60 protein-coding genes (3 of these 60 cut by a window edge) are annotated in these 54,772 nt (G+C 70.5%); 14 read left to right on the plus strand and 46 right to left on the minus strand.

The genetic code is table 11. From position 1 onward, the window contains the following. Window positions 1-19 carry the 3' end of an EamA family transporter RarD gene (gene rarD, locus AB0J76_RS02105; protein WP_364388485.1) on the plus strand. Its footprint begins 911 nt before the window's first position, so 19 of the gene's 930 nt are visible here — the last part of the coding sequence; the start codon falls outside the window, past its left edge; its stop codon occupies window positions 17-19. On the opposite strand, the gene AB0J76_RS02110 is transcribed toward rarD, so the two are convergent. The 18 genes from AB0J76_RS02110 to AB0J76_RS02195 all read right to left on the minus strand — a co-directional run. Then, on the minus strand, window positions 1-970 hold the 5' portion of the coding sequence (locus tag AB0J76_RS02110) for a polyprenyl synthetase family protein (protein ID WP_352322500.1). 20 nt of this gene lie to the left of the window's left edge; 970 of the gene's 990 nt are visible here — the first part of the coding sequence; its start codon is at window positions 968-970; the stop codon falls past the left edge of the window. The genes rarD and AB0J76_RS02110 overlap by 39 nt on opposite strands. 11 nt (window positions 971-981) lie before the next feature. Beyond that, complete coding sequence (gene nuoN, locus AB0J76_RS02115) at window positions 982-2,571, minus strand: NADH-quinone oxidoreductase subunit NuoN (protein WP_352322501.1); 1,590 nt, start codon at window positions 2,569-2,571, stop codon at window positions 982-984. Further along, entirely contained in the window at window positions 2,568-4,127 is a 1,560-nt protein-coding gene (locus AB0J76_RS02120; RefSeq protein WP_352322502.1) for an NADH-quinone oxidoreductase subunit M, read from the minus strand. Before AB0J76_RS02120 ends, nuoN begins: the two co-directional genes overlap by 4 nt. After that, window positions 4,127-6,040 carry an NADH-quinone oxidoreductase subunit L gene (gene nuoL, locus AB0J76_RS02125; RefSeq protein WP_352322503.1) on the minus strand — a complete coding sequence of 638 codons (1,914 nt, stop codon included), beginning with the start codon at window positions 6,038-6,040 and terminating at the stop codon, window positions 4,127-4,129. Before nuoL ends, AB0J76_RS02120 begins: the two co-directional genes overlap by 1 nt. Window positions 6,041-6,052: 12 nt before the next feature. Beyond that, the gene (gene nuoK / locus AB0J76_RS02130) at window positions 6,053-6,349 is read right to left on the minus strand and encodes an NADH-quinone oxidoreductase subunit NuoK (RefSeq protein WP_352322504.1); all 297 of its coding nucleotides are present in this window, start codon (window positions 6,347-6,349) and stop codon (window positions 6,053-6,055) included. Continuing rightward, the gene (locus tag AB0J76_RS02135) at window positions 6,346-7,128 is read right to left on the minus strand and encodes an NADH-quinone oxidoreductase subunit J (protein WP_352322505.1); all 783 of its coding nucleotides are present in this window, start codon (window positions 7,126-7,128) and stop codon (window positions 6,346-6,348) included. The genes nuoK and AB0J76_RS02135 overlap by 4 nt, the downstream gene beginning before the upstream one ends. Further along, window positions 7,121-7,636 carry an NADH-quinone oxidoreductase subunit NuoI gene (gene nuoI, locus AB0J76_RS02140; RefSeq protein ID WP_352322506.1) on the minus strand — a complete coding sequence of 172 codons (516 nt, stop codon included), beginning with the start codon at window positions 7,634-7,636 and terminating at the stop codon, window positions 7,121-7,123. Before nuoI ends, AB0J76_RS02135 begins: the two co-directional genes overlap by 8 nt. Further along, window positions 7,623-8,927: an NADH-quinone oxidoreductase subunit NuoH gene (gene nuoH, locus AB0J76_RS02145; RefSeq protein WP_352322507.1), complete on the minus strand. Its 1,305-nt coding sequence runs from the start codon at window positions 8,925-8,927 to the stop codon at window positions 7,623-7,625. Before nuoH ends, nuoI begins: the two co-directional genes overlap by 14 nt. Beyond that, complete coding sequence (locus tag AB0J76_RS02150) at window positions 8,924-11,311, minus strand: NADH-quinone oxidoreductase subunit G (protein WP_352322508.1); 2,388 nt, start codon at window positions 11,309-11,311, stop codon at window positions 8,924-8,926. The genes nuoH and AB0J76_RS02150 overlap by 4 nt, the downstream gene beginning before the upstream one ends. Continuing rightward, window positions 11,308-12,600 carry an NADH-quinone oxidoreductase subunit NuoF gene (gene nuoF / locus AB0J76_RS02155; protein WP_352322509.1) on the minus strand — a complete coding sequence of 431 codons (1,293 nt, stop codon included), beginning with the start codon at window positions 12,598-12,600 and terminating at the stop codon, window positions 11,308-11,310. Before nuoF ends, AB0J76_RS02150 begins: the two co-directional genes overlap by 4 nt. Beyond that, window positions 12,597-13,253, minus strand: a complete 657-nt coding sequence (gene nuoE, locus AB0J76_RS02160) for an NADH-quinone oxidoreductase subunit NuoE (protein WP_352322510.1) — start codon at window positions 13,251-13,253, stop codon at window positions 12,597-12,599. Before nuoE ends, nuoF begins: the two co-directional genes overlap by 4 nt. Further along, window positions 13,250-14,575 carry an NADH-quinone oxidoreductase subunit D gene (locus tag AB0J76_RS02165; protein ID WP_352322511.1) on the minus strand — a complete coding sequence of 442 codons (1,326 nt, stop codon included), beginning with the start codon at window positions 14,573-14,575 and terminating at the stop codon, window positions 13,250-13,252. Before AB0J76_RS02165 ends, nuoE begins: the two co-directional genes overlap by 4 nt. Further along, window positions 14,572-15,177 (minus strand): NADH-quinone oxidoreductase subunit C, encoded by a 606-nt coding sequence (locus AB0J76_RS02170; RefSeq protein WP_352322542.1) that lies wholly within the window; start codon window positions 15,175-15,177, stop codon window positions 14,572-14,574. Before AB0J76_RS02170 ends, AB0J76_RS02165 begins: the two co-directional genes overlap by 4 nt. A 98-nt stretch (window positions 15,178-15,275) precedes the next feature. Next, entirely contained in the window at window positions 15,276-15,827 is a 552-nt protein-coding gene (locus AB0J76_RS02175) for an NADH-quinone oxidoreductase subunit B family protein (RefSeq protein WP_352322512.1), read from the minus strand. A 2-nt stretch (window positions 15,828-15,829) separates the two neighbouring features. Then, entirely contained in the window at window positions 15,830-16,225 is a 396-nt protein-coding gene (locus AB0J76_RS02180; protein ID WP_352322513.1) for an NADH-quinone oxidoreductase subunit A, read from the minus strand. A 64-nt stretch (window positions 16,226-16,289) separates the two neighbouring features. Further along, complete coding sequence (locus AB0J76_RS02185) at window positions 16,290-17,543, minus strand: geranylgeranyl reductase family protein (protein WP_352322514.1); 1,254 nt, start codon at window positions 17,541-17,543, stop codon at window positions 16,290-16,292. Window positions 17,544-17,726: 183 nt separating this feature from the next. Continuing rightward, window positions 17,727-17,840: a DUF397 domain-containing protein gene (locus tag AB0J76_RS02190; RefSeq protein WP_352322515.1), complete on the minus strand. Its 114-nt coding sequence runs from the start codon at window positions 17,838-17,840 to the stop codon at window positions 17,727-17,729. A gap of 425 nt (window positions 17,841-18,265) precedes the next feature. After that, the gene (locus AB0J76_RS02195; protein ID WP_352322516.1) at window positions 18,266-18,982 is read right to left on the minus strand and encodes a demethylmenaquinone methyltransferase; all 717 of its coding nucleotides are present in this window, start codon (window positions 18,980-18,982) and stop codon (window positions 18,266-18,268) included. A gap of 196 nt (window positions 18,983-19,178) precedes the next feature. On the opposite strand from AB0J76_RS02195, the gene AB0J76_RS02200 reads away from it, so the two are divergent. Further along, window positions 19,179-20,384 carry a hypothetical protein gene (locus tag AB0J76_RS02200; RefSeq protein WP_352322517.1) on the plus strand — a complete coding sequence of 402 codons (1,206 nt, stop codon included), beginning with the start codon at window positions 19,179-19,181 and terminating at the stop codon, window positions 20,382-20,384. On the opposite strand, the gene AB0J76_RS02205 is transcribed toward AB0J76_RS02200, so the two are convergent. Then, window positions 20,381-20,599: a DUF4229 domain-containing protein gene (locus AB0J76_RS02205; RefSeq protein WP_352322518.1), complete on the minus strand. Its 219-nt coding sequence runs from the start codon at window positions 20,597-20,599 to the stop codon at window positions 20,381-20,383. The two genes, AB0J76_RS02200 and AB0J76_RS02205, sit on opposite strands and share 4 nt — an antisense overlap. Before the next feature lie 256 nt (window positions 20,600-20,855). Here AB0J76_RS02205 and AB0J76_RS02210 point away from each other — a divergent pair, with 256 nt between their 5' ends. Continuing rightward, window positions 20,856-21,077, plus strand: coding sequence for a BldC family transcriptional regulator (locus AB0J76_RS02210; RefSeq protein WP_026214226.1), 222 nt, complete (start codon window positions 20,856-20,858; stop codon window positions 21,075-21,077). 165 nt (window positions 21,078-21,242) lie between these two features. Here the strand turns inward: AB0J76_RS02210 and AB0J76_RS02215 are convergent, their stop codons facing one another. Then, window positions 21,243-21,485, minus strand: a complete 243-nt coding sequence (locus AB0J76_RS02215; protein ID WP_352322519.1) for a hypothetical protein — start codon at window positions 21,483-21,485, stop codon at window positions 21,243-21,245. Between the two features lie 10 nt (window positions 21,486-21,495). Then, entirely contained in the window at window positions 21,496-22,473 is a 978-nt protein-coding gene (locus AB0J76_RS02220; RefSeq protein ID WP_352322520.1) for a hypothetical protein, read from the minus strand. A gap of 123 nt (window positions 22,474-22,596) precedes the next feature. Between AB0J76_RS02220 and AB0J76_RS02225 the strand changes: the two genes are divergently transcribed. After that, the gene (locus AB0J76_RS02225; protein WP_352322521.1) at window positions 22,597-22,884 is read left to right on the plus strand and encodes a PLDc N-terminal domain-containing protein; all 288 of its coding nucleotides are present in this window, start codon (window positions 22,597-22,599) and stop codon (window positions 22,882-22,884) included. Here AB0J76_RS02225 and ccsA read toward each other — a convergent pair. From ccsA to AB0J76_RS02250, 5 genes are all read right to left on the minus strand, one after another. Then, window positions 22,881-23,840 (minus strand): cytochrome c biogenesis protein CcsA, encoded by a 960-nt coding sequence (ccsA, locus tag AB0J76_RS02230; RefSeq protein ID WP_352322522.1) that lies wholly within the window; start codon window positions 23,838-23,840, stop codon window positions 22,881-22,883. The two genes, AB0J76_RS02225 and ccsA, sit on opposite strands and share 4 nt — an antisense overlap. Next, a complete protein-coding gene (locus AB0J76_RS02235; RefSeq protein WP_352322523.1) occupies window positions 23,830-25,392 on the minus strand; it encodes a cytochrome c biogenesis protein ResB in 1,563 nt (520 codons plus the stop codon). Before AB0J76_RS02235 ends, ccsA begins: the two co-directional genes overlap by 11 nt. Further along, a complete protein-coding gene (locus AB0J76_RS02240) occupies window positions 25,392-26,114 on the minus strand; it encodes a cytochrome c biogenesis protein CcdA (protein WP_352322524.1) in 723 nt (240 codons plus the stop codon). The genes AB0J76_RS02235 and AB0J76_RS02240 overlap by 1 nt, the downstream gene beginning before the upstream one ends. Beyond that, entirely contained in the window at window positions 26,107-26,670 is a 564-nt protein-coding gene (locus AB0J76_RS02245) for a TlpA disulfide reductase family protein (protein WP_352322525.1), read from the minus strand. The genes AB0J76_RS02240 and AB0J76_RS02245 overlap by 8 nt, the downstream gene beginning before the upstream one ends. Before the next feature lie 71 nt (window positions 26,671-26,741). Then, entirely contained in the window at window positions 26,742-27,380 is a 639-nt protein-coding gene (locus AB0J76_RS02250) for a histidine phosphatase family protein (protein WP_352322526.1), read from the minus strand. A 241-nt stretch (window positions 27,381-27,621) separates the two neighbouring features. Between AB0J76_RS02250 and AB0J76_RS02255 the strand changes: the two genes are divergently transcribed. After that, window positions 27,622-28,482 carry a DMT family transporter gene (locus AB0J76_RS02255; protein WP_352322527.1) on the plus strand — a complete coding sequence of 287 codons (861 nt, stop codon included), beginning with the start codon at window positions 27,622-27,624 and terminating at the stop codon, window positions 28,480-28,482. 55 nt (window positions 28,483-28,537) lie between these two features. On the opposite strand, the gene AB0J76_RS02260 is transcribed toward AB0J76_RS02255, so the two are convergent. Beyond that, window positions 28,538-29,458 (minus strand): LysR family transcriptional regulator, encoded by a 921-nt coding sequence (locus AB0J76_RS02260; RefSeq protein WP_352322528.1) that lies wholly within the window; start codon window positions 29,456-29,458, stop codon window positions 28,538-28,540. Window positions 29,459-29,641: 183 nt separating this feature from the next. Here AB0J76_RS02260 and AB0J76_RS02265 point away from each other — a divergent pair, with 183 nt between their 5' ends. Beyond that, a complete protein-coding gene (locus AB0J76_RS02265; protein ID WP_352322529.1) occupies window positions 29,642-30,541 on the plus strand; it encodes an EamA family transporter in 900 nt (299 codons plus the stop codon). On the opposite strand, the gene hemL is transcribed toward AB0J76_RS02265, so the two are convergent. From hemL to AB0J76_RS02300, 7 genes are all read right to left on the minus strand, one after another. After that, complete coding sequence (gene hemL / locus AB0J76_RS02270; RefSeq protein ID WP_352322530.1) at window positions 30,483-31,772, minus strand: glutamate-1-semialdehyde 2,1-aminomutase; 1,290 nt, start codon at window positions 31,770-31,772, stop codon at window positions 30,483-30,485. The genes AB0J76_RS02265 and hemL overlap by 59 nt on opposite strands. A gap of 48 nt (window positions 31,773-31,820) precedes the next feature. Further along, on the minus strand, window positions 31,821-32,450 hold the full coding sequence (locus AB0J76_RS02275; RefSeq protein WP_352322531.1) for a bifunctional DNA primase/polymerase: 630 nt from the start codon (window positions 32,448-32,450) through the stop codon (window positions 31,821-31,823). A 128-nt stretch (window positions 32,451-32,578) separates the two neighbouring features. Then, entirely contained in the window at window positions 32,579-33,562 is a 984-nt protein-coding gene (gene hemB / locus AB0J76_RS02280; RefSeq protein WP_352322532.1) for a porphobilinogen synthase, read from the minus strand. Beyond that, window positions 33,559-35,064 (minus strand): bifunctional uroporphyrinogen-III C-methyltransferase/uroporphyrinogen-III synthase, encoded by a 1,506-nt coding sequence (locus AB0J76_RS02285; protein ID WP_352322533.1) that lies wholly within the window; start codon window positions 35,062-35,064, stop codon window positions 33,559-33,561. Before AB0J76_RS02285 ends, hemB begins: the two co-directional genes overlap by 4 nt. A 35-nt stretch (window positions 35,065-35,099) precedes the next feature. Next, window positions 35,100-36,005, minus strand: a complete 906-nt coding sequence (hemC, locus tag AB0J76_RS02290) for a hydroxymethylbilane synthase (RefSeq protein WP_352322534.1) — start codon at window positions 36,003-36,005, stop codon at window positions 35,100-35,102. Continuing rightward, window positions 36,002-37,258: a glutamyl-tRNA reductase gene (locus tag AB0J76_RS02295; protein WP_352322535.1), complete on the minus strand. Its 1,257-nt coding sequence runs from the start codon at window positions 37,256-37,258 to the stop codon at window positions 36,002-36,004. The genes hemC and AB0J76_RS02295 overlap by 4 nt, the downstream gene beginning before the upstream one ends. After that, a complete protein-coding gene (locus AB0J76_RS02300; RefSeq protein WP_352322536.1) occupies window positions 37,255-37,932 on the minus strand; it encodes a redox-sensing transcriptional repressor Rex in 678 nt (225 codons plus the stop codon). Before AB0J76_RS02300 ends, AB0J76_RS02295 begins: the two co-directional genes overlap by 4 nt. A 113-nt stretch (window positions 37,933-38,045) precedes the next feature. On the opposite strand from AB0J76_RS02300, the gene AB0J76_RS02305 reads away from it, so the two are divergent. Then, window positions 38,046-38,279, plus strand: coding sequence for a glutaredoxin family protein (locus tag AB0J76_RS02305; RefSeq protein ID WP_352322537.1), 234 nt, complete (start codon window positions 38,046-38,048; stop codon window positions 38,277-38,279). Between the two features lie 10 nt (window positions 38,280-38,289). Here AB0J76_RS02305 and AB0J76_RS02310 read toward each other — a convergent pair whose 3' ends face one another. Beyond that, a complete protein-coding gene (locus tag AB0J76_RS02310) occupies window positions 38,290-39,711 on the minus strand; it encodes an antibiotic biosynthesis monooxygenase (protein WP_352322538.1) in 1,422 nt (473 codons plus the stop codon). A gap of 288 nt (window positions 39,712-39,999) precedes the next feature. Between AB0J76_RS02310 and AB0J76_RS02315 the strand changes: the two genes are divergently transcribed. Genes AB0J76_RS02315 through AB0J76_RS02325 form a run of 3 tightly spaced genes read left to right on the plus strand, consistent with a single transcriptional unit; the run spans window position 40,000 to window position 42,166 of the window. After that, window positions 40,000-40,563: a sigma-70 family RNA polymerase sigma factor gene (locus tag AB0J76_RS02315; RefSeq protein ID WP_352322539.1), complete on the plus strand. Its 564-nt coding sequence runs from the start codon at window positions 40,000-40,002 to the stop codon at window positions 40,561-40,563. A gap of 60 nt (window positions 40,564-40,623) precedes the next feature. Beyond that, the gene (locus AB0J76_RS02320) at window positions 40,624-41,274 is read left to right on the plus strand and encodes a DUF5667 domain-containing protein (RefSeq protein WP_352322540.1); all 651 of its coding nucleotides are present in this window, start codon (window positions 40,624-40,626) and stop codon (window positions 41,272-41,274) included. A gap of 22 nt (window positions 41,275-41,296) precedes the next feature. Then, window positions 41,297-42,166, plus strand: coding sequence for an HAD-IB family hydrolase (locus AB0J76_RS02325; protein ID WP_364388508.1), 870 nt, complete (start codon window positions 41,297-41,299; stop codon window positions 42,164-42,166). A 96-nt stretch (window positions 42,167-42,262) separates the two neighbouring features. Here AB0J76_RS02325 and AB0J76_RS02330 read toward each other — a convergent pair whose 3' ends face one another. The 9 genes from AB0J76_RS02330 to AB0J76_RS02370 form a co-directional block, all read right to left on the minus strand. Continuing rightward, on the minus strand, window positions 42,263-43,276 hold the full coding sequence (locus tag AB0J76_RS02330; RefSeq protein ID WP_352325269.1) for an LCP family protein: 1,014 nt from the start codon (window positions 43,274-43,276) through the stop codon (window positions 42,263-42,265). 2 nt (window positions 43,277-43,278) lie between these two features. After that, on the minus strand, window positions 43,279-43,860 hold the full coding sequence (locus AB0J76_RS02335) for a sigma-70 family RNA polymerase sigma factor (protein WP_352325268.1): 582 nt from the start codon (window positions 43,858-43,860) through the stop codon (window positions 43,279-43,281). A gap of 58 nt (window positions 43,861-43,918) precedes the next feature. Beyond that, window positions 43,919-44,704 carry an SDR family NAD(P)-dependent oxidoreductase gene (locus AB0J76_RS02340; protein WP_352325267.1) on the minus strand — a complete coding sequence of 262 codons (786 nt, stop codon included), beginning with the start codon at window positions 44,702-44,704 and terminating at the stop codon, window positions 43,919-43,921. A 102-nt stretch (window positions 44,705-44,806) separates the two neighbouring features. Further along, window positions 44,807-45,676: a lysophospholipid acyltransferase family protein gene (locus tag AB0J76_RS02345; protein ID WP_352325270.1), complete on the minus strand. Its 870-nt coding sequence runs from the start codon at window positions 45,674-45,676 to the stop codon at window positions 44,807-44,809. Window positions 45,677-45,702: 26 nt separating this feature from the next. Continuing rightward, window positions 45,703-46,698 (minus strand): NAD-dependent epimerase/dehydratase family protein, encoded by a 996-nt coding sequence (locus tag AB0J76_RS02350; RefSeq protein WP_352325265.1) that lies wholly within the window; start codon window positions 46,696-46,698, stop codon window positions 45,703-45,705. A gap of 22 nt (window positions 46,699-46,720) precedes the next feature. Next, window positions 46,721-46,819 (minus strand): AURKAIP1/COX24 domain-containing protein, encoded by a 99-nt coding sequence (locus AB0J76_RS02355; protein ID WP_018654693.1) that lies wholly within the window; start codon window positions 46,817-46,819, stop codon window positions 46,721-46,723. Between the two features lie 175 nt (window positions 46,820-46,994). Continuing rightward, window positions 46,995-47,198 (minus strand): helix-turn-helix domain-containing protein, encoded by a 204-nt coding sequence (locus AB0J76_RS02360; RefSeq protein WP_026214222.1) that lies wholly within the window; start codon window positions 47,196-47,198, stop codon window positions 46,995-46,997. Between the two features lie 312 nt (window positions 47,199-47,510). Then, a complete protein-coding gene (locus AB0J76_RS02365) occupies window positions 47,511-48,293 on the minus strand; it encodes a phosphatase (protein WP_352325264.1) in 783 nt (260 codons plus the stop codon). A gap of 65 nt (window positions 48,294-48,358) precedes the next feature. Continuing rightward, complete coding sequence (locus AB0J76_RS02370; RefSeq protein ID WP_352325263.1) at window positions 48,359-49,522, minus strand: acetoin utilization protein AcuC; 1,164 nt, start codon at window positions 49,520-49,522, stop codon at window positions 48,359-48,361. Window positions 49,523-49,727: 205 nt separating this feature from the next. Here AB0J76_RS02370 and AB0J76_RS02375 point away from each other — a divergent pair, with 205 nt between their 5' ends. The 4 genes from AB0J76_RS02375 to AB0J76_RS02390 all read left to right on the plus strand — a co-directional run bounded on the left by AB0J76_RS02375 (window position 49,728) and on the right by AB0J76_RS02390 (window position 53,145). Further along, a complete protein-coding gene (locus AB0J76_RS02375) occupies window positions 49,728-50,777 on the plus strand; it encodes a histidine kinase (RefSeq protein WP_352325262.1) in 1,050 nt (349 codons plus the stop codon). Beyond that, window positions 50,774-51,433, plus strand: coding sequence for a response regulator transcription factor (locus AB0J76_RS02380; RefSeq protein WP_352325261.1), 660 nt, complete (start codon window positions 50,774-50,776; stop codon window positions 51,431-51,433). Before AB0J76_RS02375 ends, AB0J76_RS02380 begins: the two co-directional genes overlap by 4 nt. 81 nt (window positions 51,434-51,514) lie before the next feature. Further along, on the plus strand, window positions 51,515-52,405 hold the full coding sequence (locus AB0J76_RS02385) for an ABC transporter ATP-binding protein (protein ID WP_352325260.1): 891 nt from the start codon (window positions 51,515-51,517) through the stop codon (window positions 52,403-52,405). After that, window positions 52,402-53,145, plus strand: a complete 744-nt coding sequence (locus tag AB0J76_RS02390) for an ABC transporter permease (protein WP_352325259.1) — start codon at window positions 52,402-52,404, stop codon at window positions 53,143-53,145. The genes AB0J76_RS02385 and AB0J76_RS02390 overlap by 4 nt, the downstream gene beginning before the upstream one ends. Window positions 53,146-53,241: 96 nt before the next feature. On the opposite strand, the gene proC is transcribed toward AB0J76_RS02390, so the two are convergent. Beyond that, complete coding sequence (gene proC, locus AB0J76_RS02395; protein ID WP_352325258.1) at window positions 53,242-54,036, minus strand: pyrroline-5-carboxylate reductase; 795 nt, start codon at window positions 54,034-54,036, stop codon at window positions 53,242-53,244. A 40-nt stretch (window positions 54,037-54,076) separates the two neighbouring features. Then, window positions 54,077-54,772: the 3' portion of a proline dehydrogenase family protein gene (locus AB0J76_RS02400; protein ID WP_352325256.1), read on the minus strand. 186 nt of this gene lie beyond the right edge of the window; the window shows 696 of its 882 coding nt (coding positions 187-882); the start codon falls outside the window, past its right edge; the stop codon is at window positions 54,077-54,079.

Here is a 54,772-nt window from a genome sequence, read left to right on the forward strand (position 1 = left end):
CGTAGTCGCAGAGAGCTAGGAAGGCCGCCCTGGCCGGGATGTCGGGCAGGGCGGAGAGGTCGACGCGGGCCCGGTCGACCCAGGCGGTCAGCTCGGCGCGGGCCCGCTCCATGGCCGGGTGGGCCCGCAGCAGGGTGAGCGCCTCCTCCACGTGCTCCTCCGGCACCGGGCCGGACAGCAGCTCGGTCAGGCGCGACTGCTCGCCGCTGGTGAGCGCGTAGAGGACCGGCAGGGTACGGACGCCCTCACGCAGGTCTGTGCCGGGGGTCTTGCCCGACTGGGCGCCCGAGGAGGCCACGTCGAGCAGGTCGTCGCCGAGCTGCCAGGCCACGCCGACGGCCTCGCAGGCGCGGCTCAGCCGCTCTTCGACGTCGGCGGGGGCACCGGACAGCAGCGCGCCGAAGCGGCCGGAGGCCGCGATGAGGGAGCCCGTCTTGTCGGCCAGGACGCTCAGGTAGTGACCGACGGGGTCCTCGCCGTCGCGCGGGCCGACCGTCTCGCGGATCTGCCCCTGGACGAGGCGGGAGAACGTCTGGGCCTGGATGCGGATCAGCTCGGGGCCGAGGTCGGCCAGGAGGTCCGAGGCCTGGGCGAACAGGTAGTCGCCGGTGAGGATCGCCACGGTGTTGTCCCACCGGGCGTTGGCCGAGGGCGAACCCCGGCGCACCGGGGCCTCGTCCATGACGTCGTCGTGGTAGAGCGAGCCCAGGTGGGTCAGTTCGATGACCACCGCGCCGGGCACGACACCCGGCGCGGACGGGTCGCCGAACTGGGCCGCGAGCAGCACCATCAGCGTACGGAACCGCTTGCCGCCCGCCTCGATGAGGTGCTTGGACGCCTCCGTGACGAAGGCGTCCTCGCTCTCCACCGACGAGCGCAGGAGCTTCTCGACCGCGGCCAATCCGGTGGCCACGTCCTGCGCCAACCGTTCGTCCTCAATGGGAAGGTCAACCACGGGCGGCGCAGACATACGAGATCCCCTTATCTAATGAACAGAGCCGAAGCGGCGTCGTTGGCGACACCGAGGAGGGTCTCCGGGTAGAGGCCCACTCCTACGGTAACCAGCAGGGAAACGGCGATGACGGCCACGGTCCCCATACTGGGCACCGCGATCGCCGGGCCGTCGGCCGCGGGCTCGCTGAAGAACATCAGCACGATCACCCGGACGTAGAAGAACGCGGCGATGGCCGAGGCCACCACGCCCACCACGACCAGGCCGGCCATCCAGCCGCCCATCGAGTCGCCGGGCTGCGTGCCGCTGTTCAGCGCGGCCGCGAACACGGCGTACTTGCCGAAGAAGCCGCTGGTCAGCGGGATTCCGGCGAAGGCGAGCAGGAAGAAGGCGAACACCCCGGCGAGCATCGGCGAACGCTTGCCGAGCCCGGCCCAGCGCGACAGGTGTCCCGCCTCGCCGCCCGGGTCGCGCACCAGCGTGACCACCGCGAACGCGCCGACCGTGGTGATGCCGTAGACCGCCAGGTAGAACAGGATCGACTTGAGCGACTGGGCGTTCTGCCCGGCCGAGCCGAACGTCGCCATCACGCCGACGAGCAGGAAGCCCGCGTGCGCGATGGAGGAGTAGGCCAGCATGCGCTTGATGTCGGTCTGCGTGATCGCCAGGATCGAGCCGACGATCATCGTCAGGGCCGCGACGGCCCAGATGACCGGCCGCCAGTTCCAGTCCAGGTTGCCCAGACCGACCCAGAACACCCGCAGCAGGGCGCCGACGGCAGCGACGAGCGTGCCGGAGGCCATGAGCGCGGTGATGGGGGTCGGGGCGCCCTGGTAGACGTCGGGCTTCCACGCCTGGAAGGGCGCGGCGCCGATCTTGAACAGCAGGCCGACGCCGAGCAGCGCGAGCCCGGCCATGAGCAGCGGGTCGAGCAGCGCGCCCTTGGCCAGGGCGGCGTTGATCCCGGGCAGCGAGACGGTGCCCGCGTAGCCGTAGATCATGGCGGTGCCGTACAGGAAGAACGCCGAGGAGAACGCGCCGAGCAGGAAGTACTTCATCGACGCCTCCTGCGACAGCAGGCGGCGCCGGCGGGCCAGGCCGCACAGCAGGTACAGCGGCAGCGACATGACCTCAAGGGCCACGAACATCGTCAGCAGGTCGTGCGAGGCCGGGAAGAGCAGCATGCCGCCGACCGCGAACAGCACCAGCGGGTAGACCTCGGTCTGCCCGGCGCCGTTGTCGGCCGCCTCGGCCTCCTCCTCGTCCGCGCTGCCCGGCACGGCCGCCGCCGAGGCCACGAAGTGGCCCTCGTCGTTGATCAGCAGCACTGACACGAACGACAGGACGATGATCACGCCCCAGATGAACAGCGCGGGACCGTCCACCGCGACCGCGCCCATGGCGGCGGCCTGGGTGGGCACGCCGCGCACGACCTGCAGGATGACCAGCGCGAACGCCCCGATCAGGCTGAGCAGCGTGAGCGGGACGTGGATGGACTTGCGCAGGTAGCGGGGCGCGAACGCCTCGACGAGCACGCCGATGCAGGCAGCGCCGAAGATGATCAGCAACGGCGCCAGCGTGCCGTACTCGATCGTCGGCGCTGGGATGACGTCGTTCACTGACCTGTCCCCTTCTCAGCGATGGTGGCAGTGGGTACGTGCACGTTGGTCAGCGTCTGCTGCACGGACGGGTTGATCACGTCGAGCAGCGGCTTGGGGAAGAAGCCGAACCCGATGATCAGCGCGACCAGCGGCGCCAGCACCCAGATCTCCCGGGCGTTGAGGTCCTTGAACGCCTTGACCGGCTCGGCGGTCGGGCCGTTCAGCGTGCGCTGGACCATCCACAGGATGTAGACGGCGGCCAGGATGACGGCCACCGCGGAGATGATCGCGGCCACCGTCAGCGCGCCGGAGCCGTGCGCCTCGCTGGAGTACGTGCCGATCATCACCATGAACTCGCTGACGAAGGACGACAGTCCGGGCAGCGAGAGACCGGCCAGACCGGCGACCAGGAAGAAGCCGGCGAGCACCGGGGCGACCTTCTGGACGCCGCCGTAGTCGGCGATGAACGGCGAGCCGCGCCGCGCGATGAGGAACCCGGCGGCGAGGAACAGCGCGCCCGTGGCGAAGCCGTGGTTGACCATGTAGAGGGCCGCGCCGGACTGGGCGACCGACGACATGGCGAAGACGCCGAGCACGATGAAGCCGAAGTGCGAGATCGACGTGTAGGCGATGAGCCGCTTCATGTCGGTCTGGCCGATGGCCACGATCGCGCCGTAGATGATGCTGATGACCGCCAGGACGACGATCGGCATCGTGAACGCCTTGGCCGCGTCGGGGAACAGCTCCAGGCAGAAGCGGAGCATGCCGAACGTGCCGACCTTGTCGAGCACGCCCACGAGCAGCACGGCGGCGCCGGCCGGGGCCTGGGCGGCCGCGTCGGGCAGCCAGGTGTGCACCGGCCAGAGCGGCGCCTTGATGGCGAAGGCGATGAAGAAGCCGCCGAACAGCCACTTCTGCGTCGTCGGGTCCTTGATGGCCCCGACGAGCGGCTCGAACATGAACGTGCCCTTGTTCGCCAGCACGTACAGGCCGATGACCGCGACCAGCATGAGCAGGCCGCCGAAGAGCGAGTACAGCAGGAACTTGACGGCCGCGTACGACCGCTGGGCGCCGCCGTACGACCCGATCATGAAGTACATCGGGATCAGCATGGCTTCGAAGAACACGTAGAAGAGGAAGACGTCGGTCGCCGCGAAGACGCCGATCATCATCGTCTCAAGGACGAGCAGCAGCGAGAAGTACGTCTTGACCGACCGCTTGGGCGTGATCAGCGTGCCGTCCGCGGTCCGGACGCCGTCGGCGTCGTGCCAGGAGGCCAGGACGACGATCGGCACCAGCACGACCGACAGGGCGATCAGCACCAGGGCGACGCCGTCGACGCCGACCCCGAACTTCACGCCGAAGCTCGGGATCCAGTCGTACTCCGCCTTGAACTGGAAGCGCTCGCCACCGGGCTTGAACCCGGCGGCCATGACGCCCGTCAGCACCATCGTCAGCAGCGAGACCGCCAGCGTGACCTGCTTGGCCAGCTTGTCGCCGCCCTTGGGAAGCAGGGCCACCACGATGGCGCCCACAACGGGCACCGCCATGAGTATCGGGAGCCAGGGTGACATCAGATGTTCCCAACGAGGAGCAGGGCGCCGGTCAGCAGGGCGGCACCGATCAGGATGGACAGCGCGTACGTTCGCGCGAAGCCCGTCTGGAGCCTGCGCAGGCGACCCGAGCTCCCGCCGATGCCTGCCGCCAGACCGTTGACCAGCCCGTCGACGCCGCGGTTGTCGAAGAACACCGCGATGCGGGTCAGCCACTGGCCGGGACGCATGAACAGGGACTCGTTGAGGGCGTCGCCGTACAGGTCACGGCGGGCGAACGTGGTGAGGAAGGAGCCGCGCGGCTGCACCGAGGGCACCTCTGCCCGGCCGTACCTCATCCAGGCGAAGACCACGCCGACGGCGACGAGCGCGAGGGTGGCCAGACCGGGCGTGCTGGCGAACTGGAAGCTCGGGGCCTCCGCCTCGCCGCCCACGGCGGGCCGCAGGAAGTCGTACAGCCTGCCGCCCAGCACCAGGTACGCACCCAGACCGAGCGCGCCCAGCGAAAGGATCATCAGCGGCACCGTCATGACGAGCGGCGACTCGTGCGGGTGGGCGTCGTCGGCCCAGCGCTTCTGGCCGAAGAAGGTCATGAAGACCATCCGCGACATGTAGAAGCCGGTGATGCCCGCGCCGAGCACGGCCAGCCAGCCCAGGATCGGCTGGTGGTGGACCGCGGTCTCGATGATGCCGTCCTTGGTGAAGTAGCCGGACAGCAGCGGGAACCCGATGATCGCCAGGTAGCCGATGAAGAACGTGACGAACGTGATCGGCATGAACTTGCGCAGGCCGCCGTACTTCCTCATGTTCACCTCGTCGTTCATGCCGTGCATGACCGATCCGGCGCCGAGGAACATGTCGGCCTTGAAGAAGCCGTGGGTGATCAGGTGGCCGATCGCGAAGGCGTAGCCCGCGGGGCCGAGGCCCGCGCCGAGCATCATGTAGCCGATCTGCGACATCGTCGAGCCGGCCAGGCCCTTCTTGATGTCGTCCTTCGCACAACCGATGATCGCACCGGCGAGCAGCGTGGCCGCGCCGACGATGGAGACGGCCAGCGCCGCGCCGGAGCCCTCGGGGAAGAAGAACGCGCCCGAGCGGACGACCAGGTAGACGCCGGCGGTGACCATGGTCGCCGCGTGGATCAGGGCCGAGACCGGGGTCGGGCCCTCCATGGCGTCGAGGAGCCAGGACTGCAGCGGGAGCTGCGCCGACTTGCCGCACGCGCCGAGGAGCAGCAGCAGGCCGATGGCGAGCATGGTGCCGTCGGAGGCGGCGCCGGAGCCGATCTTCGCGCCGAGGTCCTTGAAGGCCAGGGTGCCGAACGACGTCCAGATGATGAACATGCCGACCAGCAGGCCGAAGTCACCGACGCGGTTGACGACGAACGCCTTCTTCGCCGCGACCGCCGCCGAGGGCTTGAACTGCCAGAACCCGATCAGCAGGTAGGACGCGAGACCCACGCCCTCCCAGCCGATGAACAGGCCCACGTAGTTGTCGGCCAGCACCAGCAGGAGCATCGCGGCGACGAACAGGTTCAGGTACGCGAAGAACCTGCGCCGGTGCTCGTCGTGCGACATATAGCCGATGGAGTAGATGTGGATCAGCGATCCGACACCCGTGATGAGCAGGGCGAAGCTGATCGACAGCGGGTCGATCAGCAGGCCCATGTCGACCATGCCGGGGATGAACTCGTACAGGTGCACCGCGCGGCGGCGCTCCTCGGGCCCGAGGCCGATCAGTTCGAAGAAGGCCAGCACCGCCACCACGAACGAGGCGAGCGACATGACCACGCCCAGCAGATGGCCCCAGCGATTGGTGAACTTGTTGAACACCAGCAGGATGAACGCCCCCACGAGCGGAAGGGCGATCATCAGCCAGGCGTTCCCGATCACACCGCCGACGTGAGGGGTGATCTGAGCGATTTCAGATTGCATCAGTCACCTCTCTTAGTACTTCAGCAGGTTGGCGTCGTCGACGGACGCGGACCTGCGGGTTCGGAAGATCGTCACGATGATGGCCAGGCCGACGACGACCTCGGCCGCGGCCACCACCATCACGAAGAACGCGATGATCTGGCCCTCCAGGTTGCCGTTCTGCCTGGCGAAGGTGACGAACGCGAGGTTGCAGGCGTTGAGCATGAGCTCGACGCACATGAACACCACGATCGCGTTGCGCCTGATCAGCACGCCGAGCGCGCCGATCGCGAACAGCACACCCGACAGGATCAGGTAGTGGGTCGTCACTTGGTCACCTCGTTGGTCGTCTCCTCGGCGTCATCCTCGGCCGTGTGCCTGATGGCCTCGGCGAGCTTCGGGTCCTCGGGGAGGTGGCCGTGCTCGACGTCGTAGCGGGCGATGTAGCGGTTGACCGACGACTCCGCGACCGAGCCGTCGGGCAGCAGCGCCGGCATGTCGATGGCGTTGTTCCTGGCGTAGGTGCCGGGGCCGGGCAGCGGCGAGGGACGCTCGCCGAGGAACCGGGCGCGCGAGAGGTCCTTCTGCGTGGCCTTCTCGGTGAACTTCTCCCGGTGCGCCAGGACCATCGCGCCCAGGGCGGCGGTGATCAGCAGGGCCGAGGTGACCTCGAACGCGAAGACGTACTTGGTGAACAGCAGCAGCGCGATCGAGCGGACGTAGCCGCCCTGCGCCGTGGCCTGCGCCAGGCCCGCCTCACCGGAGAAGATCGCGTTCCCCACCGCCAGGATGATCAGGACGGCGAAGCCGAGGGCCGCGAGGGCGCCCCAGAAGCGCTGACCCCGCAGCGTCTCCACGAAGGAGTCGGAGGAGTCCACGCCCACCAGCATGAGCACGAACAGGAACAGCATCATGATGGCGCCGGTGTAGACGATGATCTGCACCGCGGCGAGGAAGGGCGCGTCCTGGACGGCGTAGAGCACCGCGAGGCAGAGCATCACGGTGCCGAGCATCAGCGCCGAGTAGACGGCCTTCCTGTTGAAGACCATGCCGAGCGCCGCGCCGACCGATACGACGGCGAGAACCCAGAATGTGATGGTCTCACCCATTGGTTCGTCCCAGCCGGTAGTAGTCCTCTTCGGTCTCGCCGAGCCGCATCGGGTGGGGCGGCTGCTCCATGCCCGGCGTCAGGTCCGCGAGGAGCATCTCCTTGGTGTAGATGAGGCTCTCGCGGCTGCTGTCGGCGAGCTCGTACTCGTTGGTCATGGTGAGCGCGCGGGTCGGGCAGGCCTCGATGCACAGGCCGCACAGGATGCACCGCAGATAGTTGATCTGGTACGTGCGCCCGTAACGCTCACCCGGCGAGTAGCGCTCCTCGTCGGTGTTGTCCGCGCCCTCGACGTAGATCGCGTCCGCCGGACACGCCCACGCGCACAGCTCACAACCGACGCACTTCTCCAGCCCGTCCGGCCAGCGGTTGAGCTGGTGACGACCGTGGAAGCGAGGAGCCGTCGGCTTCTTGACCTCCGGGTAGTTGGTCGTGACGGGCTTCTTGAACATCGTGTGGAAGGTGACCCCGAAGCCCTTGACGGGGTTCAGCCAATCAGTTAGTCCCACTGGGAATCTCCTTGTGCTGCACCCCGTGGTAGTGCGGCAGATCGAGCGGCGGCACAGGGAAGCCGCCGGCCGTCGGCTCGTCGGACAGTTGCTCGAACTCGGCCTCCACCTCGGCCTTGCGCGCCTCCTTGCGCCGCTGGTTGACGGTGTCGAACCGCATCCAGATGGCCAGCGCGCCGACCACGATGACCGCGCCGATCACGATGCCGACCGTCTTGTTGCCCTCGTTGACGACCACGTTGCGAGCCGCGGCGACGAGCAGGATCCAGGCCAGGTTCACCGGGATCAGCACCTTCCAGCCCAGGGACATGAGCTGGTCGTAGCGCACGCGCGGCAGCGAGGCACGCACCCACACGATGAAGCTGAAGGTCAGCACGAACTTGATGAAGAACCACAACACCGGCCACCAGCCCGTGTTGGCGCCGTCCCACAGGGAGATCGGCCACGGGGCCCGCCAGCCGCCCAGGAACAGGGTGACCGCGATGCCCGAGGCGGTGAAGGTGTGCAGGTACTCGCCCATCATGATGAGGGCGAACTTCAGGGACGAGGAGTACTCGGTCTGGAAGCCGCCGACCAGCTCACCCTCGCCCTCGGGGAGGTCGAACGGGATTCGGGCGGCCTCGCCGAACATGCAGATCACGTAGATCACGAACGACGGGATCAGCAGGAAGACGAACCAGCCCTGCTCGCCCTGCGCCTTGACGATCTCGGAGGTGGACAGCGTCCCGGCGAACAGGAAGATCGCCACGAACGACAGGCCCATCGCGATCTCGTACGAGACCACCTGCGCCGCCGACCGCAGACCGCCCAGCAGCGCGTACGGCGAGCGCGACGACCAGCCGGCCAGCACCACGCCGTAGACCGAGATGGCGCCCATGGCCAGCATGAACAGCACCGCCACCGGCAGGTCGACGAGCTGCAGCGGCGTCTGGACGCCGAACAGGTTGACCATCGGCGCGAACGGCACGATCGAGAAGGCCAGGAACGCCGGCACGACCATGATCACGGGGGCCAGCAGGTAGAGCACCTTGTCCACGGTCCGCGGGAAGATGTCCTCCTTCAGACCCATCTTGATGCCGTCGGCCACCGACTGCAGCAGACCGAACTTGCCGGCCCGGTTGGGGCCGTAGCGGTGCTGCATCCGCGAGATCAGCTTGCGCTCGTACCAGACGCCGAACAGGATGCCCAGCATCAGGAAGGCGAACAGCATCACGGCCTTGATGATGGTGATCCACAGCGGGTCCTTGCCGAAGTCGGCAAGGGTGGGATCGGCCGCGAGAACGTGGGTCATGATGCGCTCCCGATCGTGACGATGTCGCCGGCCAGCGCGCGCAGGTCGCGCGTGACCGAGCAGCCGCCGGAGTTCGCCGGCACCCAGACCACCCGGTCGGGCAGGTCGGCGACGCGGACCGGCAGCGTGACCGCGTTGGGGCCGGGGCCGCCGACGACGAGCTTGTCGCCGTCGATGACGCCGATCTCGGCCGCCGTGGCCGCCGACACCAGCGCCTCGGTGGCACGGGCGGTGCCGGCCAGGTACGGCTCGCCGTCCTGGAGCCTGCCCTCGTCGAGCAGCAGGTGCCAGGTCGCCAGCAGCGCCTCGCCGGCCGCCGGGGCGGCCTGGGCGCGGGTGGCGGTGCTCGGCGCGGCGACGCGGACCCCGCGCCAGGCGCCGAGGCTGGCCAGCTCACGCCGGACGGCCTTGGCGTCCGGCAGGCCGAGGTGCACGTCCATGCGGTCGGCGAGGTTGCCGATGACGGCCAGGTCGCTCTGGATGCCGGGCACGCGCAGCGGCGCCTCGAACGAGCGGCCCCTGCCCTCCCAGTTGACGAACGTGCCGCTCTTCTCCTGCACCGCCGCGACCGGCAGCACCACGTCGGCGCGGTCGGTGACGGCGCTGGCGCGGATCTCCAGGCTGACGATGAACGGCGTGTTCTCCAGCGCCTCCAGCGCGGCGGCGGGGTCGGCCAGGTCGTGCGGGTCGACGCCGGCCACGACCAGCGCGTCGATCTCGCCGGCGCGGGCGGCGGCGAGGATGCCGTCGGTGTCGCGGCCGGGCACGGCGGGCAGCGAGCCCACGTTCCAGACCCTGGCGACCTCGGCCCTGGCGGCCTCGTCGGCCACGGGACGGCCGATCGGCAGCAGGTTGGGCAGCGCGCCGGCTTCGAGCGCACCGCGCTCACCGGCCCTGCGCGGCACCCAGCCCAGCCGGACGCCGGAGCCGGCGCCGAGACGGACCAGGGCCGACAGCGCGCCCGGCACGGTGGCCAGCCGCTCGCCGGCCAGCACGATCGTGCCCTCGGCCAGCGTGCCGACCAGGTCGCCGATCGCGTCGGCCTCGGCGCCCGGGGCGGTGGCGATGAGCGTGCCGCCCATCTTGGCCAGCCCGGCGGAGGCGAACGGCGCGATCGCGGTGACCTTCAGGCCCTTCTTCTGCCACGCCTTGCGCAGGCGCAGGAAGACGATCGGCGACTCCTCCTCGGGCTCGAACCCGACGAGCAGCACGGCCGGAGCCTTCTCGAGGTCGGTGTAGCTGATCTCGATGCCCTTGCCGGCGACCGCGTGCGCCAGGAACTGCGCCTCCTCGGCGGAGTGCGGGCGGGCGCGGAAGTCGATGTCGTTGCTGCCCAGCGCGACCCGGGCGAACTTGCTGTAGGCGTAGGCGTCCTCGACCGTGACCCGGCCGCCGACCAGCACGCCGGCTCGGCCGCGGGCGGCGGCCAGACCCTCGGCGGCGACCGCCAGCGCCTCCGGCCACGAGGCGGGCACGAGCACGCCTTCCTCGTTGCGCACCAGAGGCGTCTTGAGCCGGTCGGGCTGGGTGGCGTAGGAGAAGGCCCAGCGGCCCTTGTCGCAGTTCCACTCCTCGTTCACCTGCGGGTCGTTGCCCGCCAGGCGGCGGGTCACCCGGCCGCGCCGGTGGTCGGTGCGCAGGGAGCAGCCCGACGCGCAGTGCTCGCACGCGCTGGGCGTGGAGACCAGGTCGAACGGGCGCGCCCGGAACCGGTAGGCCGCGCCGGTGAGCGCGCCGACCGGGCAGATCTGCACCGTGTTGCCGGAGAAGTAGGAGTTGAACGGCTTGCCGTCGGCGACCCGGACCTGCTCCTTGGCGCCGCGCTCGAAGAACTCGATGAGCGGGTCGCCGGCGATCTGGTCGGAGAAGCGGATGCAGCGGGCGCACTGGACGCAGCGCTCACGGTCGAGCAGCACCTGCGTGGACAGCGGCAGCGGCTTGGGGAACGTGCGCTTCTGCTCCTGGAACCGCGACTCGCCCTGGCCGTTCGACATGGCCTGGTTCTGCAGGGGGCACTCGCCGCCCTTGTCGCAGACCGGGCAGTCGAGCGGGTGGTTCATCAGCAGCAGCTCCATGGCCCCGCGCTGCGCCTTCTCGGCGACCGGCGAGGTGAGCTGGGTCTGCACGACCATGCCCTCGGCGACCTCGATCGCGCAGGACGGCTGCGGCTTGGGGAAGCCGCGGCCGTTGCCCGCGTCGGGGATGTCGACGAGACACTGGCGGCAGTTGGCCGCCGGGTCGAGCAGCGGGTGGTCGCAGAACCGGGGGATCTGGATGCCCAGCAGCTCGGCGGCCCTGATGATCAGGGTGCCCTTGGGGACACTGACCTGGAACCCGTCGATGGTGAGGGTCACCAGGGTGGTTTCTGTTTCTACGACGGTCACTGCTCACCCCAGAGAGTGGACTTCTTCGGGTCGAACGGGCAGCCGCCGATCTCGAAGTGCTTGAGGTACTCCTCGCGGAAGTACTTCACCGAGGAGTGGATCGGGCTGGTCGCGCCGTCGCCGAGGGCGCAGAACGAGCGGCCGAGGATGTTGTCCGCGATGTCGGTGATCGTGGACAGGTCCTCCTCGGTGCCCTGGCCCTTCTCCAGGCGCTTGAGCACCTGCTTGAGCCAGTACGTGCCCTCGCGGCACGGCGTGCACTTGCCGCAGGACTCGTGGGCGTAGAACTCGGTCCAGCGCAGCACCGTGCGGACCACGCAGGTGGTCTCGTCGAAGATCTGCAGCGCGCGGGTGCCGAGCATCGAGCCCTTGGCGCCGACGGCCTCGAAGTCGAGCGGCACGTCGAGGTGCTCGTCGGTGAAGATCGGCGTGGACGAGCCGCCCGGGGTCCAGAACTTGATCTGGTGCCCCTCGCGGATGCCGCCGGCCATGTCGAGCAGCTCGCGCAGCGTGATGCCGAGCGGGGCCTCGTACTGGCCGGGCCTGGTGACGTGGCCGCTGAGGGAGAAGATGCCGAAGCCCTTGGACTTCTCGGTGCCCATCGAGGCGAACCAGTCGGCGCCGTTGCTGATGATCGAGGGAACACTGGCGATCGACTCGACGTTGTTCACGACAGTCGGCGAGGCGTACAGGCCCGCCACGGCCGGGAACGGGGGCTTGAGTCGCGGTTGACCTCTGAAGCCCTCCAGCGAGTCGAGCAGCGCCGTCTCCTCGCCGCAGATGTACGCGCCGGCGCCGCTGTGCACGACGAGTTCCAGGTTGTACCCGGAGCCGAAGATGTCCTCGCCCAGGAAGCCCTTCTCGTACGCCTCGCGCACGGCCGCGTGCAGCCGGCGGATGACGTGCAGCACCTCGCCGCGCACGTAGATGAAGGCGTAGTTGGCCCTGATCGCGAACGCGGTGATGATGACGCCCTCGACCAGCGAGTGCGGGTTGGCCATCATCAGCGGGATGTCCTTGCAGGTGCCCGGCTCCGACTCGTCGGCATTGACGACGAGGTAGTGGGGCTTGCCGTCGCCCTGCGGGATGAATCCCCACTTCATGCCGGTGGGGAAGCCCGCGCCGCCGCGGCCGCGCAGGCCGGAGTCCTTGACCGCCTGGATGACGGCGTCGGGGTCCATGCCCAGCGCCTTCTTGGCCGCCTTGTAGTCACCGCCGTAGCCGTCGAGGGTGAAGGAGTCGGCCTGGTCCCAGTTGGCGGTCAGGACCGGGGTCAGTGTGGTGCTCATGCCTCGGGGGCCTTCCATCCGTTGGCCTTGGCCACCTTCAGGCCCTCCAGCGAGGGGCCGGCGGCCGACGGGCCGTCGCCCGCCAGGTCGTCGGGCAGGCCCGCGAGCACGCGCGAGGCCTCCTTGAAGGTGCAGAGCTTCTTCGGTCCGCGGGTCGGCCGCACGTCCTTGCCGTCACGCAGGTCGTCGACGAGCTGCTTGGCCGAGGCGGGGGTCTGGTTGTCGAAGAACTCCCAGTTGACCATCATGACCGGGGCGAAGTCGCAGGCCGCGTTGCACTCCAGGCGCTCCAGCGAGATCTTGCCGTCGCCGGTGGTCTCCTCGTGGCCGACGCCGACGTGCTCGGACAGCTCGTCCCAGATCTGGTCGCCGCCCATGACGGCGCACAGCGCGTTGATGCAGACGCCGACGTGGTAGTCGCCGGCCGGCTTGCGCTTGTACATCGTGTAGAAGGTGGCCACGCCGGTGACCTCGGCCTTGCTCAGGCCCAGCATCTCGGCGCAGAACTCCTTGCCGTCGTCGGAGACGTAGCCGTCGGCCGACTGCACGAGGTGGAGCAGCGGCAGCAGGGCGGACCGCGTCTTGGGGTAGCGGCCGATGATCTCCTTGGCGTCCTGTTCGAGACGCTCGCGGACTTCCGGTGAATAAGTCACCGGTCCACACCTCCCATGACGGGGTCGATAGAAGCCACCGCGGCGATCACGTCGGCGACCTGGCCGCCCTCCGCCATGGCGGGGAAGCCCTGCAGGTTGCAGAAGGAAGGCTCGCGGAAGTGCACGCGGTACGGGCGGGTGCCGCCGTCGCTGACGACGTGCGCCCCGAGCTCGCCCTTGGGCGACTCGATGCTCGCGTACGCCTGGCCGGCCGGGACCCGGAAGCCCTCGGTCACCAGCTTGAAGTGGTGGATCAGGGCCTCCATCGAGCTGCCCATGATGTGCGCGATGTGGTCGGGCGAGTTGCCGAAGCCGTCGGGGCCGAGCGCGAGCTGCGCGGGCCAGCCGATCTTCTTGTCCTCGATCATCACCGGGTCGCCCTTGAGCGGGCCGGCGATGCGGTCGAGAGCCTGCTCAATGATCTTGAGCGACTCCTCCATCTCCCGCATGCGCACGAGGTAGCGCGAGTACACGTCGCAGCCGCGCTCGGTGGCGACCTCGAACTCGTACGTCTCGTAGCCGGAGTAGGGCTGCGACTTGCGCAGGTCCCAGGGCAGCCCGGCGGCGCGCAGGATCGGGCCGGTGATGCCGAGCGCCATGCAGCCGGTCAGGTCGAGGTAGCCCACGTCCTTGGTGCGGCGCACGTAGACGGGGTTCTCGTCGAGGAGCTTGCGGATGTCCTTGATCCGCTTGGGCATCTCCTTGAGGAACTCGCCCACCTTGTCGACCGCGCCCGCGGGCAGGTCGACGCTGACGCCGCCCGGCCTGACGTAGGCGTGGTTCATGCGCAGACCCGTGATGTACTCGAACAGGTCCATGATCATTTCGCGGTCGCGGTAGCCGAACAGGAACGGCGTGGTCGCGCCCAGCTCCATGCCGAACGTGCCCATCGCGACCAGGTGCGAGGCGATGCGGTTGAGCTCCATCATCATCACGCGGATGGCCTGCGCCCGCTCGGGCACGCGGTCGGTGATGCCGAGCAGCTTCTCCACGCCCAGGCAGTACGCGGTCTCGTTGAAGATCGGCGAGAGGTAGTCCATGCGGGTCACGAACGTGGTCCCCTGGGTCCACGTCCGGTACTCCATGTTCTTCTCGATGCCGGTGTGCAGGTAGCCGATGACGCTGCGCGCCTCGGTGACCGTCTCACCGTCGAGCGTCAGGACCAGGCGGAGCACGCCGTGCGTGGACGGGTGCTGCGGGCCCATGTTGACGACCAGGCGCTCTTCCTCGGTGTCGCGCGCGCCGCCGACGACCTCGTCCCAGTCTCCGCCGGTGACCGAGTAGACCTTGCCCTCTGTCGCCTCGTCATAAGCGGTGCTCATGAGTAAGACCTCCTCTGGTCCGGCGAGGGGATGGTGGCGCCCCGGTACTCGACCGGGATGCCGCCGAGCGGGTAGTCCTTGCGCTGCGGGTGACCGTCCCAGTCATCCGGCATCATGATCCGGGTGAGTGACGGATGGCCGTCGAAGACGATTCCGAAGAAGTCGTACGTCTCCCGCTCATGCCAGTCATGACCAGGGTAAACGCCCACGGTGGATGGAATGTGCGGGTCGGCGTCCGGTGCGCTGACCTCCAGGCGCACGCGCCTGTTGTGGGTGATCGAGCACAGGTGGTAGACGGCGTGCAGCTCCTCGCCCTTCAGGTGCGGGTAGTGCACCCCGGAGACGCCGAGCGACAGCTCGAAACGCAGGGCCGGGTCGTCGCGCAGCTTCTGGCAGACCTCCACCAGGCGCTCGCGGCGGACGTGCAGGGTCAGCTCGCCGCGGTCGACCACGACGCGCTCGATGGCGTCGTCGAGGGCGAGGGCGTCGACCAGCTCGTCGAAGTAGCCGCCGTACGGGCGGGGCGTGGAGATCTGCGGCGCCCGGCGGACGACGAGACCGCCGTAGCCGGAGGTGTCGCCGGAGTCGTGCGCGCCGAACATGCCGTGCCGGGCGACGGGCGCCTCGGGGACGGCCGGGACCGAGGCGGCCTCGGGGGCCTCCCCGCTCTCCGGGCTCCCGGGAAGGTGGTCGGGCGAGGTCACTTTCCGGCCCCCTGGTCGATCAGCGGCAGCGTGCGCAGCGCCCGCAGTTCGAGGTCCTCGATCTGCTTGGCGCGGTGGGCGCCGAACTTCATGTTCTGGATCTTGTCGTGCAGCTTCACGATCGCGTCGATCAGCATCTCCGGCCGCGGCGGGCAGCCGGGCAGGTAGATGTCGACCGGCACGACGTGGTCGACGCCCTGCACGATGGCGTAGTTGTTGAACATGCCGCCGCTGGAGGCGCACACGCCCATGGCGATGACCCACTTGGGCTCGGCCATCTGGTCGTAGATCTGCCGCAGGACGGGCGCCATCTTCTGCGACACGCGCCCGGCGACGATCATGAGGTCGGCCTGGCGAGGAGACGCCGAAGCGCGCTCCATGCCGAAGCGCGCCAGGTCGTAGTGGGGGCCACCGGTGGCCATCAGCTCGATGGCGCAACACGCGAGGCCGAACGTGGCCGGCCACACCGAGCTCTTCCGCGCCCATCCTGCGGCGGCTTCGACCGTGCTGAGGATGAACCCGCTGGGGAGTTTCTCTTCAAGTCCCATTTTCAGTCCCAGTCCAGACCCTTGCGGCGCCACACGTACGCGTAGGCGACGAGCACGGTGACGATGAACAGCAGCATCTCGACCAGCGCGAACAGCCCGAGGCCGGACGCGATGGTGGTGCCCGCGTCGTTCTTCAGCGGCGCGAAGGAGACCGCCCACGGATAGAGGAAGATGATCTCGATGTCGAACACGATGAAGAGCATCGCGGTGATCATGTATTTGAGCGGGAACCGTCCGCCACCGACCGGCTGGGGCGTCGGCTCGATGCCGCATTCATAGGCGTCAAGCTTCGCGCGGTTCCAGCGCTTGGGTCCGGTGAAGGGAGCGATGGCGACCGAGAAGATCGCGAAGCCCCCCGCGAGAACGGCGAGCACCAGGATGGGCACGTAAAGGTCCATCGCTACGCCTCCTCTGGAGTCGCCGCGCGCGCCGGCGCGCAGCTTGATGTGTCTGTCGTGGGAATCATGCTGGTGGGGCGACCTTCGAGAGAGCGTTGATGATCATGTCGGACGCATCGCCTCGCCGGTCGGTGAGATTACCAAGGAGCTTGAGCGCGAAGCGCATCAGCCTCGGGTGTGGCAGGCCGTGCCTGGTCCCGAAGCTCATCACACCCGGCTTCCCAATCGCCTCGACGAACAACCTCCCCAGGGTGAAGTAGCCGCCGTAGGCGTCCTTCATCACCTGGGGGTAGGTCCTCAGGATCCGCTCGCGCTGTGCGGGAGTGGTGTCCTTGAGTGCCTTCGCGATGATCTCGGCGGCGATCTCGCCGGTCTCCATGGCGTAGGCGATGCCCTCGCCGTTGAACGGGTTGATGGACCCGCCGGAGTCACCCACGAGGATAAGACCCCGCGTGTAGTGCGGCTGCCTGTTGAAGGCCATCGGGAGAGCGGCGCCGCGGATGGGGGCCGTCATGTTCTCCTCGGTGAAGCCCCAGTCGGCCGGCATGGCCCTGCACCAGCGCTTCAACAGGTCGCGGTAGTCGATGTTGCCGAACTGGGCGCTGGTGTTGAGCAGCCCGAGCCCGACGTTGGCGGTGCCGTCGCCGACCCCGAACACCCAGCCGTAGCCGGGGAGCAGGGTGTCGCCGTCCCACAGCTCCAGCCAGGTCTCCAGGTAGTCGTCGTCGTGGCGGGGGCTCTCGAAGTAGGTGCGGACGGCCACGCCCATGGGCCGGTCCTCCCGCTTGTGCAGGCCCATGCCGATCGCCAGGCGGGTGCTGTTGCCGTCGGCCGCCACGACCACCCGGCTGCGGTACGTCGCGCCGTCCTTGGTGCGCACGCCGACGATGTGCCCGCTGCGGTCGTCGAGCACCGGCCCGGTCACGGTGACGCCCTCCATGAGGCGCACGCCGTTCTTGACCGCGTTGGCCGCGACGATCTGGTCGAAGTCCTTGCGGGTGCGGACCAGGCCGAAGTCGGGGAAGCGCTCCAACTGCGGCCAGTCGAGCTCGAAGCGGAGGCCGCCGCCGACGACGCGCAGGCCCTTGTTCCTGATCCAGCCGGGCGCGTCGATGTCGACGCCCATGTTGAGCAACTGCTTGACGGCACGTGGCGTCAGGCCGTCGCCGCAGACCTTCTCGCGGGGGAACCTGGTCTTCTCCAGGAGCAGCACGTCGAGACCGGCCTGAGCGAGGTAAAAGGCGGTTGCGGAACCGGCGGGACCGGCGCCGACGACGATGACGTCGGCGTCAGCCTGTATGGCTGGTGGCACGGTCACTGGACTGTCCTGTCCTACACGCTCGAAGGCCTCGGGGTCTTGCGCCTTCGTTCCTTTGTGAACCCCTTCACAAACTTGTCGGCCCGCAGTCTACTGCTTTTCCTGTACATAGTGGCAGTCGGGGTACGGATCCTGGACACGACAAGGCCCTCCGTCGTCAACGAAGGGCCGGGCACGGGAACGTCAGACTTCGAACTCGGCGTTGCGCACTCCACCGACGAACTCGACGCAGTCGCCGGCGGCCGCGCTGAGACTGCTCCTGCGCCATCCGTCCGGCGAGACAGTGGGACCGCTCATCGGACGGACTACCTCCCGAGTCTCATTGGTCTGGACCAATGACGGTAGCCAACAGAAGATCGGCCGAGCCTGCAAGACACGCCACGATAACCATGCCGTTACGATTGTTGTGCCGTTGGCAGAGCGCGCCCGGCCAAGAAGGCCGTCTTCCTCTTCCTCGGCGAGGGTCACCCTCGCCGGCGGCCCGTCCTGGCCCGGATCCGGCGTTCGGCCGGTGAGCGGGACGCTCGGCGGCGGGCTTGCGGTGGCGGCGGGCTTTCTCCGATCCCTGGATCCCTTCCGAGAAATCGCGAGATATGCCCACAAAGGCCGACGGCAACCGGAAAGAGGCCCTGTCGTCATCCGGCGAGAATTTCCCTCCGGCAAAAGACGGAAAACGATTCCAGGAACTTTCGCCATGACCGCCCGCCCGTGGCCGGAGCGGCTCAGGCGGGCTTGAACGCCCGGTGGACGGCGACGATGCCCATCGTCAGGTTGCGCCAGGCGACCCGCTCCCAGCCGGCGTCGCTGATCGTCCGGGCCAGCGTCCGCTGGTCGGGCCAGTCTCTGATGGACTCGGCCAGGTAGTCGTAGGAGTCGTCGTTGGAGCCGAACACCTTGGCCACCTTGGGCAGGGCCCGCATCAGGTATTCGCGGTAGACCAGGTCGAAGGGCCCGAAGGTGACGTGCGAGAACTCCAGGATCACCAGCCGGCCGCCCGGCCGGGTCACGCGGAGCATCTCGCGCAGCGCCTGCGAGGTGTCGTGCACGTTGCGCAGCGCCACCGAGATCGTCACCGCGTCGAAGACGTCGTCGGCGAACGGCAGCCGCATCGCGTCGCCGGCCACGAAGGGGATGCCGGGCCCGCTCAGCGAGTTGCCGCCGTGCCGCTGCACGCCCGTGCGCAACATGCCGAGGGAGAAGTCGGAGGCCACCGCGCGGGCGCCGAGGCTGGTGAAGCTGTCGGTCGAGGTGCCGGTGCCCGCTCCCAGGTCGAGCACGACCTCGCCGGGCCCCGCGTCGACGGCGGCGGCCACGGCCTTGCGCCAGAGCCTGACCTGCCACAGCGAGGCCACGTCGTTGACCAGGTCGTAGCGCCGGGCGGTGCGATCGAACATCGCGGCGACCTCGTCCGGCTGCTTGTCCAACTGAGCGCGCGTCATGCGGACAAGAGTACTCACGCGGCCAGTGGGGTATTCGCCGGGCGTTACGGCCTTTGACCAGCCCCCACTACGGCCTTTGGCCAGCCGCCACTACGGGCTTTGACCAGCCGCCGCCGGGCCGCCGGCGAGCCAGGCCCTTGCGGCAATTCACGCAAAGTAGCGGCACCGCTACCGAACGTCTGCTAGTTGTTGGTGAATGCTTGCCCGTGTCGCCCTTGCGGCGATCATCGCCTCGGCCCCCGTCGCGCACCCCCGCGTGGTCTCGGCCGACCCGGTCGACAACACCCCCCACGTCCTCGACGGCATCGTCAACGCCATCGCGCTGGTCGGTGGCACCGTCGTCGTCGGCGGCTCGTTCAGCGAGGTCAGCGATGCCGGGCGCACGTACACGCTGCGCCGGGCCAACCTGTTCGCCTACGACCTGGCGACCGGCCGCATCCTGCGCGACTTCGCGCCGTCCGTCGCCGGGCCGGTCTACGGGCTGGCCGCCGGCGACCACGGCACGGTCTACGTGGGCGGCGCCTTCCCCGGCGTCAACAACGTCGGCGCCCGCGCGCTCGCCCGGATCAGCGTCGCCGACGGGCAGCTCGTCGACGGCTTCCTGCCCCGGATCGAGGGCGGCATGGTCACGACCCTGGTCAGGAACGGCTCCAGGCTCTACGTCGGCGGCGACTTCGTCCGGCCGCGCATCGCCCTGGCCGGGCTCGACGCCGCGACGGGCGTGGCCGACCCCGGCTTCGCCGTCACGCCGGGCGAGCCGCTGACGCCCAGGGTGAAGGTCCAGGCCCTCGCCCTGTCGGGCGGCCGGCTGGCGGTCGACGGCTCGTTCACCACGCTCGGCGGGCGGTCCCGGCCGCAGCTCGGGCTGATCGACGTCAGCGGGCCCGTGGCCAGGGTCGCCGACTGGCGGACCGAGGTCTACGCGCAGCGCTGCGCGGAGGCGTTCCCCTCCTACGTGCGCGGCCTCGACTTCGCCCCCGACGGCCGCTCCTTCGTGGTCGTCACGACCGGGGGCCCGAAGGGCCGCATGTGCGACACGGCCGCCCGGTTCGAGACGTACGCCGCAGGCCCGGACGTCAGGCCGACCTGGACCAACGCCACCGGCGGCGACTCGCTCTACGCGGTGGCGGTCACCGGCTCAGCGGTGTACGTCGGCGGCCACCAGCGCTGGCTGGACAACCCGCAGGGCCGCGACTCGGCCGGCCCGGGAGCGGTGCCCCGCGAGGGCATCGGCGCCATTCATCCGCGCACGGGAAAGGCGCTCGCCTGGAATCCCGGCCGTGAGCGGGGCATCGGCGTGAAGGCATTTCTGGCGCACAAGACCGGCCTACTAGTCGGTAGTGACACAACGCGACTCGGACGGGAGTACCATGCCCGGATTGGCATGTTCCCCCTGCCCTAGTCGTCCTGCGGCTCCGGCCGGTCGATCCGGCCGCTGAGGCGGGCGCTGACGGCGTCACGCTGCTTCGACAGCAGCACGTAGCTGGCTATGCCGCTGATGACGAAAGCGGCCGCGAGCAGGAACAGCGGGTTTTGCAGGCCGACGAGGTACAGAACACCCAGGGTCACGACAAACAGGGCGATCCGCGACGCGGTGTAAACGAGAACGGGATGCACACGTTCGAGGTTACTCGTCCCTGCGTAGCGGTCGCTCTTCGCATCGGACGCGAGCGCTGCTACTGTTCCAGTAAGGGTGTTTCGTAAAGAAACACCCACGAGAGCCCCAAAGAGGCTCTATCATATAACAATCGGGCAGTCAGCTGATAACAACCCGTGATCTTTGTCGAAAACCACGGATAAATCAGGCTTCGCTCGACACACTGGTTACCTGTCCGCCCGCTGGCAGGAAGCGGGATGCGAGGGGGAGAGATTGGTGGAGAGTAGCAGCGAGCGTCTGCTGACCCCAGGAGAGGTTGCCGCCCTCTTCCGGGTAGACCCAAAGACGGTTACGCGCTGGGCTGCGGCAGGCCGCATCAGCAGTATCCGCACCCCCGGAGGGCACCGGCGCTTCCGCGAGTCGGAAGTGCACGCCCTTCTTCGAGGCGAGGACGTTCTCACGGCCGACAGGCCAGCAGGTGAGTCCCCGCGCGTGTGACGTTCCGTCTAGTCGGTGATCCTGAGATCCGCCAGGATCACCGCTGGCGGGACCTCAATTCGCCTCATCTCGTGAGGCCGTGAACGAGCATGCCTGCGGGCCACACTTCCCGAGGGCAGGCACGGGGCGGCGCCAACCGCCGACCGTGGCTGGCGTCTGTCCTTCTCAGACGTCCTCCTGGCTGGCCTTGAAGGCCAGGAACTCGCGTTCGAGGTCGTCGTTCTCCTCTTCCCAGCGACTGCGGCGCTCGGCCGCCTCCTCCTCGGTCACCGACTCGGGCAGCCACTTGTCGTAGTCGGGATCGCCGGGCTGCACGTCCACGTACGCGTTGCCGATCAGACGCCCGTCTTCGCTGGTCAGGCTCTGCGGCACGCGCAGGGTCCCGTCAGCGAGCCGGATGACGTACATGGGTGATCACCTAGATTCCGTAGCGCCGGTTGAAGAAGAGCATGACGTCGAGCGCCATCCGTGTGTCGCCGCCGAGCATGTCGACCAGGGCCGGGCGCTGGCGGGCGGCGATGGCGGCGAAGGCGTCGGCGAAGAACTCCTTGCGGCCCAGGCCGTTGCCCTGGCGGTGGAAGGTCGAGGCCAGCTTGGGGAAGGCGTTCTCGTAGAGCCGGACGAACTCCGGCGAGTCCGACACCCATTCGCCGTGGAAGGAGTCCAGGTCGTCGATGGCGTGGCCGACCTCGTGCATCATCACGTCCGGCGTGGGTGAGGGGCGGTCGCCCACCACGATCTTGCGGTCGCCGTACGCGCCGGCGCAGATGTCCCAGGTGGCCCGGCCGGACGGGAGCGGCGCGCCGCGTAAGTAGCCCATGTCGTCGAGGTCGGGGACGCCGCCGGGGCCGACGTAGATGCCTTCGAGGCCGGCGGCCAGCAGCTCCTTCAGCCGGTCGGGCAGCCGGGCCAGGCTCTCCACGGCGCGTACGGCGTCCTTGGAGGGCGGGCCGTGCCGGGCGTCCCACTGGCGGTGGAGGATCTTCTCCAGCTTGCCGCAGTGGCGCAGTCCGTCGCCGATGGAGGGGGCCTCCGGCCTGTTGGGCTGGGCCCTCGGCGGCGTGTCGTCGAGCTCGAAGTCGTACCAGGTGTAGCGGGGGCGTTCGGCGACGGCGGCGGGCAGGCGGGCTGCGCGCTCGCGCAGCGAGAGGCCGTCCCAGGTGACCTCGCGCCGCTGGGGGTCGCCCGGACGGGCGAACCGTTCCGGCTGCTGCTCCCTGCGCCGCTCCGCGCCCTTGAGCTGCTCTCTTGGGACCTCGGGGCGGCTCTCCCTCCGCCGGGACCAGAAGGAACGGTCCGCGTCCGGAGGAGCCTCGTCACGCCGCGAGAAGAGGTACGACCCGCGGCGCCACCAACGGCCGCGCCGATGTCGGCCCTTGTCGTGAGAAAAGGCCATCGCACCCCTTCACGCCGCTTCCATGGCGAACCGGGTTCCACGGTACGACGCTGATCTTCCCTAGTCATCCGAAACGGGACATCGTCCGACACGATCACGTCGCGGATGGCTTACAGTTCGGGCATGGCAGGTGTTCTGATCGGCCTGGCGTTGCTGGCCTTCTGGCTCTTCTCGCTCTTCGACGTCATCACCGCACCCGAGGAAGAGGTCCGGAACGTACCAAAGGCGCTGTGGGTCCTCATCGTCGTGCTGGTCCCGCTGCTCGGCGGCGTGATCTGGATGCTGCGCGGGCGGCCCAGGGCCGAGCGCGACCCGTGGCCGGTGCCGCCGGGCCCGGGCGCGCCGAAGGGCCCGGACGACGACCCCGACTTCCTGAGAGATCTCGACCGGCGGATGCGCGGCGAGGACTAACCGCTGACGTCGGCGTAGCTGTGCAGGCCGGAGATGAAGATGTTGACGCCGACCAGGTTGAAGATCAGGCACCCGAACGCCAGCAGCTGCACGATCATGGCGGCCCTGCCCCGCCAGCCGGCGGTCACCCTGGCGTGCAGGTAGGCCGCGTACGCCACCCAGGTGATGAACGACCAGACCTCCTTGGGGTCCCAGCCCCAGTAGCGGCCCCAGGCGCGGTCGGCCCAGAGCGCGCCGGCGATGACGGCGAACGTCCACAGCGGGAAGGCCAGCACGATCGCGCGGTGGGCCACCCGCTCCAGGTCGTCGCGGCTGGGCAGGCGCGACAGCCCCTCGCCGCGCACCAGGAACAGCACGCCCGACACGCCGGCCAGCGTGAACAGCCCGCTGGCCAGGATCGCCGCGGTGACGTGGATCGCGATCCAGTACGAGTTCAGCGCCGGCACCACGGGACCGGCCGCCGTGTAGAGCACCTTGACCGCGAACCCGAGCCCGAGCGTGGCGGCGATCATGACGAACGCGCCCAGGAACCGCACGTTCTGGCGGACCTGGGTGAACAGGAACGCGGTCACGGCGGCGAAGCAGATGGCCACCACGAACTCGTACATGTTGCCCCACGGCCACCGGCCGACCGCCAGGCCGCGGGTGATGATGGCGCCGAGGTTGGCGGCCCACCCGATCCAGGCCAGCACGAGCGCGACCCGCCCGGCCCTGGCCCCGCCCGCCATGACGGGCACGGGCTCGGCGACGGGCGCCTCGGCCTCGGTGGCGGCGTCGCCGTCGGAGGGGGCGCCGACCGTGACGGGCTGCCGGGCGGCCCGCTTCACGGCCGCCTTGCCCAGGACGGCCCTTCCGAAGGCCAGCTCCATCGCGAAGCCCACCATGGCGATGATGTAGAGCAGGACGGCGCCGACGACGAAGTTGTCGCTCAGCCCGGCCAATTGCTCAGCGGACATGCTGTTCTCCTGCTGATAGAGCCTTGACGATCTCGGCGAACTCCTCGGCGAAGCCCGCCGCGGAGCCCTCGGTACGGGTCAGGCCGCCCACGTCGACCCGCCCTTCCCTGACCCGCACCCAGACGCGCCGGCGGCGGATCATCAACGACAGCGCGATGGCGACCACCGCGACGGCAGCGGCGACCAGCGCGGGCACCCGCCCGGGGTCGTAGGCGGTCTGGAGCGTGATCCACTCCTTGACGCCGGTGAACTCCAGCTTCCCCGCGCCGCCGGGCAGCTCGGCGGACTCCCCCACCGACAGCGGCTTGGTCGCGAACGATCCCCGCACCACGGGGACGACCTTGCCGTCGAGCTCGTCCGGCAGGATCTTGTAGACCGACTGCGGCTTGCCCGACCGCATGCCGAGGTCGCCCACGTAACCGCCGAGGAGCTGCACCTGCGGCTGGAGCTCGCCGGGGAAGGCCGAGGCGTAGGTGCCGTCGGTCAGCGGCACGCTGGTGGGCAGGAAACGCAGCAGGAACCCCAGCTGGGACGGCTGCGCGTCGGGCGCCTTGACGACGCACGACGAGGTCAGCGTGGCCTTCTGGTCGATCAGGCAGGCCACGGGCCCTTCGTAGGCGACCTGGCCCTTGCCGTCGGTGACCTTGAAGACGGGCGCGTAGCCGTGGCCGATCAGGTACGTCTGCGTCCCGTCGACCTCCAGCGGGTCGTTGACCTTGAGCTCGTAGTCGCGGGCGGGCGCGCCGGGCCGGTCGTGCACCTTCAGGTAGGCGGAGTAGTCGAGCTCCTGGCCCTTCTTGTCGCCCTCGACCTGGTAGGTGGCCTTGAAGTCGGTCAGCTCGAACGAGAACGGCTGGAGGGACTCGGCCGAGACCTGACTGCCGGGGATGAACCTGTCGTAGGCGGCCACCGTGTTGGCGAAGCCGTCGCCCTCGACGACCAGGACGTTGCCGCGGTAGCCGTACAGGGAGCCGAAGCCGACCGCGAGCAGGATGCCGAGCAGCGCGACGTGGAAGAACAGGTTGCCGGTCTCGCGCAGGTAGCCCTTCTCGGCGGCCACCCAGCCGTCGCCGGTGACGACGCGGAAGCGCATCTTGCGCAGCCGCCCGGCGGCCTCCTCCACGGTGAGGTCGCCCTCGAAGGAGTCGGAGTGCGGCAGCCGGGACAGGTTCTTGGGCGCGGCGGGCGGCTTGCGGCGCAGCTCGCGCAGGTAGGTGGCGGTGCGCGGGATGATGCAGCCGACGAGCGAGGTGAACAGCAGCAGGTAGACGGCGGCGAACCAGACCGAGGTGAACACCTCGAAGAGCTGGAACCGGTCGTACCACTCGGCCAGGGTCGGATTCTGCTGGTAGAGCTGGGCCACCTTGTCGGGTTCGACGCTGCGCTGGGGCACCAGCGAGCCCGGGATCGAGCCGAGCGCCAGCAGGAAGAGCAGGATCAGCGCGGTCTTCATCGAGGTGAGGGTGCGCCAGCCCCACCGGAGCCAGCCGACCGGCCCCATGCCGGCCTGCCGCGGCTCGCGCTCCTCGCGCACCAGCTCGTCGACGCTCATCAGATCACCGGCTCGAACGCGCCGATGAGCCCCTGCATGGCCGCGATCATCGCACCCCACAGTCCGGTGACGAGCAGCAGCCCGACGGCCACCATCATGCCCCCGCCGATCCTGGTGATCAGCCGGGTGTGCCTGCGCACGGCCTGGAACGTGCGCAGCGCCTTGCTGTAGGCCAGGGCGGCGGCCACGAACGGCAGCCCGAGGCCCAGCGCGTAGGCGACGGCCAGCAGGGCGCCGCGCGAGGCGCTGCCCTCGTTGAGCCCGAGCGTGAGCACGACGGCCAGCGTGGGGCCGATGCAGGGCGTCCAGCCCAGGCCGAACACCACGCCGAGCAGCGGCGCGCCGGCCAGGCCCGCGGCCGGCAGCTTGTGGATGCGCACGTCGCGCATCAGGCCGGGCAGCACGCCCAGGAAGGCCAGCCCGAGCAGGATCGTCAGGACGCCGAGCACCCGCGTGATGACCTGGGCGTTGCCCAGCATGATCGAGCCGAGCCCGCCGAACAGCGCGCCGCTGAGCACGAACACCAGCGCGAACCCGGCCACGAACAGCACCGTGCCGAGCACCAGCCGCCCCCGCTTGGGGTCGGCGCTCATGCCCGTGACGTACGACAGATAGCCCGGCACCAGCGGCAGCACGCACGGCGACAGGAACGACACCACCCCGGCCAGCAGCGCGATCGGCACCGCGAGCAGCAACGAGCCCGAGGCGACGACGTCACTCATCGCGCACCTTGGTCACCGTGTTCATCAGGTCGGTGTACTTGACCGCCCCGAGCGCCCTGGCCGCGATGCGCCCCTGCTTGTCGATGACCAGCGTGGACGGGATCGCCGCGGGCGGCACGGTGCCCTGGAAGGACAGCGCGACCTTGCCGGGCTGGTCGAAGATGTGGGAGTAGCCGGTCTGCTCGGTGCGCTCGAAGGCGAGGGCGTCGGCCTGGCGGTCCTTGAAGTCGATGCCGAGGAACTGCACGTCGCCCTTGGTCTTGGCGGCGACCTCCTTGAGCACCGGCGCCTCGGCCCGGCACGGGCCGCACCACGAGGCCCAGAAGTTGATCACCACGACCTTGCCCTTGTGGGCGGCCAGCGAGGCCGTGCCGCCGTCGAGCGTGGGGCCCTCGACCGGCGGGGCCGCCTTGCGGTCGGCGGCGTCGAAGACCTGCATCTTGCCGTCGCCCGCGACGAACCGGGTGTCACCCACCTGGGGTTGCCCGCTCTGGTTGGCCGCGCAGCCCGCGGCCAGCGCGGCCAGGAGAACGAGGGAGATGGACGTCGCGCGCACGGAGGATGATCTCCTTGTACTACAACCGGTAGAGCTTGCAACTCTACCGGCGGGCAGACATGGCCCCGACATCAGGCCCCTGGTACCGACGGCCCCGAACTCAGCGATCCGGCCGGCTCGCTGTAGCCGACGCTGACCAGGCGGTCGCCCTCGAAGGTGAAGGTGGTGAGGCTGGCCAGCGCGCACTGCCTGCGGCGCGGGTCGTGCCAGAGCCGGCGGCCCTCGGCGGCCATCCTGATCGTCCAGATCGGGAGCTGGTGGCTGACCAGCACGGCCTCGTGCCCGCGCGCGGCCGCCCTGGCGTCGTCGACGGCCGCCTTCATGCGCGCCACGATCGCCGGGTACGCCTCACCCCACGACGGGCGCAGCGGGTTCCAGAAATAGCGGTAGTTGCGCGGGTTGCGGAAGATGGCCAGCCCCTGGCCGACCGGACGGCCCTGCAGCATGTTCGCCGCTTCGAGCAGGCGGTCGTCCTCGGTCACGTCGAGGCCGAGCTTGTCGGCGAGCGGGGCCGCGGTCTCCAGCGCGCGTTCGAGCGGCGAGCTGTGGATCGCGACGATGTCGCGGCCGCCGACGGCCTTGGCGACCGTCTCGGCCATGAGCCTGCCGGTGTCGGACAGGTGGTAGCCGGGCAGCCTGCCGTACAGGATGCCGCCGGGATTGTGCACCTCACCGTGGCGCAAAAGGTGGACGACGGTCGTTTCAGCCATGGTGTGCCACAGCCTATCCGTTTCGATGCCGGTCATAGTCAGGGGCTGCCTGGTCCGGCATTTCGCGCGCAGGTATGGTCGGGACGACTGCGCCTAGGGTTCCGCGTCCGGTCCGCCTCCCCCGTCACACAACCAGGGCCGGAAGACAGGTCCGAGCGGCGCCGCGGCCCGCCGGGCCGTACAGCTGACGGGACAAAAGCCTGGAGGCTCCTCTCCGTCACCGCTGGAAGGAGTCGCCCGGATGAGCCCTTGGGCGCTGGTCCTCATTCTCGTCGCCGCCGTCGCGCACGCCACCTGGAACCTGCTGAGCAAGAAGGCGGCCCAGGCCGACGGCATCGTCTTCCTCTGGCTGGTCGGGGTCGTGGCCATGGTGGTGTGGAGCCCGCTGTTCGCGGGGTTCCTGCTGGTCACGGGCGCCCGGCTGTCGTGGGGCGACCTGGCGGTGATCGGCGGCAGCACGGCCCTGCACCTGGGGTACTTCGTGCTGCTCCAGCGCGGCTACGGCGCCGGCGACCTGTCGCTGGTCTACCCCGTCGCCCGCGGGACGGGGCCGATGCTGGCCAGCCTGGTCGCCGTGTTGTTCCTGGACGAGCACCCGGCGCCGGCCGGCGTGGCCGGGATCGTGCTCGTCGGCGTCGGGGTGTTCATGATGAGCGGCGGCGCGGCCGGGCGGGGCGACCTGCGGGGGCTGGCGTCGGGGCTGGTCGTGGGGCTGTTCATCGCCGGGTACACGGTGTGGGACTCGCAGGTGGTCAGCGCGTTCGCGGTGGCGCCGATCATGCTCAACTACCTCGGGGAGGTCGGGCGGGCGCTGGCGCTCACGCCGTTCGTCGCCGGGGCCAGGCGGCGGCTGGTCGGGGCCGTGTGGCGGGAGCACCGGTCGCGGATCGTGGGAGCGGCGTTCCTGATCTTCCTGTCGTACCTGCTGGTGCTGGTCGCGTTCACGATGGCGCCGGTGAGCGTGGTGGCGCCGGCGCGCGAGGTGAGCGTGCTGATCGCGGTGCTGCTCGGCGGGCGGCTGCTGGCCGAGGGCGACCTGCGGCGGCGGCTGCTGGCGGCGGGCGTGATCCTCGGCGGCGTGGTGGCGATCGCGCTCAGCTGAGCGCGGGTCGGGCGGGTGCGCGGCCGGGTGCAGGGCCGGCTGCGCGCCTGGGTGCTCAGTTGACCGCCCAGGCGTTCTCCTGTTCGCGGCTGACGCCGATCAGCGCCTCGACCGTGGCCCTGATCGCGGGACGGCGGGCCGCGTCGGTGCGCCACACCGCGTAGATGCGGCGCGTCTGCCGCGGCATGATCGGCACCAGCCGCACGCCGTCGGGCACGCAGTCGCGGCCCAGGCGCGGCACGATCGCGCAGCCGAGCCCGGCGGCGACCAGCGCGAGCTGGGTGGGGTACTCGTCGGCCATGCACGCGATCTCCGGCTCCAGCGAGGCGTTGCGCAGCGTGAAGACCAGCCAGTCGTGGCAGACCGTGCCGGGCGACGAGCTGATCCACCGCTCGCCGTGCAGCTCGGCCAGCCCCACCTCCCTGCGCCCGGCCAGCGGATGGCCGGCCGGGATGGCGACGTCGGCCACGTCGTCGAGCAGCGTGGCCCTGGACAGGCCCTCGGGCATGGCGATGGGCCGGTTGAGCCAGTCCTGCATCACGCCCAGGTCCAGCTCGCCCCTGGCCACCTCGCGCAGCACCCGCTCCGGCTCGCGCTCGTAGAGCTGCACGTGCAGGTCGGGGTGGTGCCTCTTGAGCTGGACGAGCGCGCCGGGCATCAGGCCGCGGGTCGCGGTGGCGAAGGCGGCGATGCTGAGCCGGCCGACGACCTCGCCGCGCAGCGCCTCGAAGTCCGCCTCCGCGGTCTCGACCAGGGCCAGGATGCGCTCGGCGTGCTCGGCGAGCAGGCCGGCGGCGTCGGTCAGCCGCACGCCGCGGCCGTTGCGCTCCATGAGCCGGGCGCCGGTCTCCCGCTCCAGCTTGGCGATCTGCTGGCTGACGGCCGACGGGGTGACCATGAGGGCGTCGGCCGCCGCGCCGACCGACCCGTACACGTGCACGGCGTGAAGGGCCTTGAGCCGGTTCAGGTCCAACATGTAAGCCAGACTAAAGGGTTTAGCGTAGAAAGTCTCGCTTGTCCTTGTATCTGAAGCAGATGAAAATATATGCATGCGAATCATTAAGAGCAGGAAGCCCGAGACCCGTTCCACCTCGTACCTGAAGGTCCTCGCCGAGCAGGCCCGCGAGCAGCGCAACCGGTACCAGAAGACCCGCTCTGCGTGAGCCCCCGCCACCTCGCCCTAGCCGTCGGCCTCGCGGCCGTGTGGGGCTTCAACTTCGTCGTCATGCAGGTCGGCCTGAAGCACTTCCCTCCCCTGATGTACGCGGGGATCAGGTTCACCCTGGCGGCGTTCCCCGCCCTGCTGATCGTGGGGCGGCCCGGAGTCCCGTGGCGCTGGGTCGCCGGGGTGGCGGCCACTCTCGGAGTGGGTCAGTTCGGCCTGTTGCTGGTGGGCATGCGAGCGGGCATGCCGGCCGGACTGACCTCTCTCGTCCTGCAGATGCAGGCGTTGTTCACCGTGCTGTTCGCGGTGACGCTGCTCGGCGAGCGGCTCACCGCCCGTCGCGTCCTCGGCCTGGCGGTCGCCTTCTGCGGCCTGGCCCTGGTGGCGTTCGACTTCGGGGTGTCCGGCCCGCTGGGCGCGTTCGCCCTGTGCGTGGCCGCCGCCGCGGCCTGGGGGCTCGGCAACGTGGTCCAGCGCAGGGCCGCGCCGCCGGACTCGCTGCGGTTCATGGTCTGGGTGAGCGCCTTCTCGGCGCCGCCCCTCCTGCTGCTGTCGTTGCTGGTCGAGGGGCCGCCCGTGCTGGCCGCCCCCGCCGAGGGCTGGTTGTCGCTGGCCTACGTGGCCTTCGTCTCGACGCTCGGCGGGTTCGGCGTGTGGGGCTGGCTGCTGCGCCGGTACGACGCCTCGACCGTGGCGCCGTACACGCTGCTGGTGCCGGTGTTCGGCATGTCGTCGGCCGCGCTGGCGGCCGGCGAGCCCCTCTCCTGGACCGAGGTCCTGGCCGCGGCCCTCATCGTCGCCGGCGTGCTGTACGCCGGCACCAGACCGCGCCGCGCTACAGAACCGCCGCGGCCGCCTTCGCCGCTGCCGGCAGGGCCTCGCCGATCCGGTTGAGCGCCTCGTCGTCGTGCGAGGCCGACAGGAACCACGCCTCGTACGCCGACGGCGGCAGGTAGACGCCCTGGTCGAGCATCGCGTGGAAGAACGCGGTGAAGGCCGCCGTGTTCTGCGCCTTGGCCTGGTCGAAGTTGCTGACCTCGCCCTCGGCGAAGAAGATCGAGAACAGGCTGCCGGCACGCTGCAACCGGTGGGGCACGCCCGCCTTCGCCAGCGCGTCGGCCGCCGCGTCGCCCACCGCGAGCGCCGCGGCGTCGATGCGCGCGTAGGCGTCGGCGTCGAGGGCGCGCAGGGTCGCCAGGCCGGCGGCGCAGGCCAGCGGATTGCCGGACAGCGTGCCCGCCTGGTAGACCGGGCCCTCCGGAGCCAGGAAGGCCATCACGTCGGCCCGGCCGCCGAACGCCGCCGCGGGCAGGCCGCCGCCCATGACCTTGCCGAACGTCATCAGGTCGGCGTCGACCGGGTCGAGGCCGTACCAGCCGGCCGACGAGACGCGGAAGCCGGTCAGCACCTCGTCGACGATGAGCAGCGCGCCGTTGGCCGTGCACAGCTCGCGCAGCCGGGCGTTGAACCCGTCGCGCGGCGGGACGACGCCCATGTTCGCCGGGCACGCCTCGGTGATCACGCAGGCGATCTCGGCGGCCGCGAACGCCTCCTCCACCGCCTGCACGTCGTTGTACGGCAGCACGATCGTGTCGGCCGCCGACGCCCCGGTCACCCCGGGCGTGTCCGGCAGCCCGAACGTCACCACGCCCGACCCGGCCGAGGCCAGCAGGGCGTCGACGTGCCCGTGGTAGCAGCCGGCGAACTTGATCACCTTGGACCGCCCGGTGAAGCCGCGCGCCAGGCGCACCGCGCTCATCGTCGCCTCGGTGCCGGAGCTGACCAGGCGCACCTTCTCGACCGGCGCCATCCGGGAGACGATCTCCTCGGCCAGCTCGACCTCGCCCGGCGTGGCGGTGCCGTAGGAGAAGCCGTGCGCGACCGCGCCGGAGACGGCCTCGACGACCGCGGGATGCCGGTGGCCCAGGATCATCGGGCCCCAGGAGCAGACCAGGTCGACGTAGCGGTTGCCGTCGACGTCGGTGATGTACGGCCCCTGGCCCGAGGCCATGAAACGCGGCGTGCCGCCCACCGCGCCGAACGCGCGCACGGGCGAGTTGACGCCGCCGGGCACCACTTCCCTGGCGCGGGTGAAAAGACCTTCGGAGTTCTGTGTACGGCTCACCCGACCCAGGTTAGTCCCGCAGGTCCGTGCCCCCGCCGCGGGGCGTGCTCAGTCGGCGAGCCATTCCAGGATGCGCAGCGGGTCGGGCAGCGGACGGCCGTCGGGGGGCCGCAGCCAGGAGACCGGCTGGCCCGAGGGCAGCATCGAGGGCGGCGCGAGCACGTAGCTGTCGCGGCAGTGCCAGCGCAGGCCCGGCGTGTCGTCGATGGTGGCCGGGTCGCAGTCGAGCTGGCAGGACCACCACTCGTCCTCGTCCTCGGGGTTGCCGCGGGTGGCCACATAAAACAAGACCCGGTCGCCTTGAGCGGCGACCGGGCCTGGGTGGGCTCCGGCGGCGTCGATCCTGGTGAGGGCCGACAGGCCGGCGGCGAGCGGTACGTCGAACACGTCGAACACGCGCCCTGTGGGCAGGATCACGCCGGCCTCCGGCTCGCTCTCCCACCAGCGGGTGAGCAGCGTCGTGTCCGTCGTGGCCTGCATGTGCCAGGCGGGCGAGAGCGGATGGGCGCCGGGGTCGGGACAGCCGACGCGGTCGCACGAACACGCGCGCGGGCCGTGCCGCAGCGGATAGGCACCCGGCACGACCGGCCAGCCCAGGGACGCGTACTCCAGCACGGAATCGATGCGTGTCGGGCGCGACCGCTTTCTGGTACGCCGAGCCAGTGGTACCCCCACCATGGTGTCTCCCGTCGAGTCAGCGCCTGAGGAGGTCCCGGCTCCGGGCCGTTCGCACACCGCGGGACACACCAGCACTTGTCATCGCACTCTAACGCACACGCCTCAGGAGTTGACGGGAAACCCCTTGGTTAGAGCTGGCGCGCCACTTCCGTCGCCCAGTACGTGAGGATCATGTCGGCGCCGGCGCGCTTGATGGCGACCAGCGACTCCATGATCGTCCGGTCGCGGTCGATCCAGCCGTTGGCCGCCGCCGCCTCGACCATCGCGTACTCGCCGCTCACCTGGTAGGCCGCCACCGGCACGTCGACCGCGTCGCGCACCCGGGTGATGACGTCGAGGTAGGCCAGCGCCGGCTTGACCATGACGGCGTCGGCGCCCTCGGCCAGGTCGAGCCTGACCTCGCGCAGCGCCTCCTCCAGCGGACCGGCCGGGTCCTGCTGGTGGGTGCTGCGGTCGCCGAACTGCGGCGCGCACTCGGCGGCCTCGCGGAACGGGCCGAAGAAGGCGGAGGCGTACTTGACGGAGTAGGACAGGATCGGGACGTCGGCGTGGCCGGCCCCGTCGAGCGCGGCGCGGATGGCGCCGACCTGGCCGTCCATCATGCCGCTCGGCGCGATCATCTGGGAGCCTGCGGCGGCCTGGGCCAGCGCGATGGAGGCGTAACGCTCAAGCGTGGCGTCGTTGTCCACCTCGCCGGACGGGGTCAGGATCCCGCAGTGGCCGTGGTCGGTGAACTCGTCGAGGCAGGTGTCGGCCATGACCACGAGGGCGTCGCCGACCTCGGCGGTCACCTCGCGCAGCGCGACCTGGAGGATGCCGTCGGGGTCGTCGGCCGCCGACCCGGTCGCGTCCTTGACCGCGGGGATGCCGAACAGGATCAGGCCGCCCACGCCCGCCTCGGCCGCGTCGTGCGCGGCCTTGCGCAGCGAGTCGCGAGTGTGCTGGGACACGCCCGGCATGGACGCCACCGGCTGCGGCGCGTCGATGCCCTCCTTGACGAACAGCGGCAGGATCAGGTCCGCGGCGTGCAGCCGCGTGCCCGACACCATCCGGCGCAGCGCCTGGCTGCGACGCAGGCGCCGGGGACGTGCGACGGGGTACTGGGCGCTCACTTGGCTCTCCTCCTGGCGCCACGGCGGTTCTGGGAGGGCCTGCGCGGGCTGTCACCCGCGGCCACGGCCGCCTGGCGCTGCTTGGCACCGAACTCGGCCAGCGCTGCGGCCAGGGCTGATGCGGATGGCTTGTCGGACATGACGTCGACCCGGAGGCCGAACTCCTCGGCCGTCTTGGCCGTCTGCGGGCCGATCACCGCGATGACGGTGACGTTGTGCGGCTTGCCCGCGATGCCGACCAGGTTGCGCACGGTGGAGGACGAGGTGAACAGCACGGCGTCGAAGCCGCCGCCCTTGATCGCCTCGCGGATGGGCGCGGGCGGCGGCGCGGCGCGCACCGTCCGGTACGCCGTCACGTCGTCGCACTCCCAGCCCAGCTCGGTGAGCCCGGCCACCAGCGTGTCGGTCGAGATGTCGGCCCGGGGCAGCAGCACCCGGTTGATCGGGTCGAGCATCGAGTCGTAGGGCGGCCACTCGGCCACGAGCCCTTCGGAGGACTGCTCGCCCGAGGGCAGCAGGTCGGGCTTGACGCCGAACTCGACCAGGGCCCGCGAGGTGGCCTCGCCCACGGCGGCCACCTTGAGCCCGGCGAAGGCCCGCGCGTCGAGCCCGTACTCCTCGAACTTCTCGCGCACCGCCTTGACGGCGTTGGCGCTGGTGAAGGCCACCCACTCGTACCGGCCGGTGACCAGGCCCTTGATGGCGCGGTCCATCTGCTGCGGCGTGCGCGGCGGCTCGACCGAGATGGTCGGCACCTCCTCGGGCACCGCGCCGTAGGCCACGAGCTGCTCGGACAGGCTGCGGGACTGCTCCTTCGTCCGCGGCACCAGCACCCGCCAGCCGAACAGCGGCTTGGTCTCGAACCACGACAGCCGCTCGCGCTGCCCCACGGCCTCGCCGACCACGATCAGCGCGGGCTCGGTGAACCCGGCGTGCTTCAGGTCGGCCTGCAGCCGGCCGAGCGAGGACACGACGGTGTACTGCTCGGTGGTGGTGCCGCCGCTGCTGACGGCGACCGGCGTGGTGTCGGGCTTGCCGCCGGCGATCAGCGCCTTGCCGATGGCGACGGCCTCGGCGATGCCGTTGTAGATCACCAGCGTGCCGCGGGTGGCGGCGTGGGACGACCAGTCCTGCTCCTGAGCGGCGTCGACGACGCGGAACTCGGGCACGGCCGTGGCCGCCGGGATGCCGGCGTAGGTGAGCACCGCGGTCGCGGGCGGCACGCCGGGCACGATCTCGAAGTCCACCTCCGCCGCCACGCAGGCCGCGACCTCGTCGTCGATCGAGGAGAACAACATGGGGTCGCCCGCGCACAGGCGCACCACGAGCTGCCCGGCCTTGGCCCGCTGGACGTAGTCGCCCTCGGCGACCTCGACGCCCTCGCGGCAGTGCTTGAGCAGCGGGCCGGACTGCTCGTCGTCGAGCACGACGGCGTCCGCCTTGCCGAGAAGTTCGGCGGCGCGGAGCGTCAGCAGGTTGGGGTCACCAGGACCCGCCCCCACGAAGGCGACGAAACCGGAGGTTGGACTATCGGAGCTCAATGGGATTGCTCCCCCATCAATCTGTCGGCCCCTTCGGCGATCATCTCGGCCGCCAGGAGGCGGCCCAGCTGTGCAGCCTCCGAAGGAGAACCGGCGGCGGACTTGCGGACCGCTTCGCGGCCGTCGATGGAGACGACCACTGCGGTCAGGTTCAGAGTGTGCCCGTCATCGGCCGCGAAAGCACCCACGGGGGCGGCGCAGCCTGCTTCCAGGGCGGACAGGACGGCGCGTTCGGCGGTCACCGCGCTGCGCGTGCGCGGGTCGTCGAGCACGGACAGGATCTCGATGAGGTCGGCGCGCGCGGCCAGGCACTCCACGGCGAGCGCGCCCTGGCCGGGGGCCGGCAGCAGCTCCTCGACCTCGAAGATCTGCGCGATCTCGCCGGCGCGGCCGAGCCTGGTGAGCCCGGCGCTGGCCAGCACGACGGCGTCGAGCTCGCCCGCGGCGATCTTGCCGATGCGCGTGTCGGCGTTGCCGCGGATCGGGACGTACTCCAGGTCGGGGCGGAGCGCGCTCAGCATGGCGACGCGGCGCGGCGAGCCCGTGCCGACCCTGGCCCCGGCGGGCAGGTCGGCGAACTTGTGCGAGCCGACCAGCGCGTCGCGGTGGTCATGGCGCTCGGGCAGCGCGGCCAGCGTGAAGCGCGGGTCCTGCTTGGTCGGCAGATCCTTCAGCGAGTGGACGGCGAAGTCGATCTCGCCCTCGACCAGCTTGTCGCGCAACGCGCTGACGAACACGCCGGTGCCGCCGAGCTGCGCCAGGTGCGCCTTGGTCACGTCGCCGAAGGTCGTCACGCCCACCAGCTCGACCGGGCGCCCGGTGCGCGCGGTGAGGGCGTCGGCCACCATCTGGGACTGCGTGGTCGCCAGCATGCTGCGGCGGGTGCCCAACCGCAGGTTCACAGCTCCACCTCCCTCACGGCCGCGGGCATCTTCGGATCGAGATTGAACAACTCACGCAGGGCTTCCGCATAATGATCGCCTCCTGGACCGGCGGCGAGCTGCTTGACACGCACAGTCGGCTCGTGAAGCAGTTTGTCAACGACCCTCTGCACGGTCATGGCGATTTCGTCCCTGGCCTTGTCGTCGAGATCGGGCATGCGCATCATCAGGCGGCCCAGCTCGGACTCCACCACGCCCGCCGCCTTGCTGCGCAGCGCCACCACGGTAGGGGTGACGCGGGCGGCGCGGGCGGCGTCGAGGTAGGCGTTCAGCTCCTCGGCCACGAGCGCGCGCACGGACTCGACGGCGTCGCCGCCGCGCGCGCCGACGCCGGACTCCTGGATCGTCTCCAGGTCGACCAGCGTGACGCCGGGCACCTCGCGCACGGCCGGGTCGATGTCGTGCGGCAGCGCCAGGTCGAGCAGGAACACGCCCCTGGTCAGCATGTCGGGGGTGATGACGTGCCGCCCGGCGCCGGTGCAGGTGATGACGACGTCGGCGCCCGCCAGCTCCTCGCGCACGGCGGCGAACGCGACGGCCCGGCCGCCGACCGATTCGGCCAGCCGCGCGCCCCGCTCGTACGTGCGGTTGGCCACGACGATGTCGGTGACCCCGGCGCGCTGGAGCGTGACGGCGGCCAGCGAGCTCATCGAGCCCGCGCCCACCACCAGCGCCCGCCGCCCGGCCAGGTCGCCGGCGAGCGCCAGGCCCGCCGAGACCAGCGAGGGGCCCGCCTGGTCGATGCCGGTGTCGGTGTGGGCGCGCTTGCCGACGCGCAGGGCCTGCTGCGTCAGCTCGTTGAGGGTCGCGCCGACCGTGCCGTGCTTCTGGGCGAGCTTGAGCGCCTGGCGGACCTGGCCCAGGATCTGGCCCTCGCCGACGGCCATGGAGTCGAGGCCGCACACCATCGAGAACAGGTGCTCGACGGCCCGCTCCTCGTAGTGCACGTAGAGATGCGGGGTCAGCTCGTCGGCCGGCACGCCGGAGTGGACGGCCAGCAGCCCGCTGATCGAGGTGACCGCGGCGTGGAAGCGGTCGACCGTGACGTAGATCTCGACCCTGTTGCAGGTCGAGATCACCATGGCCTCCGCGACGCTGGTGTCCTGCTGCACGTCGTGCAGCAGCTTGACCAGCGCGTCACCGGTCACCGAGACGCGTTCGAGAAGCGCCACCGGAGCGGTCCGGTGGCTGAGTCCGATCGCCAGAACACTCATTGACCGTCCACCGCCATGAGTGGCCCCCCAGCTTTGCGTTGCTCGTGGAACGCGAGAATCTGCAGTTCGATTGACAAGTCGACCTTCCGGACGTCGACGGTGTCCGGAACGGTGAGAACGACTGGGGCGAAGTTCAGGATGCTGGTCACGCCCACGGCGACAACACGATCGCACACTTCCTGCGCCGCTGCCGCCGGTGTCGCCAGTACCACGATCGAGACTCCACGCCGCTTGATGACGGCTTCCAGTTCGTCGATGTGCTCCACATTCAACCCCGCGATGGTGTCGCCCACGACTTCGGGGTCGGCGTCGAAGAGCGCGGCCACGCGGAAGCCCCTGGAGACGAAGCCGCCGTAGTTCGCCAGGGCGCGGCCGAGGTTGCCGACCCCGACGATCGCGACCGCCCAGTCCTGGGTCAGGCCGAGTTCGCGGGAGATCTGGTAGACGAGGTACTCCACCTCGTAGCCTACGCCGCGGGTGCCGTACGAGCCGAGGTGCGAGAGATCCTTGCGGAGCTTGGCCGAGTTCACGCCCGCGGCCACGGCCAGGTCCTCCGAGCTCACGGTCGCGACGCCGCGCTCCGCCATCCCGTGCAGCGCCCGCAGGTACAGCGGAAGCCTGGCGACCGTCGCCTCGGGGATGCCGCGGTCACGGGACTGGGACGTGCTCTTCACGTGCCGGAGCTCCAGGGAACGGGCGGTGGGGACCGCTGAACGGATTAGAACCGTCTTTCAGGTTAATCCCTTTGTGAACCGATGCACAAAGTAGGGGCGCTACCGTTGGTGACATGCATCGCATCACCTTGCTCGGCAAACCCGGCTGCCACCTCTGTGACGACGCCCGCGCGGTCATCGCCAGGGTGGCCGGAGAGCTGGGCGTGCCGTGGGAGGAGGTCAGCATCGACTCCTCCGAGGAGCTCAGGGAGAAGTACTGGGAGATGATCCCGGTGACGCTGATCGACGGCGTGCAGCACGACTTCTGGCGGGTCGACGAGGCCCGCCTGCGCGCCGCCCTCGCCTAGAACATGACGGTCAGAACATGACGGTGGGCAGCGGCACCACCTTCGCGGCGTTGACGTTGAGCTCGATGACGTTGGTGGCCAGCACCATCGCCTGACGCTCGTTGAGGAACCGCTCGACGTGCGGCTGGCGCTGGTGGTCGCGGTAGGCGACCTCGTCGCGGTAGAGCTCGTAGACGATGCGCTGCAGCGGGGCCGACTTGACGGCGTGGCAGGCGTAGACGAGCGTGTCGGGCTCGCCGCGGCGCACGGCCTCGACGGTGGCCTCGGCCAGGCGGTCGAACGCGTCGCCGGCGCCGTCCATGATGGTGAAGACGGTGAGCAGGCCGTAGATGCTGGGTGAGGGCCTGCCGCCCGCCTGCTGGGGCTGCGGCGGGGTGAACAGCTCGGCGCCCGGGTAGACCACGCCGGTGCCGGGCATCGCGTAGTCGGGCCGGGGGGGCTGGGCGTCCATGCGCGGGGAGGTGTCCATGCGCGGGGGCGGGGAGCCGTTCATGATGTAGCCGGTCGCGGGGCCCGAGTCGGGCGCGGCCCCCATCCGGGCGGCGTGGTCGACCTGCTGGTCGCCCGCCCGGTATTCGGCCACCAGGTCGCCCAGGCCGGGCGAGCGGCGCGGGGCCGCCACAGGGGCCGCCACAGGGGGCGCCACGGGAGGCGGCACGGGAGGCGGCACGGCGGCCGGCACGGGCTCGGGCGCGGCCCTGCGGCCCGGCCGGCGCTCCACGTCGTCGAGCTGCGGCGCCTCCAGGTCGTCCTCGTCGTCCTCGTACGGCGCCAGCGGGCGCAGCACGGTGTACCAGATCGCCGCCGCGCCCACCGCGAGCAGCGCGGTGGTGAACAGGGGCGGCACCGAGAACCGCATGGCCCCGACCAGGGCGATGCTCGACGGCGCGATGACCAGGACCGCGTGGAGGTTGTCGGTGTCGTACTCGTCGCCGCCGCGCCACTTGAGCCCGGCCACCACCACGCACGCCAGCAGGACGACCACGTCGATCGTGTGCACGCCGATGAGCAGCTTGTCCGGGATGAGCCCCCACATGGAAGAGCCGGACGGCAGCGCCTTGCCCAGGTCGGTGGACCTGAGCGGGTCGAAGGTCAGGATCGCGACGGAGACGACGGTGAGCGCGATGCCGAACAACCAGGCCAGGAACCTCGGCGGCACCTTGTCGGACAGCAGCTGGATGAGGCCCACGGCCAGCCAGAGCGGCGCCAGCAGCGACCCGGTCACCTGGTAGAGGCGGAAGGTGACCGGCCCGAACCCCAGGACGTAACCGACGCCGATCGCGGCCAGCGACAGGCACAGGGCGCCGGCTGCAACGGTCCAGGCGATCAACCAGCCCTCGGGCTCGTCGCGCAGCCGCCTGATCAGGGCTCCGGTCGCGACGGCGGCGAGGAGCGCACCGGCAAGGGCTATGACAGCAACGAGGATCTCCATGGTGACTCCAATGCTGCCGGACGATGCCTCCCGGCCGGTAGCCGAAGAGGAAACAGGCGCTCCATGAGGGGCTTCGCCGCAGGCTGTGGGGTATGCGCCTATACGGTATAGGGCGATTACTCGTAGCCAGGCCAGCAGGCGCGGATTGTGGAATTTCCAGTTGATTTCTAGAGTATTCGAGCACGCCGCACCCCTTACCCCTAGGGATACCGGATGCCTGATTCGTGGCCGTTCGCCGGGCTGCTTGCTCCAGCGGTCGCTGGACCTGCCCGGACGGGCGAGCTTGGCGTGCGCGAAGAAGTGCCCGACGACATCCGTACGCTGGTGCTGCACGCCAAGAACGGATGCACGGACTCCTTTGGCACGCTCTACGACCGCTACGTGGACCTCGTCTACCGCTACATCTACTTCCGGGTCGGCTCCCACCAGCTCGCCGAGGACCTGACCAGCGAGACCTTCCTGCGCGCGCTGCGCAGGATCGGCGACTTCACCTGGCAGGGCCGCGACTTCGGCGCCTGGCTCGTCACCATCGCCAGGAACCTGGTGGCCGACCACTTCAAGTCCGGCCGTTACCGACTGGAGATCCCGACGGGAGAGCTGATCGACGTGCCGCTCGAAGGCGCGCACATCCCGGAGAACGCGGTGGTCACGGCCATCATCAACGACCGGGTGCTGCGCGCCGTCCGCGATCTCAATCCCGACCAGCAGGAATGCGTGGTGCTGCGCTTCCTGCACGGCCTCTCGCTCGCGGAAACCGCGTTGATCATGGGGAAGAAGAGTGGAGCGATCAAAGCGCTGCAGTTTCGGGCCATTCGAACGCTCGCCAGGGCACTCAAGCACGACCTGGCGTAACCTCTCCCACCCGCACCTCGTTAGGCCAGTTGTCACGGCTGGATCCCTCAGGGAGCTGTCATGAGTAGGGCGCGCAGGCGGCGGGAGCTCGTCATCGAGCGTCTCACGGAGCTGCACGGCCCGTCTCAGGGCGGCGGACCCGGGGCGGCCTTCCGCGAGCGCCTGCGCGAGGACCTGGTCTCCGGCCGCCTGCTGCTGACGGCCCCCGACGAGGAGCGCGCGCCGGGCCCGGCCGTTCCGGCCGTGCGCCGGCGACGCCGTCCGCTGTTGTCCCAGGTCGCCACGCTGGGCCTGGCGGGGGCGATGATGGTGGCGTCCTTCGCCACCTACCAGGCGATCCCCGGTGACACGCTCTACCCGCTCAAGCGGGCCGCGGAGAGCACCCTCGTGCACCTGAGCACCGACGACGCCCAGCGGGGCGAGCGCGAGCTGGCCTCGGCCGAGACCCGCGCCAAGGAGGTCGCCAGCCTGCTCGGCTCGTCCACCGACAGCCCGCTGGTCGGCCAGACGCTCAAGGACATGGAGGACTCCACCCGCTCCGGGATCAGCCGGCTGACGCGTACGCAGCCCCGCTCGTCCAAGATCAAGAAGTTCGCCCAGAAGCAGCGGGAGACGGTCGAGCCGATGCTGGACCACCTCAACGAGGCACAGAAGGGACAGGCCGCCGGCTACCTCGACTACATCGAAGGGCTCGTGGCACCGGCTAGGTAAGCTGAACCGCATGTGGCGGCTAATGCGACGACGACACGAGGTTGAGGCCGAGGCCGCCGGCGAGGCCGCGGCGCGGGCGGCGGTCACCGTCGCGCCGGCCGAGCCGGTCGAGCCGGACCTGGAGGCGGCGGCCTTCTTCGACGTCGACAACACCATGATGCGCGGCGCGTCCATCTACCACTTCGCCCGCGGGCTGGCCACGCGCGGCATGTTCACCACTTCCGATCTGTTGAAGTTCGCCGTCGGCCAGGCCGTGTTCCGGTTGCGCGGCAACGAGAATCCCGAGCACATCGCGGTCGCCCGGGAGACCGCGCTCGCCTTCGTCGCGGGCGCCAAGGTCGACGACGTCGTCCGCCTCGGCGAGGAGATCTACGACGAGGTCATGGCCGACCGCATCTGGGGCGGCACCCGCGCGCTCGCGCAGAGCCACCTCGACGCCGGCCAGCGGGTCTGGCTCGTCACGGCCACGCCCGTCGAGCTGGCCCGGGTCATCGCCCAGCGGCTCGGCCTCACCGGCGCGCTCGGCACGGTCGCCGAGACCGCCGGCGGCGTCTACACCGGCCACCTGGTGGGCGACCTGCTGCACGGCCCGGCCAAGGCGGAGGCGGTGCGCGCGCTGGCCCGCCGCGAAGGGCTCGACCTGACCCGCTGCACGGCCTACAGCGACTCGGCCAACGACCTGCCGATGTTGTCGCTGGTCGGCAGCGCGGTGGCGATCAACCCCGACAGCGAGCTGCGCGAGCACGCCAGGAAGCACGACTGGCCGGTCAAGGACTTCCGCACCGGCCGCAAGGCCACCATGACCGCCCTGCCGATCGCGGCCGGGGTCGGCGCGATCGCGGGCGGCGTGGCGGCGGGCATCGCCCTGCGCAGGCACTACCGCTCCCACTGACCGCCCGCCCGACGCAGCCGCCGACGAGGCCGCCGGCGCGGCCCGGCGGCGTGGACGGCTCCTTGACGTCCACGGCCGGGCGTGCGCCGGCGCCGGTCATCGCAGGCGTTCGAACAGCTTCCTGGCGTCCGGTTGCAGCCATTCGATCCGGTTGGGGTCGTCCTGGGCCGGTTTCCAGGGCACGGTGACGAACGTCACCTTCGTCGCGGACGTGGCTCTGGCCAGCTCGACCATGGCCTCCAGGCTCAGGTCCGTCCTGACCGACTTGCGCACCTCGCCGAGGAAGCCGCGCAGCCGGGCCGGGTCGGCGGCCGCGCTCCTCGCCTTCTTCAGCATCGCCAGCAGCAGGATCTGCTGCCGCTTGATCCGCTGGATGTCCGAGCCGTCGCCGTAGCGGCGCAGCCGGGCGTAGCCGAGGGCGGCCTCGCCGTTCAGGGTGACCTTGCCGGCGGGCAGTCTCAGCTTCGCCGCCTTGTCGTCCACGGGGGACCTGAGCGTGATCTGCACGCCGCCGAGGGCGTCCACCATGCCCTTGAAGCCGGCGAAGTCGACCTCGACCGTGTGGTCGATGCGGACGTCGGTCAGCTTCTCCAGCGTCTTGACCAGACAGGACGCGCCGCCGGTGTTGTACGCCGAGTTGACCATGTCCTTCCGCGCCGGGTCGGACCCGCACGGCGGGATCTGCACGATCGAGTCGCGCGGCACGCTGACCCCGACGGCCTGGCCGCGGTCGGCGGGCACGTGCACGAGCAGGATGGTGTCGGAGCGCCTGCCGCCCTTGTCGGGCGTCCTGGCCAGGTGGGGCCCGTACTTGGCGTTGCCCGGCCCGTCGCGCGTGTCGGAGCCGATCACCAGGATGTTGCGGGCGCCGCTCATGTCGACCGGCCGCGCGCCCGTCGACGGTCCGGCCACGGTGTTGCCGTTGACCAGCGCGGTCGGCACCGCGACGGCCGCGGCCGTGCCCACGGCGACCAGGCCGGCCGTCCAGTAGGCGTTCCATCTGCGCCGCGGGCGCTCCCGCAGCAGGCGGTCGCGCTGGCGGGCGAGCGTCGGGGGCGGCTCGTGCTCCAGTTCCCCGCCGAGGTCGCGGAGCATCCGCAGGTCGTCCATGGTCACTCCTCCTCCAGCATGGGGTTGGTGTCGCCGAGCGCGGCCCGTACCTTCCGCCTGCCCCTGTTGAGGCGGGAGCGCACGGTTCCGATCGGGATGCCGAGCGCCCGGGCGACCTCTTCGTAGGTGAGGTCGCCCCAGGCGATCAGCAGCAGGACGTCCCGGTCCTTGGCGGGCAGCGCGGCCAGCGCGCCCGCCAGGCGGGGACGGGCGGCCTGCGCCGTGACCCCCGCCGCGACGCGGTCGGCGGGCGACTCCACGTGCTGGTCGAGGGGGGCCCGCAGGAACGCCCGGTACCGCGCCGCCTCCTTGCGGTGGTGACGGGAGATGAGCTTGGTGAGGATGCCGAAGAGCCACGGCCTGGCGTCGGGGCAGGACAGGTCGTAGCTCTTGCGGCGGGAGAACGCGACGAGGAACGTCTCGCCGACGAGGTCCTCGGCCGGCTCAGGGCCGAGGCGTTTGGAGACGTACCGGTAGAGCATGGCGGAGTAGCGGTCGAACAGTTCGGCGAACGCCTCCGGCTCGGTCAGGGAGGCGCTCACGAGCTCCGAGTCCGCCCCCCTGGTGGCGGGTTGCGTGATCATCTCCGCCCTTCTGTGGAGAATCGGTCACGGATGTCTTGCCACAACCCGCCAAGAGGGTTCAGATCTCCTTCAGGAACCCGCCGTCCACGGCGATGTCGGCGCCGGTCGTGCTGCCCGAGCGCGGCGAGACCAGCAGGGCGACCATGTCGGCGATCTCCTGCGGGCTCACCAGGCGTCCGGTGGCCAGCTTCATCATGCCGGGGGCGACCTGGGCGATGACGTCCTCCTTCGAGGCCCCGGCCATCCCGGCGATGACGTCGGCGGCGCCGCCGTCCTTGGTCCACCAGTCGGTCAGCACCGGGCCGGGTGAGATCGTGTTCACCCGGACGCCCTGCGGGCCGTACTCCTCCGAGACGGCCTTGCTCACGTGGTTCATGGCGGCCTTGGCCGCGCCGTAGTCCACGTTCATGGCCCCCGGCTGGCGGGCCGAGCCGGAGGAGATGTTCACGATCGAGCCGCCGCCGCGCTCCACCATGAGGGGCACGGCCGCGCGGATCATGCGTACGGCCGCGAACAGGTTGAACTCGAACATGGCCTGCCAGTCGTCGTCGCCCGGGGCCATGAACCCGACCCGGGGCAGCGTCACGCCGGGGGGCGGCCCGCCGGCGTTGTTGACCAGGATGTCCACCCCGCCGAACTCCTCGACGGCGCGGGCGATCACCCGGGCGGGCGCCTGCGGGTCCATCAGGTCGACCGCGACGTGCGTCACCTTGGCGTCGGGCGCGGTCCGCGAGGCCGCCACGACGTGCGCGCCCTCCTCCGCCAGGGTGCGCGCGACGGCCAGACCGATGCCCTTGGACGCGCCGGTGACGACGGCCACACGGCCGGAAAGCTGGAGATCCATCGAAGAGGTTCCTCTCGGGTGTCAGTGACTACACCCGCGAGAACACCGGCCGGGCGCGACCGGTTGCACCCTTCACAGGAACGGCGGTCACAGGAACGGCGGTCACAGGAACGGCGGGAAGGCCGGCCCCCTGCGCAGCCGCAACTCGTTGAGCATCTGCTGGACGACCTCCCGCACGTGGTCGGTCAGGTTGAACACCAGCATCGGGTCGTCGGCCGCGGCGGGCTCGTACTCGTCGGTGCGGATCGGCTCGCCGAACTCGATCATCCACTTGGACGGCAGCGGCACCAGCCCGAGCGGCCCGAGCAGCGGGAAGAACGGCGTGATCGGCACGTAGGGGACGCCGAGCATGCGGGCCAGGAACTTCAGGTCGCCGATCTTCGGATAGATCTCCTCGGCCCCCACGATGGCCGTGGGCACGATGGGCACGCCCGCGCGGATCGCCGAGGCCACGAACCCGCCCCGGCCGAACCGCTGCAGCTTGTAGCGCTCGGAGAACGGCTTCCCGACGCCCTTGAAGCCCTCGGGGAACACGCCGACGAGCTCGCCCTTGCGCAGCAGCCGGTCGGCGTCCTCGGGGCAGGCCAGCGTGTGGCCGGTCTTGCGGGACAGGTGACCGAGCAGCGGGAGCTGGTAGACCAGGTCGGCCCCGAGCAGGCGGACGGCCCGGCCCGCCTCGTCGTGCAGGGCGACCTGCATCATGAGCGCGTCGACCGGCAGCGTGCCGGAGTGGTTGGCCACCACCAGAGCGCCGCCCTCGGCGGGCACGTTCTTCAGCTCGGCCGTCTCGACCCTGAACCAGCGGTGGTAGAGCGGTCTGATCAGCTCGAGGAGCACCTTGTCGGTCAGCTCGGGGTCGTAGCCGAACTCGTCGACCTCGTACTCGCCGGTGATGCGCCGGCGGACGAACGCCAGCAGCCGGGCCAGCGGGTCGGGCTCCTCGTAGGACGGCGCGGCGCTGATCGGGATCACCCGGCCCTCCTCCTCGTGCGGCACGCTCACGGACGCACACCTCCGAACGGGTGCATACCCCGTGAACGCACGAAGTCGTCGAAGGCCGCCGCGGTGGTGTACTTGGGCCGCCAGCCCAGCTCGGCCTCCAGCCTGGCGGTGTCGACCGCCCGGCCGTAGCTCATCAGCCGCAGCTGCTCGGGCGAGTACTCGACGAGGCCGAGCCTGCGCACGGTGTTGCCGAGCGTGCGGAAGACGGGTGCGAACAGCGGCAACGACGCCCGCCCGGCCCGCCGCGCGCACTGCGACAGCAGCAACACGCCTGCCCCGGCCACGTTGAACGTGCCGGGGTGGTCTTCGTTCGCCATCCTGCGCAGCACCTCGACCGCGTCGTCCTCGTGGACGAACTGCAACCGCGGGTCGAAGCCGAACACCGTCGGCAGGACGGGCTGGGTGAAGTACCGCGTGAGCGGCGAGTCGACGCCAGGACCCATGAAGTTGGCGAAGCGCAGCAGCGACACCGTCACGTCGGGGCGGCGGCGCGCGAAACCGCGCACGTAGCCCTCGACCTCCGCCGCGTCCTTGGCGTAGCCGTGGACCGGGCCGACGTGCGGCTCCAGGTCCTCGGTGAACACCGCGGGATCGCGCGGGGACGAGCCGTAGACGGCGGTGGTGGAGCGCACCACCACGCGCCGCACGGTCGACGACCGCTGGCAGGCACCGAGCAGTTGCATGGTGCCTATGACGTTGTGCTCCTTCATGGCAGCCCTGCCATCGCCCTTGGACGGGGCGCTGACCAGGCTCATGTGCACAACGGTGTCGATGTCCGCGGCCGCGATCACCTCAGCGATGTCGGGGCTGCGCAGATCGACCCGGACGAACTCCGTCCGGCCCAGAGTGATGCCGCCGTCCCGCGTCAGCGAGGGGGGCGGCACGGTGTCCACTCCGATGACGCGGCTGATCTCGGGGTCAGCCGCGAGGACGCTCGCCACCCGGGCGCCTATGTGGCGCGAGACCCCGGTGACAAGCACGGTGTGGGTCATCAGCGCCTCGCAGCTGCGTCGGTTACTTCTTGTTGCGCCGCTGGATGCGCGTCTTCTTGAGCAGCTTGCGGTGCTTCTTCTTGGCCATCCGCTTGCGGCGCTTCTTGATCACAGAGCCCACGGGACCCCCAGGTACTGATAGCAAGTCTGAATCGATGTGCGAGCGCACACCGGGTCACAGACTACCGGCGATCCGAGGTAGATCGCCCCTTGGGGGGTGAGAGCCCGGCCTCGTGGTGCGCAGGCCGGGCTTCTCCCGCGACCGAATTCACGGCGCGTTCGGGCGCGCCGCTACTTCAACCTGCCTCGATGTAGGCCTCCCGCAGATAGTCGTGGACCGCCTGCTCGGGCACTCTGAACGACCGGCCAACTCGGATGGCCGGCAGCTCACCTGAGTGGACGAGCCGGTACACCGTCATCTTGGACACCCTCATGACCGTCGCGACTTCAGCCACGGTCAGGAACTTCACCTCGCTGAGAGGTCTTTCGCCTGCACCCATCGGACGCCTCTTCCGCACGTGTTTCCGGGTTATCCCCACTGGTGCCATTGCTCACGCACGTGTACTGCCGTCAGCGTAAGTCGGGACTCCGGGTGCGCAAACCCCCTATTTTCTCAGTCCGCGGAGCCACCTGTCAGCCGGACCAGTAAAGTCGCTGGTTAGCAGCCGGGCCGAGCACCTCGCCTGGACCTTGGAACTGTCCAAGTTGCCACACATAAGAGTCGCCCAAGCCCCATCAAAAGTTGGCAAAGGGACAGCGAGCCTCTTGGAATGCAGGCGCGAAAAGACGGTATGGGGAGGGCCGTTTTCGACTCAAAGGGCTCGTGAGACCAGAGTGACCAACCGCTCGGTCAGCGGAGCGTAATAGCGGGGTAGCACATTGTCGTCGAGTGGCACGACGACGTCGATCTTTCCCTCGGCCTCGCCGAGGAACAGGCCGGGGTCGTTGCTGTCGGCGAAGGCCACCGTCGGCACGCCCGCCTCGCCCGCCGCCCCCGCCCAGCCGTGGTCGGCGATCACCAGGTCGGGCAGCTCGCCTTCGAGCTCGTCGAGCATGTGCCGCATCGGGGCCGAGTCGTGGGTGTGCACGAAGCCGCCGCGGTCGTCGAGCATGGCGACGTCCTGGAGGTAGCGCAGGCGGCGCGGGCGGCCGAAGCCGGAGCCGGCGTACGTCCAGCCCTCGGCCGGGGTGAGCAGGGTCGCGCCGCGCTCGACGGCGAACCTGGCCAGCGGCAGGTGGACGGCGAGCAGCCCGGTCGGGTGGCCGGTGGCGAACAACACCCGCGGGGACGGCCGCGACAACACCGACGCGATGCGGGCCGCCATGGCGTCGATCGCGTCGATCGTCAGGTCGGGATCGATGGTGTCCTGGCCCCGCCGGTGGCCGGGATCGGCGACCACGCCGGCCGACTTGGCCATCAGGTCGAGGACGTCCCGGAAGGTCCACGGCTGCTCGAACGTCAGGCCGAGCATGTAGTACGGGTCGCGGTTGGCCAGCGAGCTGTAGTGGTCGAGGTTGTTCTCGCGCGACGTCGCGACGTCACCGGCGATGCGGCTGTGGATCAGGTGTCGGCGGAGTTCGTCGCGGCTCAGCACAGGTCTTCCTCATCAGGGGCATCGAGGGCCGTCAGGCGTCCTCAGGGCGGTCGTCAGGGCAGCCGTCAGGGCATCGGATCGAGGCCGTGCAGAGGGAACACCGCCTGCCGGGTCGCCATGACCGCACGGTCGATGGGGTCCGCTGGGTCATAACCGCCGGAGATGTCGTGAAATTCCGGGTTGCGGCCATCGGTCATGGTCAGCGGGGGCGCCTCGCCGGTGCGCTCCCTGACGTACTGGCGCCAGGCGTCGGGGGTGGGCGTGGCCGGATCGACGGGATGGCCGGCGGCCACGGCGATGAGGTGCGTCCAGATGCGCGGCACGACCTGGACGAGCTCGTAACCGCCGCCGCCCACCGCGATCCACCGGCCGCCCGCCGTCTCGTGCGCCAGGTCGTGCAGGGCGGCGTAGGCGGCGCGCTGGCCGTCGATGCTGAGCATGAGGTTGGCGAGGGGGTCGAGGGCGTGGCTGTCGCAGCCGTGCTGGGTGACCAGGATCTGCGGGCCGAACTCGCGCAGCAGCGGCGGCACGACCGCGTGGAAGGCGCGCAGCCAGCCGGAGTCGCCGGTGCCGGCCGGCAGCGCCACGTTGACGGCCGTGCCCTCCGCGCCGGTCTCGTGCGGGAAGCCGGTGCCCGGGAACAGCGTGCGCGGGCTCTCGTGCAGGCTGATCGTCAGCACCCGGGGGTCGTCGTAGAAGACGGCCTGCACGCCGTCGCCGTGGTGCACGTCGACGTCGACGTAGGCCACCCGGGTGGCCCCCTGCTCCAGCAGCCAGGCGATGGCCAGAGCAGGGTCGTTGTAGACGCAGAAGCCGCTGGCCGCGGCCGGCATGGCGTGGTGGAGCCCGCCCGCGACGTTGACGGCGTGCTCGGCCGCGCCCTCCCAGACCGCGCGCGCCGCCGCCAGGGACGCCCCCGCGATCAGCGCGGACGCCTCGTGCACGCCCTTGAAGGCCGGATTGTCGGTGGTGCCGAGCCCCGCCCGCAGGTCGGGCACGCCGGCCACGGAGACGCCCTTGACCGCCTCGATGTAGGCGCGGTCGTGCACCATGGCCAGCTCGTCGTCGCCGGCGGGCGCGCAGCCGGCCATCTCGACCTTGTCGAGGACGCCGAGCGAGCGGGCGAGCGCGATCGTCAGCTCGACCCTGATGGGCGCCAGCGGGTGGCTCGGGCCGAAGTTGTAGGAGGTGAGAGCGTCGTCCCAGATGACTCGTGCCGTTCGGCTCATGCCCCGCCCTCCGCGCGTCCCTCACCTTGCGCCGACGTTACCGCAGCGCCCTGTTCCGGTTGTAGCCCGGGTGATCGTCGGGGACGGCCTCGGTCGCATCAGAAATTTCGTGACTTAGTGTTTTATGGTGCGCTGGGCACGACCTTTCCGCAGAATCTTCAATTTCTTCCGACGTCCCCGGGTTTTCGACACCACGATCGTGGTCGTGCTCGCCGTGTTCGCGAGCCTCGGGGTGATCGTGTCGTCCGTCCAGACGGGGGTCGACGGGGCGCTGGGGTCGGCGCACTTCCTGCTGACCAGCGTGCTGCTGCTCGTCCGCCGGAGCAGGCCGGTGCTGGTGGCCGGGGCCGTCACGGTGGTCGACCTGATCGGCATCGCGGCCGGGCTGGTGACGTCGGCCACCATCCCGGAGGGCATCGCCTTCTACAGCCTGGCCCGCCACTCCTCCGGCCGTCCCTCGCTGGTCATGGCGGTGGCGGGGATCGTCGCCTACGGCACGGTGATGGAGATCAAGGGGCCGGGCATCGGGCAGTTCCTGGCCGGCGCCTTCGTCGTCGCGATCCCGGCCGGCATCGGCGCGCTGGTCAAGACCAGGGCCGAGCTGAACGAGCGCAGCAGGCTGGAGGCCGCCGACGCCGCCGTACAGGCCGAGCGGCGGCGCATCGCGCGGGAGCTGCACGACGTCGTCGCGCACCACATCACGGTGATCAACGCCCTGGTCGGCGGCGCGCGGGCCACGCTCGCGCCGGAGCAGGAGGTCACCCGCGAGGCGCTGGAGAGCGCCCAGCAGACCGCCCGCCAGGCGATGTCGGAGATGCGCCGGCTGCTGCACGTGCTGCGGGCCGACGGCAACGACGGCCCGGACGCCGCGACCGGCGTGGGGGCCGACCGGCTGCCCGCGCTCATCGGCGAGGCCAGGAGCGCCGGGCTGCCCGCCAGCCTGACCGTCACGGGCGAGCCGGTGGCGCTGCCCTCGGCCGTGGACCACGCCGTCTACCGGATCGTGCAGGAGGCCCTGACCAACACCCGCAAGCACGCGGCCGGCGCGAGGGCCAGTGTGCGCCTGGCCTACGGGTCCGAGGCGGTCGAGGTCGAAGTGCTCGACGACGGCGTGCCGCAGCCGGGCGGCACGCCGGGGTTCGGGCTGGGCGGCATGGCCGAGCGGGTCGCGCTGTGCGGCGGCCGGCTTTCGACCGGCCCGCGTCCCGGGGGAGGATTTCGCGTGCACGCCCGCATCCCCTTGGAGGCAACATGATCACTGTGCTGCTGGTCGACGACCACGAGCTGGTCCGCAAGGGGTTCCGGCTGATGCTCGACGCGCAGCCCGACCTGTCCGTGGTGGGCGAGGCCGGCGACGGCGAGTCGGCCGTCGAGCTGAGCCGGCGGCTGCGTCCCGACGTGGTGCTGATGGACCTGCACATGCCGGGGCTCGACGGCGTGCGGGCGACCGAGCTGATCACCTCGGAGCTGCCGGGCGTGCGGGTGCTCGCGCTGAGCACGTTCGACCTGGACGAGAACGTGGTCGCGGCGCTGCGCGCGGGCGCCGACGGCTTCCTGCCCAAGGACGTCTCCCCCGAGGAGCTGATCGAGGGCGTGCGCGTGGTGCACCGGGGCGAGTCGGCGGTCGCGCCGCGGCTGCTGACCCGGCTGATCGGCACGTTCGTGCGGGCGTCGAGGCCGCCGGCCGCGCCCGCGCCGCGGGGGCTGGACGCGCTGACCGAGCGCGAGCGGGAGATCCTCGTGCTGATCGCCAGAGGCCGGTCGAACACCGAGATCGCCGGGCAGCTGGCCGTCTCCCCCTCGACCGTCAAGAACCACGTGACCAGCCTGTTCGCCAAGATCGGGGTCAGGGACCGGGCGCAGGCCGTGATCGTCGCGTACGAGGCGGCGCTGATCAAACCTGGAGACTAGGACCAGGCTCCCAGGCCGCGCCCGGCAAGAACGTCCTCACGGCCGAAGAGAACGGCGGGCGCCGGCGGCACGCTTGGTGACATGACGGCGATTCGCGCAACCAACCTGAGCAAACGCTACGGCGCCACCCATGCCGTCGCGGACCTGTCGTTCGACGTCGAGCCCGGCCAGGTGACCGGGTTCCTCGGGCCCAACGGCGCCGGCAAGTCCACGACCATGCGGATGATCCTCGGCCTCGACCGGCCGTCGAGCGGGTCCGTGCTGGTGGACGGGCGGCCGTACCAGGAGCATCGGCACCCGCTGCGCAAGGTGGGCGCGCTGCTGGACGCCAAGGCCGTGCACGGCGGCCGCAGCGCCCGCAACCACCTGCTGGCCATCGCCCAGAGCAACGGCATCCCGGCGGGCCGGGTGAACGAGGTGCTGGAGGCCGTCGGCCTGCGCGAGGTGGCACGGCGGCGGATCGGCGGCTTCTCGCTCGGCATGTCGCAGCGCCTGGGCATCGCGGCCGCGCTGCTCGGCGACCCCGAGATCCTGCTCTTCGACGAGCCGGTCAACGGGCTCGACCCCGAGGGCATCCTGTGGATCCGCACGTTCATGCGCAAGCTGGCGGCCGAGGGGCGGACGGTGTTCGTCTCCAGCCACCTCATGAGCGAGATGGCCCAGACGGCCGACCATCTGATCGTGATCGGCCGGGGCCGGCTGATCGCCGACACGAGCGTGCAGGAGTTCATCGGGCGCAGCTCGCAGGGCTACGTACGGGTGCGCTCGCCGCGCCTGGCCGAGGTCGCCGACCTGGTCAAGGTGGGCGACCTGTACCCCGACCACCTGCGCGTCACCGCGATGAGCACGCTGGAGATCGGCACCCTGACCGCTCGGGCCGGGATCCCCCTGGAGGAGCTGACGTTCGTGCAGCCCTCGCTCGAAGCGGCGTACATGGAGCTCACCAAGGACAGTGTGGAGTACTCGTCATGACCGACATCCTGAGGTCCGAATGGACCAAGATCCGTTCGGTGCGTTCGACGGTGTGGACGCTCGCCGTCACCGCCCTGCTCCTGATCGGCCTGGGCGGGCTGCTGTCGGTCGCGTCCAGGGCCACGGCCGACGGGCAGCCCATCACCGGTGACCAGGCCGTCATGACGAGCCTGACCGGCATCATGTTCGCCTCCCTGTCCATGGCCACGCTGGGCGTGCTGGTGATCTCCAGCGAGTACCGGACCGGCGGCATCCGCACGTCGTTGCTGGCCGTGCCGAGGCGGATGAGGCTGCTCGCCGGCAAGATCGTGGTGTTCACCGTGACGGCGCTGGTCGTCTCCACGGTCGCGGCGGCCGCCGCGGTGGCCGTCGGCGTGGCGATCCTGCGGCCGGGCTCGGTCGACATGGGCACCGCGGCGCAGTCGGTGTTCGGGGCCGGGCTCTACCTCACCGCCTGCGGCCTGTTCGGGCTGGGGCTCGGCACGCTGATCCGGCACACGCCGGGCGCGATCGTCTCGGCCATCGCGCTGATGATGGTGCTGCCGCAGCTCACCAACGCGCTGCCCGGCGCGTGGGGCAAGGCCGTCGCCGACCACTTCACCACCAACGCCGGCCTGGAGATCGTGCTGGACCAGCCCGGGAACCCGCTGGGGCCGTGGAGCGGGCTCGGCGTCTACGCGCTGTGGGTCGCCGTCGCGGTGGCGGCGGGGGCCGTGCTCATGCAGCGGCGGGACGCCTGAGCAGCACGGCAGGCTGCCCCGCCGCGGGTCACCCCGAGGCGAGCTGGTGCCCCCGCCGCGGGTCACCCCGAGGCGAGCTGGTGCCCCCGCCGCGGGTCAGCCCGAGGCGAGCTGGCGCCCCCGGTCGCGGGCGGCCTCGATGGCGGCCAGGAAGGCGGCGCGCACGCTGTGGCGCTCCAGCTCGGCGATGGCCGCGATCGTGGTGCCGCCCGGCGAGGTGACGGCCTCCCGCAGGATCACCGGGTGCTCCCCGGAGTCGCGCAGCATCACGGCGGCGCCGACGATCGACTGGGTGACCATGTCGAGCGCGGCGGCCCGCGGCATGCCGAGCAGGATGCCCGCGTCGACCATGGCCTCGACCAGGTAGAAGAAGTAGGCGGGGCCGCTGCCGGACAGCGCGGTCGCGGCGTCCTGCTGGGACTCGGGGATGCGCAGCACCTTGCCGACCGGCTTGAGCAGGCCCTCGGTGAGCTTGAGGTGCTCCTCGCCGGCGTGCGCGCCCGCCGAGATCACGCTCATCGCCTCGTCGAACTTGATCGGCGTGTTGGACATGACCCGGACCACCGGCACGTCGACGCCGAGCCGCTGCTCCACGAACGCGGTGGTGATGCCGGCCGCCGCCGTGATGACCAGACGGTCGGCCGGGACGTAGGGGGCGATCTCCGCCAGCAGGGTCGCCATGTCCTGGGGCTTGACGGCCAGGATCAGGGTGTCGGCCGACTTGGCCGCCTCGGCGTTGTCGACCGTGCGCACGCCGTAGGTCTCGCGCAGCGCCTGCGCCCGCTCCGGACGGCGGCTGGTCGCCATGATGTCGCCCGGCTTGAACCCGGCGCGCAGCAGCCCGGACAGCAGGGCCTCGCCCATCTTGCCGGTGCCCAGAATCGCGATCATCTCGACCTCTCGAAGGGGGAACGGACGCCGGCCCAGCCTACTAGCCCCGCGACAGCAGCGACCTGAGGAAGAACGCCAGGTTACGGGGGCGTTCGGCCAGGCGGCGCATGAGGTAGGCGTACCAGTCGGCGCCGTACGGGACGTACACGCGCACCTGGCCGCCGAGGCCGGCCAGACGGCGCTGCTCGCCGGGGCGCACGCCGTACAACATCTGGTACTCGAAGCCGTTGACGTCGCGGCCGTCGAGCACGGCCAGGGTGGAGGCGATCTGGATCATCCTGGGGTCGTGCGTGGCGATCATGGGGTAGCCGGTGCCCGCCATGAGGATCTTGAGGCAGCGCACGAACGAGCGGTCGACGTCGGCCGGCCTGCTGTAGGCGCCGGGGGCGGTGTAGGCGCCCTTGCAGAGCCGGACGCGGGCGCCGGCCAGCTTCTCGCAGCGTTCGAGTGCGTCGGGCAGGTACGCCTGGACCACGATCCCGACGTCGGGGTGCTCCTTGCGCAGGGTGGCGTGCACGAAGTGCAGGCCGCCGATCGTGTCGTGCTCCTCGGCGTCGAGCGTGACCGTGATGCCGCGGGCGGCCGCCGCCTCGCAGATGGTGGCCGCGTTGTCGAGCGCGACCTGCTCCGACAGCCGCAGGCCGAGCGCGGTCAGCTTGACCGAGGCGTCGCCGCCCGGCGGCAGCCGGTCGAGCAGCGACAGGTACTCGCGCACGGCCGCCTCGGCCTGTCTCCT

This window comes from Nonomuraea sp. NPDC049624, assembly GCF_040675255.1.
Lineage (GTDB): Bacteria > Actinomycetota > Actinomycetes > Streptosporangiales > Streptosporangiaceae > Nonomuraea.

Bases quoted from the DNA above. Each gene is read 5' to 3' on its own strand.
- AB0J76_RS02120 (WP_352322502.1), bottom strand. From the start codon at position 4,127: ATGTCACCCTGGCTCCCGATACTCATGGCGGTGCCCGTTGTGGGCGCC.
- nuoL (WP_352322503.1), bottom strand. From the start codon at position 6,040: ATGCAATCTGAAATCGCTCAGATCACCCCTCACGTCGGCGGTGTGATC.
- AB0J76_RS02135 (WP_352322505.1), bottom strand. From the start codon at position 7,128: ATGGGTGAGACCATCACATTCTGGGTTCTCGCCGTCGTATCGGTCGGC.
- nuoH (WP_352322507.1), bottom strand. From the start codon at position 8,927: ATGACCCACGTTCTCGCGGCCGATCCCACCCTTGCCGACTTCGGCAAG.
- nuoF (WP_352322509.1), bottom strand. From the start codon at position 12,600: ATGAGCACCACACTGACCCCGGTCCTGACCGCCAACTGGGACCAGGCC.
- AB0J76_RS02165 (WP_352322511.1), bottom strand. From the start codon at position 14,575: ATGAGCACCGCTTATGACGAGGCGACAGAGGGCAAGGTCTACTCGGTC.
- AB0J76_RS02170 (WP_352322542.1), bottom strand. From the start codon at position 15,177: ATGTTCGGCGCGCACGACTCCGGCGACACCTCCGGCTACGGCGGTCTC.
- AB0J76_RS02175 (WP_352322512.1), bottom strand. From the start codon at position 15,827: ATGGGACTTGAAGAGAAACTCCCCAGCGGGTTCATCCTCAGCACGGTC.
- AB0J76_RS02180 (WP_352322513.1), bottom strand. From the start codon at position 16,225: ATGGACCTTTACGTGCCCATCCTGGTGCTCGCCGTTCTCGCGGGGGGC.
- AB0J76_RS02190 (WP_352322515.1), bottom strand. From the start codon at position 17,840: ATGAGCGGTCCCACTGTCTCGCCGGACGGATGGCGCAGGAGCAGTCTC.
- AB0J76_RS02195 (WP_352322516.1), bottom strand. From the start codon at position 18,982: ATGACGCGCGCTCAGTTGGACAAGCAGCCGGACGAGGTCGCCGCGATG.
- AB0J76_RS02200 (WP_352322517.1), top strand. From the start codon at position 19,179: ATGCTTGCCCGTGTCGCCCTTGCGGCGATCATCGCCTCGGCCCCCGTC.
- AB0J76_RS02215 (WP_352322519.1), bottom strand. From the start codon at position 21,485: ATGTACGTCATCCGGCTCGCTGACGGGACCCTGCGCGTGCCGCAGAGC.
- AB0J76_RS02220 (WP_352322520.1), bottom strand. From the start codon at position 22,473: ATGGCCTTTTCTCACGACAAGGGCCGACATCGGCGCGGCCGTTGGTGG.
- AB0J76_RS02225 (WP_352322521.1), top strand. From the start codon at position 22,597: ATGGCAGGTGTTCTGATCGGCCTGGCGTTGCTGGCCTTCTGGCTCTTC.
- ccsA (WP_352322522.1), bottom strand. From the start codon at position 23,840: ATGTCCGCTGAGCAATTGGCCGGGCTGAGCGACAACTTCGTCGTCGGC.
- AB0J76_RS02235 (WP_352322523.1), bottom strand. From the start codon at position 25,392: ATGAGCGTCGACGAGCTGGTGCGCGAGGAGCGCGAGCCGCGGCAGGCC.
- AB0J76_RS02240 (WP_352322524.1), bottom strand. From the start codon at position 26,114: ATGAGTGACGTCGTCGCCTCGGGCTCGTTGCTGCTCGCGGTGCCGATC.
- AB0J76_RS02250 (WP_352322526.1), bottom strand. From the start codon at position 27,380: ATGGCTGAAACGACCGTCGTCCACCTTTTGCGCCACGGTGAGGTGCAC.
- AB0J76_RS02255 (WP_352322527.1), top strand. From the start codon at position 27,622: ATGAGCCCTTGGGCGCTGGTCCTCATTCTCGTCGCCGCCGTCGCGCAC.
- AB0J76_RS02260 (WP_352322528.1), bottom strand. From the start codon at position 29,458: ATGTTGGACCTGAACCGGCTCAAGGCCCTTCACGCCGTGCACGTGTAC.
- AB0J76_RS02275 (WP_352322531.1), bottom strand. From the start codon at position 32,450: ATGGTGGGGGTACCACTGGCTCGGCGTACCAGAAAGCGGTCGCGCCCG.
- AB0J76_RS02295 (WP_352322535.1), bottom strand. From the start codon at position 37,258: ATGAGTGTTCTGGCGATCGGACTCAGCCACCGGACCGCTCCGGTGGCG.
- AB0J76_RS02305 (WP_352322537.1), top strand. From the start codon at position 38,046: ATGCATCGCATCACCTTGCTCGGCAAACCCGGCTGCCACCTCTGTGAC.
- AB0J76_RS02310 (WP_352322538.1), bottom strand. From the start codon at position 39,711: ATGGAGATCCTCGTTGCTGTCATAGCCCTTGCCGGTGCGCTCCTCGCC.
- AB0J76_RS02320 (WP_352322540.1), top strand. From the start codon at position 40,624: ATGAGTAGGGCGCGCAGGCGGCGGGAGCTCGTCATCGAGCGTCTCACG.
- AB0J76_RS02325 (WP_364388508.1), top strand. From the start codon at position 41,297: ATGCGACGACGACACGAGGTTGAGGCCGAGGCCGCCGGCGAGGCCGCG.
- AB0J76_RS02330 (WP_352325269.1), bottom strand. From the start codon at position 43,276: ATGGACGACCTGCGGATGCTCCGCGACCTCGGCGGGGAACTGGAGCAC.
- AB0J76_RS02335 (WP_352325268.1), bottom strand. From the start codon at position 43,860: ATGATCACGCAACCCGCCACCAGGGGGGCGGACTCGGAGCTCGTGAGC.
- AB0J76_RS02340 (WP_352325267.1), bottom strand. From the start codon at position 44,704: ATGGATCTCCAGCTTTCCGGCCGTGTGGCCGTCGTCACCGGCGCGTCC.
- AB0J76_RS02350 (WP_352325265.1), bottom strand. From the start codon at position 46,698: ATGACCCACACCGTGCTTGTCACCGGGGTCTCGCGCCACATAGGCGCC.
- AB0J76_RS02360 (WP_026214222.1), bottom strand. From the start codon at position 47,198: ATGGGTGCAGGCGAAAGACCTCTCAGCGAGGTGAAGTTCCTGACCGTG.
- AB0J76_RS02370 (WP_352325263.1), bottom strand. From the start codon at position 49,522: ATGAGCCGAACGGCACGAGTCATCTGGGACGACGCTCTCACCTCCTAC.
- AB0J76_RS02380 (WP_352325261.1), top strand. From the start codon at position 50,774: ATGATCACTGTGCTGCTGGTCGACGACCACGAGCTGGTCCGCAAGGGG.
- AB0J76_RS02385 (WP_352325260.1), top strand. From the start codon at position 51,515: ATGACGGCGATTCGCGCAACCAACCTGAGCAAACGCTACGGCGCCACC.
- AB0J76_RS02390 (WP_352325259.1), top strand. From the start codon at position 52,402: ATGACCGACATCCTGAGGTCCGAATGGACCAAGATCCGTTCGGTGCGT.
- proC (WP_352325258.1), bottom strand. From the start codon at position 54,036: ATGATCGCGATTCTGGGCACCGGCAAGATGGGCGAGGCCCTGCTGTCC.